This window comes from Acinetobacter sp. ANC_7511, from assembly GCF_056779975.1.
The window spans coordinates 1-43,183 of the sequence record NZ_JBWYIY010000023.1 but is presented as its reverse complement, the minus strand read 5'-3'; the positions used below and the strand labels follow the sequence as shown (position 1 = coordinate 43,183).

General features: G+C 39.2%; 34 protein-coding genes and 2 tRNA genes. 20 read left to right on the top strand and 16 right to left on the bottom strand.

Translation table 11 applies throughout. From position 1 onward, the window contains the following. Positions 1–13: 13 nt before the first annotated feature. The 4 genes from AC1M9L_RS13690 to AC1M9L_RS13675 form a co-directional block, all read right to left on the bottom strand. Positions 14–89: transfer RNA gene (locus tag AC1M9L_RS13690), tRNA-Lys, on the bottom strand. A gap of 19 nt (positions 90–108) precedes the next feature. After that, positions 109–184: transfer RNA gene (locus tag AC1M9L_RS13685), tRNA-Lys, on the bottom strand. Between the two features lie 130 nt (positions 185–314). Beyond that, the gene (locus tag AC1M9L_RS13680; RefSeq protein ID WP_092766700.1) at positions 315–2,156 is read right to left on the bottom strand and encodes a long-chain-acyl-CoA synthetase; all 1,842 of its coding nucleotides are present in this window, start codon (positions 2,154–2,156) and stop codon (positions 315–317) included. Positions 2,157–2,362: 206 nt separating this feature from the next. Beyond that, positions 2,363–5,740: an Rne/Rng family ribonuclease gene (locus AC1M9L_RS13675; RefSeq protein WP_481592425.1), complete on the bottom strand. Its 3,378-nt coding sequence runs from the start codon at positions 5,738–5,740 to the stop codon at positions 2,363–2,365. A 67-nt stretch (positions 5,741–5,807) separates the two neighbouring features. Here AC1M9L_RS13675 and AC1M9L_RS13670 point away from each other — a divergent pair, with 67 nt between their 5' ends. The 3 genes from AC1M9L_RS13670 (at position 5,808) to AC1M9L_RS13660 (ending at position 8,259) form a co-directional block, all read left to right on the top strand. After that, positions 5,808–5,945 carry a hypothetical protein gene (locus AC1M9L_RS13670; RefSeq protein ID WP_179998737.1) on the top strand — a complete coding sequence of 46 codons (138 nt, stop codon included), beginning with the start codon at positions 5,808–5,810 and terminating at the stop codon, positions 5,943–5,945. 553 nt (positions 5,946–6,498) lie between these two features. Beyond that, entirely contained in the window at positions 6,499–7,464 is a 966-nt protein-coding gene (locus AC1M9L_RS13665; protein ID WP_035264199.1) for an RluA family pseudouridine synthase, read from the top strand. A gap of 126 nt (positions 7,465–7,590) precedes the next feature. Then, a complete protein-coding gene (locus tag AC1M9L_RS13660) occupies positions 7,591–8,259 on the top strand; it encodes an HAD family hydrolase (RefSeq protein WP_092766702.1) in 669 nt (222 codons plus the stop codon). Between the two features lie 43 nt (positions 8,260–8,302). Here the strand turns inward: AC1M9L_RS13660 and hcaR are convergent, their stop codons facing one another. After that, the gene (gene hcaR, locus AC1M9L_RS13655) at positions 8,303–9,208 is read right to left on the bottom strand and encodes a DNA-binding transcriptional regulator HcaR (RefSeq protein ID WP_092766703.1); all 906 of its coding nucleotides are present in this window, start codon (positions 9,206–9,208) and stop codon (positions 8,303–8,305) included. A 681-nt stretch (positions 9,209–9,889) separates the two neighbouring features. Here hcaR and AC1M9L_RS13650 point away from each other — a divergent pair. Continuing rightward, positions 9,890–11,011 carry an MBL fold metallo-hydrolase gene (locus AC1M9L_RS13650; RefSeq protein WP_481592424.1) on the top strand — a complete coding sequence of 374 codons (1,122 nt, stop codon included), beginning with the start codon at positions 9,890–9,892 and terminating at the stop codon, positions 11,009–11,011. Positions 11,012–11,056: 45 nt separating this feature from the next. Here AC1M9L_RS13650 and AC1M9L_RS13645 read toward each other — a convergent pair whose 3' ends face one another. After that, positions 11,057–12,577 carry a catalase gene (locus AC1M9L_RS13645; RefSeq protein WP_035264193.1) on the bottom strand — a complete coding sequence of 507 codons (1,521 nt, stop codon included), beginning with the start codon at positions 12,575–12,577 and terminating at the stop codon, positions 11,057–11,059. 426 nt (positions 12,578–13,003) lie between these two features. Beyond that, positions 13,004–15,241 carry a fatty acid desaturase gene (locus tag AC1M9L_RS13640; protein ID WP_481592423.1) on the bottom strand — a complete coding sequence of 746 codons (2,238 nt, stop codon included), beginning with the start codon at positions 15,239–15,241 and terminating at the stop codon, positions 13,004–13,006. Between the two features lie 111 nt (positions 15,242–15,352). On the opposite strand from AC1M9L_RS13640, the gene AC1M9L_RS13635 reads away from it, so the two are divergent. From AC1M9L_RS13635 to AC1M9L_RS13610, 6 genes are all read left to right on the top strand, one after another. Further along, positions 15,353–16,369, top strand: coding sequence for an AraC family transcriptional regulator (locus tag AC1M9L_RS13635; RefSeq protein WP_481592422.1), 1,017 nt, complete (start codon positions 15,353–15,355; stop codon positions 16,367–16,369). A 151-nt stretch (positions 16,370–16,520) separates the two neighbouring features. Continuing rightward, entirely contained in the window at positions 16,521–18,170 is a 1,650-nt protein-coding gene (locus AC1M9L_RS13630; protein WP_481592421.1) for an acyl-CoA dehydrogenase family protein, read from the top strand. 206 nt (positions 18,171–18,376) lie between these two features. Next, on the top strand, positions 18,377–19,546 hold the full coding sequence (locus AC1M9L_RS13625) for an efflux RND transporter periplasmic adaptor subunit (RefSeq protein WP_481592420.1): 1,170 nt from the start codon (positions 18,377–18,379) through the stop codon (positions 19,544–19,546). After that, on the top strand, positions 19,546–21,459 hold the full coding sequence (locus AC1M9L_RS13620) for an ABC transporter permease (RefSeq protein WP_481592419.1): 1,914 nt from the start codon (positions 19,546–19,548) through the stop codon (positions 21,457–21,459). Before AC1M9L_RS13625 ends, AC1M9L_RS13620 begins: the two co-directional genes overlap by 1 nt. 321 nt (positions 21,460–21,780) lie before the next feature. Beyond that, positions 21,781–23,340: a MoaF-related domain-containing protein gene (locus AC1M9L_RS13615; RefSeq protein ID WP_481592418.1), complete on the top strand. Its 1,560-nt coding sequence runs from the start codon at positions 21,781–21,783 to the stop codon at positions 23,338–23,340. Positions 23,341–23,557: 217 nt separating this feature from the next. Then, positions 23,558–23,743, top strand: coding sequence for a DUF7230 family protein (locus AC1M9L_RS13610; RefSeq protein WP_035264181.1), 186 nt, complete (start codon positions 23,558–23,560; stop codon positions 23,741–23,743). 265 nt (positions 23,744–24,008) lie between these two features. Here the strand turns inward: AC1M9L_RS13610 and ptsP are convergent, their stop codons facing one another. Together ptsP and AC1M9L_RS13600 are read right to left on the bottom strand one after the other, a co-directional pair. Next, complete coding sequence (gene ptsP, locus AC1M9L_RS13605) at positions 24,009–26,303, bottom strand: phosphoenolpyruvate--protein phosphotransferase (protein WP_481592417.1); 2,295 nt, start codon at positions 26,301–26,303, stop codon at positions 24,009–24,011. A 98-nt stretch (positions 26,304–26,401) separates the two neighbouring features. After that, positions 26,402–26,872, bottom strand: a complete 471-nt coding sequence (locus tag AC1M9L_RS13600; protein ID WP_035264177.1) for an RNA pyrophosphohydrolase — start codon at positions 26,870–26,872, stop codon at positions 26,402–26,404. Positions 26,873–27,055: 183 nt separating this feature from the next. Here AC1M9L_RS13600 and AC1M9L_RS13595 point away from each other — a divergent pair, with 183 nt between their 5' ends. Both AC1M9L_RS13595 and AC1M9L_RS13590 read left to right on the top strand, forming a co-directional pair. Beyond that, positions 27,056–27,706: an HAD family hydrolase gene (locus AC1M9L_RS13595; protein WP_481592416.1), complete on the top strand. Its 651-nt coding sequence runs from the start codon at positions 27,056–27,058 to the stop codon at positions 27,704–27,706. Between the two features lie 185 nt (positions 27,707–27,891). After that, on the top strand, positions 27,892–28,143 hold the full coding sequence (locus AC1M9L_RS13590; RefSeq protein ID WP_481592415.1) for a DUF2789 domain-containing protein: 252 nt from the start codon (positions 27,892–27,894) through the stop codon (positions 28,141–28,143). 68 nt (positions 28,144–28,211) lie between these two features. Here the strand turns inward: AC1M9L_RS13590 and AC1M9L_RS13585 are convergent, their stop codons facing one another. Both AC1M9L_RS13585 and AC1M9L_RS13580 read right to left on the bottom strand, forming a co-directional pair. Beyond that, on the bottom strand, positions 28,212–29,069 hold the full coding sequence (locus AC1M9L_RS13585) for a LysR family transcriptional regulator (protein WP_035264171.1): 858 nt from the start codon (positions 29,067–29,069) through the stop codon (positions 28,212–28,214). 131 nt (positions 29,070–29,200) lie between these two features. Continuing rightward, positions 29,201–29,437, bottom strand: a complete 237-nt coding sequence (locus tag AC1M9L_RS13580; protein WP_035264169.1) for a DUF2061 domain-containing protein — start codon at positions 29,435–29,437, stop codon at positions 29,201–29,203. Between the two features lie 234 nt (positions 29,438–29,671). On the opposite strand from AC1M9L_RS13580, the gene leuC reads away from it, so the two are divergent. The 5 genes from leuC to leuB all read left to right on the top strand — a co-directional run bounded on the left by leuC (position 29,672) and on the right by leuB (position 33,917). After that, positions 29,672–31,120 carry a 3-isopropylmalate dehydratase large subunit gene (leuC, locus tag AC1M9L_RS13575; RefSeq protein WP_481592414.1) on the top strand — a complete coding sequence of 483 codons (1,449 nt, stop codon included), beginning with the start codon at positions 29,672–29,674 and terminating at the stop codon, positions 31,118–31,120. A 12-nt stretch (positions 31,121–31,132) separates the two neighbouring features. Further along, positions 31,133–31,462, top strand: coding sequence for a hypothetical protein (locus AC1M9L_RS13570; RefSeq protein ID WP_481592413.1), 330 nt, complete (start codon positions 31,133–31,135; stop codon positions 31,460–31,462). A gap of 18 nt (positions 31,463–31,480) precedes the next feature. Beyond that, on the top strand, positions 31,481–32,131 hold the full coding sequence (leuD, locus tag AC1M9L_RS13565) for a 3-isopropylmalate dehydratase small subunit (RefSeq protein ID WP_481592412.1): 651 nt from the start codon (positions 31,481–31,483) through the stop codon (positions 32,129–32,131). A gap of 97 nt (positions 32,132–32,228) precedes the next feature. After that, complete coding sequence (locus tag AC1M9L_RS13560) at positions 32,229–32,807, top strand: hypothetical protein (RefSeq protein ID WP_179998722.1); 579 nt, start codon at positions 32,229–32,231, stop codon at positions 32,805–32,807. A gap of 30 nt (positions 32,808–32,837) precedes the next feature. Beyond that, entirely contained in the window at positions 32,838–33,917 is a 1,080-nt protein-coding gene (leuB, locus tag AC1M9L_RS13555) for a 3-isopropylmalate dehydrogenase (RefSeq protein ID WP_481592411.1), read from the top strand. 674 nt (positions 33,918–34,591) lie between these two features. Here the strand turns inward: leuB and infA are convergent. After that, positions 34,592–34,813 (bottom strand): translation initiation factor IF-1, encoded by a 222-nt coding sequence (gene infA, locus AC1M9L_RS13550; protein WP_004692529.1) that lies wholly within the window; start codon positions 34,811–34,813, stop codon positions 34,592–34,594. 228 nt (positions 34,814–35,041) lie between these two features. On the opposite strand from infA, the gene AC1M9L_RS13545 reads away from it, so the two are divergent. Further along, positions 35,042–36,049: an AraC family transcriptional regulator gene (locus tag AC1M9L_RS13545; protein WP_035264130.1), complete on the top strand. Its 1,008-nt coding sequence runs from the start codon at positions 35,042–35,044 to the stop codon at positions 36,047–36,049. 52 nt (positions 36,050–36,101) lie between these two features. Here the strand turns inward: AC1M9L_RS13545 and truA are convergent, their stop codons facing one another. The 4 genes from truA to asd form a co-directional block, all read right to left on the bottom strand. Beyond that, the gene (gene truA / locus AC1M9L_RS13540; protein ID WP_481587331.1) at positions 36,102–36,899 is read right to left on the bottom strand and encodes a tRNA pseudouridine(38-40) synthase TruA; all 798 of its coding nucleotides are present in this window, start codon (positions 36,897–36,899) and stop codon (positions 36,102–36,104) included. 8 nt (positions 36,900–36,907) lie between these two features. Beyond that, positions 36,908–37,885 carry an asparaginase domain-containing protein gene (locus AC1M9L_RS13535; protein WP_481592410.1) on the bottom strand — a complete coding sequence of 326 codons (978 nt, stop codon included), beginning with the start codon at positions 37,883–37,885 and terminating at the stop codon, positions 36,908–36,910. 37 nt (positions 37,886–37,922) lie between these two features. Further along, positions 37,923–39,848 carry a hypothetical protein gene (locus AC1M9L_RS13530; RefSeq protein WP_481592409.1) on the bottom strand — a complete coding sequence of 642 codons (1,926 nt, stop codon included), beginning with the start codon at positions 39,846–39,848 and terminating at the stop codon, positions 37,923–37,925. A 284-nt stretch (positions 39,849–40,132) separates the two neighbouring features. Continuing rightward, positions 40,133–41,251: an aspartate-semialdehyde dehydrogenase gene (asd, locus tag AC1M9L_RS13525; RefSeq protein ID WP_481592408.1), complete on the bottom strand. Its 1,119-nt coding sequence runs from the start codon at positions 41,249–41,251 to the stop codon at positions 40,133–40,135. A 186-nt stretch (positions 41,252–41,437) separates the two neighbouring features. Between asd and AC1M9L_RS13520 the strand changes: the two genes are divergently transcribed. Together AC1M9L_RS13520 and AC1M9L_RS13515 are read left to right on the top strand one after the other, a co-directional pair. After that, positions 41,438–42,562: an endonuclease/exonuclease/phosphatase family protein gene (locus AC1M9L_RS13520; protein WP_035264120.1), complete on the top strand. Its 1,125-nt coding sequence runs from the start codon at positions 41,438–41,440 to the stop codon at positions 42,560–42,562. Positions 42,563–42,933: 371 nt separating this feature from the next. Then, positions 42,934–43,183 (top strand): hypothetical protein (locus AC1M9L_RS13515; RefSeq protein WP_481592407.1); only part of this gene is annotated, 250 nt, incomplete at its 3' end.

Below are 43,183 nucleotides of genomic sequence, written 5' to 3'. Positions count from 1 at the left end.
TTTTTTAAGAATCTGGTGGGTCGTCCGCGACTCGAACGCGGGACCAACGGATTAAAAGTCCGCTGCTCTACCAACTGAGCTAACGACCCATAGGGGTTTCAAAATAAGTGGTGGGTCGTCCGCGACTCGAACGCGGGACCAACGGATTAAAAGTCCGCTGCTCTACCAACTGAGCTAACGACCCATCTCGTTTTGATGTTGCGTATTTTAGCAAGTTATTTGAGTAGCGCAAGTAAAAAATATAAAACTTTGTTACGTTTGGCTAGAAATGACACAATTTCGTGTTTTCTAGCCAAAAAACAATCGATTTTAGCTTAAAAACGATATTTATACTGTTCAATATTTTTCAGAATCTCTTCATTTAAATCGCAATATGCATCTTCATTTGGTAATAAAACCAAAATACGATCTGAAGTTTTGTCTGGAAAATAAGCTTCTTCCTTTAACTTACTCTTTTGATATTTAAATGTTCCTGTAGTTTCGAGTGTTTTCTGTACACGTAAGAACACTGGAACTGCATAGCTAGGCAAAGACTTCTTAAAGAACTGAGCCATATCGGATAAATCTTGCTCATTTAGTTCAGCACCTTCTGCTAAAGTGATGGCTGCCATACCTGCACGACCGTTAGTATTTGGAATCTCAACGCCGTATACCACTGCTTCTGTGATCTTTTCATAATCACTACAAATATTTTCAACCTCAGTTGTAGAGACATTCTCACCTTTCCAGCGGAAGGTATCACCGAGACGGTCAACAAATTGAGCATGGCGGCACCCGATATCTCGCACAAGGTCACCCGTGATGAAATAAGAATCTCCTTTGGTAAAAACATCATGCATGATCGAGGATTTATTCTTTTCTGGATCGGTATAACCATCAAATGGCGAGCGATTGGTAATTTTACCAATCAATAAGCCTGTTTCACCTTTTTTGACTTTAATACAATGACCTTTTGCATCGCGAATAGGAGCTTCTTTTTCCTTGTCATATTGGATAATGGCATAAGGAATAGGAGAGAAACCTACGGTATTGTCGAAGTTTAAAATATTGGAAAAGCCGACATTGCCTTCACTTGAAGCATAAAGTTCGAGTACTTCTTCAATGCCAAAGCGATTTTTAAATTTATCCCAAATATTTGGACGCATGCCGTTACCAATCATCTTGGTGACGCGATGATTGCGATCTTGGTGTGATTCAGGTGCATCTAGAAGATAGCGACATAGCTCACCAACATAACCAATTGCTGATGCATTAAATTTTTGAACATCTTTCCAAAAAGAAGAGGTTGAGAACTTACGACGAATCGCTAGCGTCGAACTACCAGCAATTACACCACACCAGCAAACCACCATGCCTGTGGCATGATAAAGCGGTAAAGTGACATACATAACGTCATCTTTATTTAGATTGAGGACATGACCATATGTGCCATACGCTAACATCCAACGACTATTGGTAAAGACTACGGCTTTTGGTAAACCTGTTGTACCAGACGTATAAATATAGAATAAGCCGTCAGCACCAGTCACCTTATGTGTTTCAGCTAGATTATCTTTAGATTCAGATAAAATTTCTTGTGCAAGATTATGATAGCCATCAGGTGCTTGACCAGCATTTTGACGTGTATTTTGATCAGCCAGCCAATAGAGCTTATCTTTGGCGACAGTCAGTTGTTCGCGTACTTCATCTACAGCTTCACGGCATTCTTCACCGACAATTACACCGATTGGTTTAACCAAATTAATACTATGGGTAAGTACCTTACCTGTTTGAGACGTATTGACGAGCGCTGAAACAACCCCAATTTTTGCAAGACCAATGACGGTGGCAATAAGTTCACTACGGTTTTCAACAATGACCGCAATCACATCACCTTTTTTTGCACCCTTAGCGATGTAGTAGTGTGCAATTTGGTTTGCCCAATCATTTAGTTGTTGGTAGGTATATTTCTGATCTTCACATAACAGCGCAATACCTTGAGGATTTTTTTGCGCTGCACGCTCAAAAGCGAGGGCAAGACCTGCTGGCGTTTTAGGAGTACGTAAATAAGCCTGTTTGAGCCCGACAAGAATATTTGGCAACTTCGTGACCAAATGTGGGAGTCGTGCTGCTACGTCTTTGATTCCAATGAGATCGTTTTGATAAGTCTGGCTCATACTGGTCCTATTTTTTGTGATATTCCGTTTAGTCTTTAATTTTTCGCAAGTTTTTTTACTTGGTTTTGTCACTGAATATCTTATCCATTTTGAAAAATTGATCAATTCTGAACAGGATTTTTCAGTCAAAACTTTAAAGACCATAACAAAAAAACCTAGCCACCGTAATGACTAGGTTTGTCAAAAGCTAATGTAGTTTAAGCAAATTACTCAGCTGATGGTGTTGCTTTTTTAGGTGGGCGACCACGAGGGCGACGCGGACGAACAGGTTTATCTTCTTCCTGCTGTTCTGCATCATCCTTATCTGCTTCAGCTTGTGCAGATTTATCTTCAGCATTTACGGCAACTTCCGCCACTTCAACTTTCGCAGTTTCTGCTTCTGTAGACGCAACTTCAGTTGATTCTGAAGATTTTTCTTCAGGTTGCTGTTGTGACGAAGTTTGAACTTTTTCTTCAGTCTTCACTTCAGATTGAGTCACTTCAGCTGTCTGTGTTGCTGTTTCTTGATGTGCAACTTCAGATGTTGCATCAGCTGCTTGTGGAGCATCCGTAACAGGTGCTTCAACTTTCACGGCTTCTTGTGCTGCAACTTCTTCAAGGCGCGCTTGTTTTGCTTGCTCTGCTGCAAGTTTTGCAAGACGACGACGCTCACGTGGATCGTTTGCAACACGCTTATCAGACACTGGTTTTGGAGGTGTTAAGTCCAACACAGGTGCAGGCTCTTTTTCAGCTGGAGCTTGTTGAACAGCGACATCACGTGTGACTGGTTTTTTCTCAGTAGCAGGTTCAGCAGATTGAGTATTTAAACTCGCTGCATACTGTTCAGTGAACTTTTGCAATGCGCGATTGAAGGTTGGAATTAATCCAAACTGCTCAATCAATACAGAGCAATCCGCACCATAAACATGTTGAATTAAGCTTAAAACCGTATGTTGTGCTAAAGCTGGCACTTGTGAAGGGCGAAGCTTCGGCGCATCTGATTTTGCTTTCTGGTCATGTTGATGCTTGTTACGACGACGTTGACGTGGGTCGTTACTTGCACGTTGTGGTGCTTGTTGAGGTTTAACCTCAGCTTCAATGACAGGTTCATCAACCGTAATTTCCACTTGAGGTGCTGACACTTCAGTGTCTGTCACAACAGGTGCTGGAGCAGTTGCTACAGGTGCTGCTACTTCAGGCGTTAATGCAACAATCTCACTTTGTGCTTGATCAACATTAACCACTAACGCTGTTTTAAGCTCATCATTACGAGGTACATCAATTAAATCAACTTTAACTTGAGCTTCTGGAGCAACAGGTGCTGAAGATTGCTCTTGATTTAATACACTTTGATCGCGGTGACGATTTGGACGTTGTGGACGTTGTGCATTACGGTCTCGACGTGGCACAGCTTGTTCAGTTTGTGCTTCGAAAGCTGTCTCGTTTTGTTGAGGGCGCTTTTGATGACGTTTCTGATCACGCTGTTCTTGGCGTTGCTCATGACGGTTTTCATTGCGTGACTCATGACGATTGTCTTGACGTTGTTCATGGCGAGGTGCCTGTACAACTTCTTCAATCACATGTTGATCTGCGTTAACTTCGCGTGTGTCACGTTGCTTATTGCGATTTTTCTTGTTATGACGTTGTGGACGCTCGTCTTTTTCAGCTTGACGTTCTTGGTCGCGTGTATCATTTTTCGCAACAGGCGTATGTGAAATATACGCATTTGTTTCAAGTGGTGCAGATGCTTCAATTGCCACAGGTGTTACAGGTGCAATTTGACCGAATTGCCCACGACTTACGGCACCACCGTTCACCATTTGTTCAATTGCAGCCGCTGCAGAGTTAGCCGTACGCGATTGATCAATCGTACTTGCTTGTTTTTGAACAAACAGATTTTCTAACCATGCGCATGGGCTAGTTGCTGGAGCAGCTACTGCTGGGGCAGTTTTTTGCGCTACCGCAGGTTGTGTAGCATTTTGGTTATTTTTATGACGCTTATTGCCTTTTTCCTGCGTTACAGGGGCATGCGTATGTGGAGCTGCATGCTCTTCTTCTAAGTGCCATTCTGAAGACTCATAACCCAACTCTTTTTCACTTGAACGAGTCGCTTCAGTACGTTCATAGCTGGTTGGTGCAAAGCCTTCAGGATTATACGAGATTTCGTAATGTGGCGTTTCTAAATGCGGGTGTGGGAGTACAGTCACACGTACATTTGAAGTTTGCTCCAAATATACGAGGCTATGACGTTTTTCATTGAGAAGGAATGCTGCAATTTCAACAGGAACTTCTACTTGAACTTCACCTTGACGCTCACGAAGTGCAATTTCTTCAACTTTACGCATGATTGAAAGTGAAAGAGAACGCAAGTCACGAACCATACCTGTGCCATGACAACGTGGACATACATAGCCAGTCGCTTCTTCTAAAGAAGGGCGTAAACGTTGGCGACTCATTTCCATTAAGCCGAAACGAGACAATTGACCGAACTGGATACGTGCACGATCACTTTGAGTTGATTCACGCAGTTTCGCTTCAACCATACGTTGATTGCGTTCTTTGGTCATATCAATGAAGTCAATCACGACCAGACCACCGATATCACGTAAGCGAAGTTGGCGAGCGATCTCCTCTGCTGCTTCTAAGTTAGTACTAAGCGCAGTTTCCTCTACATCGTGACCACGAGTAGATTTTGCAGAGTTAATATCGATCGAAACCAATGCTTCTGTTTGGTCAATGACAATTGAACCACCAGAAGGAAGTTTCACTTCACGCTCGTAAGCTGTTTGAATTTGACTTTCGATACCAAAATGAGCAAATAAAGGCTCATTCAAAGTATATGTTTTTAACTTGTCTAATTGGTTCGGCATCACGGCTTTAACAAAGTTATAGGCTTCGTTATAAGCTTGTTCAGAATCAATTAAAATTTCTGCAACATCATCACGTAAATAGTCGCGAATTGCACGAGTAACTACACCAGCTTCCTGATGAACCAACATTGGAGAAGGGCCAGAATTTGCTGTACTTTGGATGCGTGCCCAAAGATCGAGAAGGTGCTGAAGATCAAGTTGAAGCTCTTCTTGTGAGCGACCAATCCCTGCAGTACGTACAATCACGCTCATACCACGAGGTACATTTAAAGACGCCAACATTTCTTTCAATTCTTCACGAACTGAACCAGAAATTTGACGACTAATACCACCACCTTTCGGGTTGTTTGGCATTAAGACCAAGTAACGACCCGCAAGGGAAATAAAAGTTGAGAGAGCAGCGCCTTTGTTGCCACGTTCCTCTTTTTCAACTTGAACTAAAAGCTCAGTACCTTCAGTGATTAACTCACGAATGTTTGAAGTTTGACGAGGGTCAGCTTTGTAATATGAGTTTGCGATTTCACGCATTGAAAGAAAGCCTTGACGGCCTGCACCATATTCTACAAAAACAGCTTCAAGAGATGGCTCAACGCGAGTCACATGACCTTTGTAGATATTGGCTTTCTTTTGTTCACGAGTACGATTTTCTAAATCGAAATCGTAAAGACGGTGACCAGTGATGAGTGCAACGCGAACTTCTTCGGCATGTGTTGCATTGATCAACATACGTTTCATGGGTGTAACACCTAATAGTGATACACAAGCAAAAACATCGCGATTTACGTAGCGAACATCAACCCGCATGGATCAATTCCTAGATCACCATAATCAGTTTGATCTAAGTGTATTACCGGCCTTTATTGATGGGCTTCGGTATTTTGATTCACGTATTGATGATGGCAATACGGCTTTAATCCTGTCACTGATTAAAGAAGCCTGAACATTCACTGGCGGACTAACGGTGCATTGGATGTTCGTTACTTTCACTGTCACATTGCTCGAAGATCATCTCTTCAATTTTTTGATAGAGTGTCTTGATACGGAATTATCGTCGTATCTTTACAAATTGTGCAGATCCAATGCATCTAACGTTATAGCCTGAATGAGAAATCAGGTTGCGACTATTCTGATGTGTATCAGTTAACGTTTAAAAACCAACATAATTGTTGGCGACATATTTTTTTAAACAAACTGATTTATGTGCAAAAGCACAATTAAACGCAACAGTTTGTCTTTTTGCCGATATAATAAGCCTTCGGCGTTGGCATATTCTTTTGGGACCATTCCGAGTTTATGCTAAACAAAAATTTAGTTTGAATTTCAAAATTTTGAAATCTCTAAACAAATGTTCACTTACGGCGGTATCCGTGCGCTGACTATAGCAAACCTTAGATCATCTGCCTATGGGCTACACAGACATTTCTAGTCAATTGGGTAGTCTAAATGATCAGTTTTTAATCGAATTTAGTATTTTTTTAGGTCAACGTAACTGTATGAATTCTACGCAAGAATGGCAAAGCGTCACTTGGTTTGAAGTGGATGAGCACCAATTGGGGCAACGCATCGACAATTTTCTATTCGCTCGTCTTAAAGGAGTACCGAAAAGTCGAATCTATCGTTTAATTCGTGAAGGTCAGGTGCGGGTCAACAAAAAGCGTGTGAAAGCGGAAACCAAATTAAATATTGGTGATCAAATCCGTGTTGCACCGATTCGTTATGAACAAAAAGATGAATCTCAAGCTCCAGTATCAGACAAAGTCGCGCAGGGCTTGTTAAGCCGTGTGGTTTATGAAGATGAAGGTCTTTTAGTGGTGAACAAACCTTCTGGGATTGCGGTGCACGGTGGAAGTGGTGTGGCGTATGGCTTAATTGAAGGCTTACGCGCAGCGACAGGGAAAAAATATTTAGAACTGATCCATCGTATTGACCGAGATACTTCAGGCTTGGTGATGATTTCTAAAAAGCGTAGCGTATTAAAAACACTTCAAGATATGCTTCGTGAACACAAGATTCAAAAAACTTATGCTGCTGTGGTGAAAGGCCAAGTAACACTAGATTCCCAATTAATCGATGCACCATTACATCGCTATGAGTTAGCCAATGGTGAACGTCGAGTGCGTGTATCTAAAGAAGGAAAGCCTTCAAAAACCCAATGGAAGGTAGCAGAACGCTTTATGCATGCATCACTCGTGTATGCATCACCGCTTTCTGGTCGTACACATCAAATTCGCGTACATGGACTCAGTATTGGTCATCCCTTGGTGGGTGATGAAAAGTACGGGCATGAGACGGAATATCGTGGACCTAAACCACGTCGTTTATGTTTACACGCAATGCGCTTAGAGATTCCTGGATATCCAGTAATTGAAGCACCATTGCCTGAGGATATGCAAAGCCTGGTTGCACAACTTCGCGCACAAAAAGCGGATAAACCTGTAGTGCAGTCTCAACAAGACTGATTGCGTCTCAGTGGTTGTGTAAGGATTGAATCATTGTGTCATGACGAGGTCATGCAACGATGAGATCTTAATATGTCAATATGATATTTAAATGGCATCTACCCGATCAAAATTAGGATAAAAAATATGACATCAGCGGTAAAACTCATTATTTTTGATTGGGATGGCACCTTATTTGATTCAGTGGGTCAAATTGTTGAAAGTTTAAAATTTGCCGCCAAACAATTTAATCAACCTTTGACTGATGAGGATGCTAAAAGCATTATTGGCTTAGGATTACCTGAAGTAGCGCAGGTTTTATTTCCTCAGGTTCCTGATTTACACGAGGCAATTTTACAGTCTTATTCAGCGCATTATGTTGAGCACTCGAAACATGATCGTTGGTTTGATGGTGTGGCTGAAATGTTGCATGATCTCAAAGAGTCAGGTATTCATTTGGCTGTTGCGACAGGAAAAAGTCGTAAGGGGCTAGATCGAGTACTGGGGCAAACTCAGAGTGTGAGTTTGTTTTCAGCGACACGTGCAGCCAGTGAAACAAAATCAAAACCAGATCCGTTGATGTTGGCTGAAATTTTAGCCGAAACTGGTTTTAATGCAGATCAAGCGATAATGGTAGGAGATACTTCATACGATCTTGAAATGGCATTGAATATTCGTATGCCAAGTGTAGGGGTGACGTATGGCGTTCATGTACCTGAGGTACTACAGCAATATCATCCACTTGCGGTCGTGGATTCCATTGATGAATTACATCAACTTTTAAAAAATTTGATTAATCAGTCAGTTGCTTGCTAAATCACATCGATAAAAAACCCGCTCAATTCAGCGGGTTTTTTATTCACGTTGAACTTTGATTAAAGTCTAAATAAAAGACTTTTGAAAGTAACTCCATAAATTTTTGCACAGCAATACCAGTGGCATTCTTGCGATAACTTACAAAGAGATCAAGCGAAGGTAGCTCTACATCGAGTGGACGAGTCACACTATTTTCCAAGAGAAGTGGCATAATATAGCCAGGAAGAATCGTACACCCTAAGCCAATACCAATAGAGTTAATGTTAAACAAGATATTGTCAGCTTTTTGAACAATTTTAAAAGAAACGCCATTTTGTTCAGCAAAGCCTAAAATGGTGTCATGCAGGGTCTTAGATTGCTCATCTGAAGGGATCACAAAATCAATGCCATCAAGCGCTTTTACAGGAATACGATCGTACTTTGCCAAAGGGTGATCTTTAGGCAGAATAAAAACTAAAGGCTCACGGAGTACAAAGCGACTCTCGATCTCTTCAGAATCTAAACGTTGACGAGTAAAAGTAATGTCCAATTCACCTTTCTTTATGCCTTTGAATTGCTCAATATTATTTAAGCTTTGTAATTCAATTTTTAATTCGGGATTTTGAACACGTAAGTTAGGTAATACATAAGGAAAGATTTTCATTTCTGCAACTGGCACAAAACCAATGCGTAGCATTTTTTGTTTTGCTTTAGACACTTGGCGCGCCATATTAATTGCTTTTTCTGCTTGAGCAATGGTGAGTCTCGCCTGTTCCAGAAACACAGCGCCTTCTTCGGTCAATTCAACTTTTCGTTTGGTTCGATTTAGTAAACGCACACCAACATCTTCTTCTAAATCTTTGATTTGTTGGCTGAGTGAAGGCTGTGCTGTGTAGAGCTTAAGTGCAGCTTTGCTAAAATTAAGCTCTTCTGCAACTGTAATAAAATAGCGCAAATGCCGTAATTCCATATAGCCTTCCAGAGAATAATCTAAAAAATGTCTTAATGTTGCTAAAGATGAGTATAAGTGAAATTGATCAATAAGTAGATGTATTTTGGTATTTAGTTAGTGAATGAAGCATTTTTTTGTATTTTAAAATTTACATGCATTTAATTTCTTACTTAGATAGAAATTTTACATTTCAAGATCGAACTCTCATCGTGAATGAGTGACTGATTTGTATAGGTTTAGAAAAGATTGTATCTATTAAAGTTGAAACCAATTGTTTCGGCTTTAAGTCTATGAAAAATAATAATGTAGAGAAAAGTACGTTGAAGCTTTGGGAGATCAGTTGTTCAGCGTTAAGTCACATCCTAAACAAAATTTAACTTCCTCTATTTAAGATTTCTGTGGGTGATTAAAAAAACATCAAAAATCAGAAAAAAACAACAAAATCATAAACAAAAAGAAAGTCTGAGTTGTATATGATGAATAATAGAGGGATGATTGGTGTTCTATTTCACAATTTATTGATGAAATTATAACCACTTCATGGGAATTGAGATTGATGTTGTCTTAAATGAAACACGAACAGTGTATCTTTTAAAAACATAATTTAAAAATGCGAATAGATGATGAACATAATCTATTTATATAACTGAATAATCAACTATTTCAAAATCGCTTCGGTTTAAGGTGCTTACATTTATTATGTCTAATTTGACTGATATTCCAACGACGACTTCGAGTAATCCAGAGTCTACACTTGTTGTTGGACGGAAGCCGCAAGATTCTAATCTGCACTATCAACTAAAGACTGAAGATTGTATTCGGCATGTGTGGTTTAAACCAAAACTTAAATTGGTTTCACTGGATCACCATAATGGGCAAAGATTCGTTAATCAGGAACCACGTCCTGCACAGCTCAACCAATGGAATTTATATAAATGGTTGATGGCTCGTAAAAGCTTTACCTGGCAAGGTGATTTCGCGAAAGAGAAACAGGACTTTATTCAAACCAAACGTGCTAAGCCTGAGGCTCGTCCGCATGCAGATTTAGAAGATTGGCAAGTATGGTTTGTTGGTCATGCTACGGTTTTAATTCAAATTGGTCCATATAACTTCTTAACCGACCCTGTATGGGCGGATTATGTAAGCCCAAAGCACGGGAGTGGACCGAAACGTGTTATCCCTGCAGGGATTGCACTTGAAGATTTACCACAGATTCACGCAGTATTACTCAGTCATAATCACTATGATCATATGGATTTAGCGAGTTTGAATTGGCTACATCAAAAATTTGCTATGCCGATCTATACAGGTCTAGGAAATGCAGCCTATTTGCCGAAAGCATTTCATGTGATTGAGATGGATTGGTGGCAGTCTGCCTTATTCAAAGATTTTAAAATTGTCTACACACCTGCCCAACATGGTTCTGGTCGAGGGCTTCGTGATCAAAACCTTGCATTATGGGGTGGTTTTTCAATTTTATCTGAGCATGGGCATTGTTACTTTGCTGGTGATACAGGCTATGCACAACATTTTAAAGAGATTCACCAGCGCTTAGGTGCACCAAGGATTGCTTTACTGCCAATCGGTGCATATGAACCAAGAGTATTGATGCAATATCTACATATGAATCCTGCTGATGCATTCCAAGCACATAAAGATTTACACGCAAAACGTTCATTAGCGATTCACTATCGTACTTTTCAGTTAACAGATGAAGATCGGAATCAACCTGAGTTGGATCTGCACCAAGCGATGAAAAATGCATCTAAATTTATCAGTCCGTTTTATTGTATTCGGGAAGGTAAAAAACTAATTGTTTGAATAAAAAAAACCGCTGATAACAGCGGTTTTTTATGGAGATATTAATTAAAGTAAGCCAGGATTTCCTTGTGCTGGGTCAGTTGCACGTGCAGCCTGTGCATCAGCTACGGTCATGCCTAATGCTTTTGCAACACCCTCGCCATATGCTGGGTCACAAGCATAGCAGTTACGAATATGACGATACTTAATGAAATCTAATGCATCGCCCATTGCTGCGGCTGTATTGTCAAATAAAGCCTGTTTTTGCTGATCATTCATGAGATTGAATAATGCGCGTGGTTGACTGAAATAGTCATTATCATCTTCGCGGTAATCCCAGAAATCTGCCGCACCAGAAATTTTTAATGGTGGCTCTTTATATTGTGGCTGTTCCTGCCATTGGCTGAAACTATTTGGTTCATAGTGTGGCAAAGCACCATAGTTACCATCAGTACGACCTTGACCATCGCGACGATTTGAGTGAACAGGGCAACGCGGTGCATTCACTGGAATTTGATAATGGTTAACACCAACACGGTAGCGTGCAGCATCTGCATAGTTGAACAGACGTGCTTGAAGCATACGGTCAGGTGAGAAGCTGATGCCTGGCACTAAGTTACTTGGAGCAAAGGCAGCTTGTTCTACGTCTTGGAAGTAGTTTTCAGGGTTACGATTAAGTTCGAATTCACCGACTTCGATCAAAGGATAGTCCCCTTTAGGCCATACTTTGGTTAAGTCAAATGGGTGATATGGAACTTTCTCTGCATCTAACTCAGGCATGATTTGGACGTACATTTTCCATTTCGGGAAATCACCACGTTCAATCGCATCAAATAAGTCAGTTTGAGAACTTTCGCGATCTTTCGCAATAATCGCTTCAGCTTCTGCATCAGTTAAATTCTTAATGCCTTGTTGCGTGCGCATATGGAATTTAACCCAGAAGCGTTCGTTGTTGGCATTAATGAAACTGAAGGTATGGCTACCAAAACCATGCATGTGACGGTAACCATCTGGGATACCTCGGTCTGACATGACAATCGTCACTTGATGTAATGCTTCTGGAAGTAAAGTCCAAAAATCCCAGTTGTTGGTTGCACTACGTTTGTTGGTTTTAGGATCGCGTTTAACTGCTTTGTTTAAGTCAGGGAACTTACGCGCATCACGTAAGAAGAAAACTGGAGTGTTATTACCTACTAAATCCCAGTTACCTTCTTCAGTGTAGAATTTCATTGCGAAACCGCGGATATCACGTTCAGCATCTGCTGCACCACGTTCGCCAGCAACTGTAGAGAAGCGCACAAAAATATCGGTTTTTTTACCGATTTCAGAGAATAATTTAGCGCGAGTATATTGCGTAATATCATGGGTAACAGTGAAGGTACCAAATGCCCCAGAACCTTTCGCGTGCATACGACGCTCAGGAATCACTTCACGAACGAAGTTGCCTAATTTTTCATTCAGCCATAAATCTTGTGCAAGTAAAGGACCACGTGCACCTGCTGTCATACTGTTTTGGTTGTCTACTACAGGAGCACCAGCATCAGTTGTTAAGTGGGTGACAGGACATTTTTTTGAGTCATCGCTCATATTCATTCTCCATTTATAATATATGCCTTTCTTGATGGTTGGCTGAGCATTCACTTTTATAAGTTCTAGCGCCTCCAATATCAGAGACATGAACCGTTTTGTTCGATCATTCTAAAGCAACATTGTGACAAGAATGTGTGTTTTATTGAGTTTACAAATTCATCATAAATCATGATGCGTTCAATTGGAGTGTTTAATTTGTAAATAAAATTCCAATTACCCTCATATAAATTAAGGGTTTATTTGAATATTCACCAATAGAATATTTGGTTCAAGTTAAAAGGATTTAACGATGATTTACAGTAAGGTTTTGGTTGTGTAATTTTTGGATATGAATCATAAGTTTGGTTGTTTAAGTGTTTGAATCTTACTGTCATGAAGCATTGCATGATTACTTCATGACGGCGATTAACTTAAGAATCTTTGTTAAACATCAAGCACAATGATTGGTGAGCGAGCCACAGTGTTGCATAGGGTAATGCGATGTTGAATAGTGGATGAATTAACTTCTAATTGAGTTTGACCTTCCAATTTAGTGCATACACAGGCTTTGCATAAACCTTGTCGACAACCGCTTGGCAGTTTTAGTCCAGCCCAACGCGCGGCTTCAAGTAAAGTGACATTCCCTTCAATATCGATACTTTTATTACTTTTTTTGAAAATCACTCGACGTGTAACACCATCAGACTCAAAACTGAGAGGAGCAGGTTTAAAATTTTCTGTGTGAAATGCTGCTGCTTTAACGCCTGCTTGAATAAGTTGTTGGCGAGCAGAATCGATTAATGCTTGAGGGGCGCAGGCATATACGTGTTGGCATTTAAAATCTCTAATATAAGGTTGGAAAATTTCAAGACTAAAACGTCCTTGTCGTAAATCAGATGTCGACTCGTTCTGAACTTTGGAGCAGATGAAGTGAACATTCAAATTTGAATACTTCGCGATTTGACGAATCTCATTTTCAAACAAAATAGAATTTTCATCATGGTTAAAGTAAAACAAATGAGCTTCAGCTTTACTTTCGATACGCTGATATTTTCTTAACATACTTAAAATTGGTGTAATACCGACTCCTGCTGCGATAAAGATTAACTTCGGCGGGAGGGTGTCTAAAACAAAATCAGGTGTAGATTGTGGTGGACTTACAATCGTCACCTCTGTATTTACAGGAACATGATCATGAATATAGTGAGAAACGATGCCCGCAGGTGTACGTTTCACTGCTATTTCAAAATAGCCATCTGCGCTTTGGCTTTCATGCAATAAGCTGTATTGACGAATATAAGTTTGCCCATTTATTTCAAAGCTTAATGAAATAAATGCACCTGCCTGCCATTTTAAATGTTCCCAGCCTTGAGGCTTGCTCATTTTGAGTGTTTTGACTTGACCATTAAGCTGTATTTCGACTTGTATAACTTTTGCCGACGCATTATAGAACTGTGGCTTGTGTAAATATGTCATGGTTGAGGGTGGCTGATATTGAATTCCTCGTTTGATACGTTTTAATAATTCTTTTGGTCGAATGAGTAATTTGAAAGGGTTATTTTTTTCTTGATTACCAAAAGGTAGAGTTCTTTTAATGAGGCTGAGCGGTATCGCTGGAATCAGCTTTTCCATGGGTGAATTGTGATAAGGCAAATGATATTTTTCACAAATACTACGTACTACAGCTTTGATTTGTCTTTGACGATTACATGCTAAATCTGGAAATAAATGATGCTCAAGATGTGTATCTAATCCGCCATAAAAGATTTCAAATGGAGGTGGATTTGGATACGGGACCTCATCATCAAGGATTTTTTTGAGAAACTGATCCAGCGGTGCATATGGGATAAAATTGGTGGTACTTTTAATCTGTCGTATGAAATATTCTTCTTGCGTCTCATCAGGTCCAGGATCTGAATAAAGCTCCAAATTTTCAGCGTGATGTTCTAAGAAGAGGATATGAAGTAAAAAACCATAGCCTATCGTTGTTGTAAGATAATTTCCGATAAAAACAGGTAATTTTTTTGACCATTTTGCAGCGACTGGTGCTTCAATAAACTGTTTTTGAGCATGAGCTTTTATGAGACGAAGTGATTGAGTAAAGGTTTCTTTGGAAAGGATCTTTCGACCTTCTGTACGTGCTGCTGATGTGGCTGTATAGAGTGTGAAATAGTAGGATGGAGTGATCATCAGCGCACTGTAAATCAGCAATTGAACACTGTGATGCCCGTACCAGGTTTGACCTGCCAAGCTTCTTAAAAAGGAATACCCTAAATCATGATCTTTGCCAACGATGTTGGTAAATGGATGATGATTTTGATGATGCATGACGCGCCATTCACGAGGATCAGTCACAAAGTCCCATACCCAGCGTTCTGAATGAAACTCGGTTGCTTGGGGGAGGTGATCATAACTTCCGTGCATGATGTTATGACCGAGCTCTGAAAATTCGAGTAGGGTGTGTAAACAACCCAGAATAATGCCCCGTCCCCAAGATTCTAAACTTATACATTCACGAATAAGTTGCTCACTGCGTAATTTTATAGCCTTTGAATATGCAGCAACATTTCGAATATGATCAATATCTTGGTCGTTCATCTCGGCTTTGGTTTTTTGATATAACGCCGTGAGTTCATTGACCAGGCTTTGCTGTTCCTCAGCAAGATTGGCATACATGTTCATAAAAAATTCCATTTTCTTTTATTTATGAATATAAGAGATTGAATTCACTTGTAGAATGATAATTAAACAGTTAAATTTGACATTAGATGACAAATAAAAACGCGAATAATGATGCTTAATTCATGGAAGTTTTTAAGGGAAGCGAATACAGCTCGGGTACTATGTCATGTTGCAGAAAGCTACGGTATTACTTTTGAGCAATGCCTAGAAAATACACAACTGACGAAACAAGATCTTTATCAAGAAAATTTTGAAATCCAAGAGCGAAATGAATTACAGATCATCAGAAATATTCTGAATCTAATCTCTGATGAACATCCCATTGCGCTCGAAGCTGGGCTTCGACATCACACCACCACATTAGGGGCTTGGGGATTTGCAATTTTAAGTAGTGCCAATGTCAGAGAAGCGTTGCTGATCGCGATACGATATCTGAAATTAGGCGCAATTTTTTCTGATGTGGCTTTGCAAGAAGATGGTGAATTTACACATTTAAATTTATTTCATCATGACCTAAGTGCTGATATGCAATTATTTATTTTAGAAAGAGATATTGCGACCATCATCACACTTCAAAATGACATTCTTGGTGCTCAATTACCCTTTCAGATAGATTTAGCGATGACCAAGCCTTGCTATGCAAATCAGATAGAAGAATTAACTGGTTATCCTATTTTTTATGAGAAACCACAAAGTCGAATCACGATTCAATCTGAATTGTTGCTTACCCCATTGCGTCAAGCTGATGACTTCACTTTTATGCGTTACCAAAAAGAGTGTGAGCATGTATTTCGACGCCGAAAAAGCTTAGGGGACTATAGTAAAAAAATACGCGAGTTTTTATTAAAGAATGCATCACAAATGCCGACGATTGAAGATATATCCAAAGCTTTAGCTGTCAATGTTCGTACCATTCAGCGCAATTTAGCCAATGAAGGGATTACGTTTCACCAATTGGTTAAAAATTTACGTGAGGATTTGGCAGATGATTTATTGCTGGGTACTGATCTTACAATAGATCAAATTTCTGAACGGTTGGGTTATGCGGAAGTATCTGTATTTTCTAGAGCATTCAAGCGCTGTAAGGGTATGCCGCCCGCAAAATATCGAAAGATGATGCAACAATAGCAGAACACAATACTGAGATAATATTAAGACGTTAATAAAAATTTAATGACAATTCAGGTCATCTTTTGCACTAGATAATCTACTTTCAAAAGCTATACTCGAAAATATAAATAATCAAGTTATAGATAAAAATTCCAAAGAGGGTTCGTTTATGTCGGCATGGATGACACATCAAATACATAATCAATTTGATGAGCTTCAAGATTACAATCTATATATAACAGATCCAATCTTACAAGAAATCTTACAGCGTTATGGCAGTAGAAACTCAGTCCATTTAAGTGAGTTTGGTGCAGTCGTAGGTTGTGAAAGCTTTTATCACCATGCTGATCTTGCAAATAAACATCCTCCTATTTTACATAGTTTTGATGCTCGAGGTAGGCGGGCAGATTTTGTTGAATTTCATCCTTCATGGCACAAATGGATGGCGTTAAATCGTAAATATGCGGTTCATGCACATCCTTTTCTAAATTTCACTCAAGAATCTGGTTGGGTGGATTGGGCAGCAAAATTCTTCCTCAGTGGTCAAGTGGAGTGTGGAAACTTATGTCCAAACTCAATGACCTTGGGCAGCATTCCATTGATTCAAAAAGAACCTGAGCTGTGGAAAAAGCTAGGAGATAAACTTTTATCCACTGAATATGATGAACGCGATTTACCGATTGCTCAGAAAAAATCGATTTGGATTGGAATGGGCATGACTGAAAAGCAGGGTGGTTCTGATGTGCGTGCTAATGAAACGACAGCTGTTCCAGTTGGGCGGTCTGGAAGAGGACAAGCCTATTTACTAACTGGGCATAAATGGTTTTTTTCAGCACCTATGTGCGATGCACATTTGGTTGTTGCTAAAACTGAGCATGATGGATTGGCGTGTTTCTTTGTTCCGCGTTGGTTGGAAGATGGCACAAAAAATGCGATTCATATTCAACGACTCAAAGAGAAGGTTGGAAATCGCAGCAACTCCAGCTCTGAGGTCGAATTTAAAGAAGCTTGGGGCATTATGATGGGGGAGGCTGGACGCGGCATTCCAACGATTATTGAAATGGCGAATTATACCCGATTAACGTGTGCGGTAGGTTCAAGTGGCATTATGCGTCAGGCCCTAGTACAAAGCATTGCCTATACTCGTCAACGTCAAGCATTTGGTAAGAGACTCATTGAGCAGCCATTAATGCGGTCTGTGCTCACAGATCTTGCTTTAGAAACTGAAGCGGCAGTGCAGTTGAGTTTTCATTTGGCTCATTGTTATGAACATGACAGCGAACTTTGTTTGGCATGGAAACGTATCATGACACCAGCAGCAAAATTTTGGATCTGTAAAAGAGCAGTAGAGATGACTGGTGAAATGATGGAAGTTTTCGGTGGCAATGGCTACGTTGAACATGGCATCATGGCTCGTCTCTTTAAAGAAGCACCTGTGAACACTATTTGGGAAGGGTCAGGTAATGTCATGTGTCTCGATGTGCTTCGTGCTATTTCACGTGATCCTGAATCAATCGAGCATTTATTTAAAGATTTAGTATCTACTGCAAGTCAAGACAAAATACTTAATGAAGAGTTGCAGGGACTGTTTAGATTATTTCATCAGGAACCTGATGATTTACAATTTATGGGGAGAAGCTTAGTCAGTCGTTTGGTTGTGCTCTCTCAAGCAGTATTGCTGAAACGTTATGCGCCAGATTTTATTGCCAATGCTTTTATTGCGACGCGTTATCAAAAATTTCATGGTCAAGTGGTGGGAATGCTTGATCCTAAACAAGTAGATGTGACCTCAATTTTAAATCGAGCATTTGCCGCTTAATTATTTTCCAAAACCCTTTTCTGATAGACAGCCAACACATAGATGCGACTGGCTGTTATCGATACATAAAAATAAATAAGTACGACAGTGTAAAAAATAGAATTCACTAGAATCGTGTCATTAAAAATTTTTAAATTTTGATCATATTAAAGTGAATAAAACATGTTGATCAAAAGTTATCTCCTCAATAAAGATTATTCGTCATTATGCACATGCAAAAAAAATCAAAAAAATTAAAGTATTTTTTGGTCTTAGTGGTATTGGTTGCTTTAGCTCTTTCTGTTTATTTCTATATTCAGTCACAAAAAAAGCAGCTAGAACCGCAGACCGTTGAAGTCACTCAAGGTGATCTAACGCAGATTGTTAAAGCCACAGGTGAAATTTATGCATCTGATATTGTCTCCGTGGGTGCACAAGTCTCAGGTCAAATTCAAAAGCTGTATATCAAGTTAGGACAGGATGTAAAAAAAGGCGAATTAATCGCTGAAATTGACTCGACAACACAGTTGGACAAGCTCAATACCAGTAAAGCCGAACTTGAAGCTGCGAAGGCAGACTTGGCAGCGAAACGTGTCGCTTTACAAACTTTAAAACAAAACTATCAGCGTAAATTAACCTTATACAAAGCTGAAGCAGGTTCTCGTGAAGAGCTCGAACAGGCGAATAATCAGCTTAAACAAGCGATTGCAGATGTTGAGTCAAATGAATATCGGCTGAAACAATTACAGATTAATGTGAATACAGCACAAACTGAATTGGGCTACACACAGATTCGCTCTCCATTGACGGGTACCGTGGTTTCCATGCCTGTTGAAGCTGGTCAAACCATTAACTTTGCACAAACGACACCTTTGATCGCGACGATCGCCAACTTGAATAAGATGGAAATCCGAATGCAGGTCGCAGAAGGTGACTACACTAAATTAAAAGAAAACATGCCAGTTAAATTTAGCACCTTGGCAGACCCCAATGTGAAATTAGATGGTGTGATTCAAAGTATTGATCCTGCTTTAACGACCCTGACCAAAGGAACTTACGACGATAAAAATGAAAATGCGAATGCAGCAGTGTTCTACTATGCAAGAATGTTGGTGGACAACCCTGAGCGTAAACTCAGTATCGGTATGACAACCCAAAATGACATTATTGTAAATCAAAAAAAGAATGTGCTGAAAATTCCGAAAACAACGGTGATTGGATATGGATCAGATGCCATTGTTTACCTCTATCAACCTGATACAAAACCTCAACCAAGAAAAGTCGTGACTGGAATTTCTGACTCAAATGATATTGAAATCAAGTCTGGTTTAAAGTTGGGTGAAAAAATTTTGGCAGAGGCACCTGACGATAGTGCGAATACATCAGGCGATACTTAATGAGTTTGATTGAACTAAAAAAAATAAATAAATTTGTAGGTCCAGAAAATAATCAACAACACATCCTAAAAGATGTCAGTCTCAGTATTGAACAGGGTGAGTTTATTTCGATTATTGGGCAATCAGGTTCAGGTAAGTCTACTTTAATGAATTTACTTGGATGTTTGGATCAAGCCTCTTCAGGACAGTTTCTGTTTCGTGGACAAGATATTTCCTTATTGAATAATGATGAGCTTTCATCGTTACGTTTAAAAAGTTTTGGGTTTGTGTTCCAACGCTATAATTTATTGAATGCTTTATCTGCTTTAGAGAATGTCGCCTTGCCCGCGATTTATTCAAATTTGAATGCAGAAAACCGTGCGGATCGAGCACTGCAACTTTTAGCTCAGCTCGGTTTAGCTGATAAGAGTGACAATAAACCCAATGAAATGTCGGGTGGACAGCAGCAACGAGTCAGTATTGCCCGCGCGCTTATGAATGGTGGTGAGGTTATTTTAGCCGATGAACCCACAGGCGCTTTGGATTCTGAAAGTGGTGAAATGGTCTTGCAAATTTTGGAAGATCTACACCGTCAAGGGCATACGATTATTTTAGTTACTCATGATAAAAGTATTGCAGAACGTGCAGATCGTGTCATTGAAATTAAAGATGGATGCATTCTTTCGGATACGCAGCGTAAATCTTTAGGGCAAGTTTCTCCATCAAAAGTTTTTCATGCGGACATGAAATTCAGCTTTGTTTCCCAAGTGTATGAAGCGATGAAAATGTCTTTGCACTCAATTTTCGCCAATCGTTTAAGGTCATTTTTGACCATGCTAGGGATTATTATTGGCATTTGCTCAGTCACCATTGTCATTGCGATTGGTAATGGAGCAAAAGAAAAATTTTTGAATGATTGGGGGGGATTGAAAACAGCAACACTTGAGATTTATCCAGGGGGAACAGCTTTAGCTGCATCTGCCAGCCGTTTAAATATGGATGATTTAAATGCACTCAATGAGATGAAAGAAATTATCCATGTTTCTCCACATGTCAGTTTAAGTGGGAACATGATTTATCAAAATCGTAATATTGATGTGAGTGCAACAGGTGCAGATGGTTTTTATTTAAAAATTAGAAACATGAAAGTTCAATATGGTCGCTTTTTTACACAGAGCGATGTTGAACAGCGTTCCCAAATCGTAGTGATTGATAAGCAAGCTGCTGAAAAGTTATTTGGACAGCAAAAATTAGCTTTAGGTAAAACAGTGTTATTTAATAAGCGTTCTTATGAAGTTGTTGGAATCGCTGAACCTCAATATAGCTCAGGTTCTTCACAAATTTGGATGCCTTATAATGTATTGATGTCACAAATTTCAAGTAGTGATAATGTCAATCTGCTGACTGCGGTACTACATCAAAATACTGACTCAGTGAAAGCCGAAAAGAAAGTGAGGCAACTATTGATTGCTCGTCATGGTGTGGAGGATTTTGATATATATAACAGTGATGAGTCTATGAAGTCCTTTGAAAAATATTTAGGAACGATGACTTTCTTTATTTCTGCAGTAGCCTTTATTTCATTGGTCGTAGGTGGCGTTGGTGTGATGAATATCATGCTCGTTTCTGTGACCGAGCGAATTAAGGAAATTGGCTTACGAATAGCAGTTGGTGCTCGCCAAAGTGATGTGCAGGCTCAGTTTTTGATTGAATCTGCAGTTTTATGTTTAATTGGTGGCGTTATTGGTGTTGCGATCGCCTTGATCGCCAGTTTTATTTTTAATGCGATTAGCTCAGATTATAAGATGGTATTTTCATGGTCAGTTGCTATTATCGCACTGCTATTTTCAACACTGGTTGGTTTGATCTTTGGTTATATGCCCGCTAAACGTGCTGCAAACTTAAAACCAATTGAAGCCTTAGCCCATGAATAAGAAAAAATTAGAGATGGCTGTTCAGTGAGTATTGTCTGTATTAACAGGTATTCAAAGTTCAAGATACTAAAGTTAACATTTTTTATCGTGGAATTTATTGTTGCAAATCAGTCTAATATTTTAACTGTAAATTCGATTTTTTTACTTACTAAACCGTAAGTACTTCTCATCCTTCTTCTACCTCAATAAGCTTTAAATTCGTCTTGTTGCACTGCCACATCCGCAGTATGACGAGGGGAAATATGGCACTTTTGCTTTAAAGCTTATTTAAAAAATAAAGATCAATAAGAACCATAGATAAATTTATCTCATGAGGCTGATATGACAAAACTCCTAACCACTAGTTTATTTGTGACCACCATTGCTTTAAGTGGCTGTAATGATTCTGATGATAAAAGTCCAAAAGATTCATCAAATCCATCTCCACTCACTTTGCAGACTTATACTCCTGGAGAGGATGCTGTTTTTGCCGTTGCATCAACTTTAATTTCAGGAAAAAAAGATGCTATTTTGGTCGATGCTCAATTTCAGAATCAATACGCTAAAGACGTAGTCAATCTGATTAAGAAATCAGGTAAAAATTTAAAATATATTTATATTTCGCATAGTGACCCTGACTATTATTTTGGAACCAATGAAATTTTAAAAGCATTTCCAAATGCTAAGGTTGTTTCAACCGCGCAGACAGCCTATTTAATACAAGCCTCTAAAGAAGATAAGTTATCAGTTTGGCAGCCACAATTAGCAAAAAGCGATGCCCCTGAAAAGATTATTATTCCTGAAGCCTTAAATTCAGGATATATGGAATTAGATGGGCAAAAGATTCAAGTCCAACTTGATCCAGAAGATTCCGCACATAGTTTCCTATGGATTCCAAGTTTAAAAACGGCATTGGGTGGTATTTCGGTCGCTTATGGTGAGCATTTGTGGATGGCCGATACCAATGGTGTGCAAGGGATCGATCTTTGGAAGAAGCAACTTGATAAAATACTGAGTTTAAATCCTGAAAAAGTGATCCCTGGTCATTATGTAAAAAGTGACTTTTCACCTAAGCCATTGGATTGGATTAAAGGGTATTTAACGAACTTTAAAACAGCAGTTACTGAAAATCAAAGCTCGGAGGGGATTTTTGGATATATGAAAGCAAAGTATCCAGATCTTGAGTCGAGTGAAGAAGTACTAAAAATGTCTGCACAAGTATTTGCCAAAGAAACCGATTGGAAAGTTGCATCTCCTTATCCGCCAATAGGACAAAAAATTCAAGTCGATTTTACGAGTTTGAAATTTTATCTTGATTTCAAAGACCACAAAAACCTAACTTTTACAGGTGCCGGTGGCGCAGTTGGGCCAGATCTTTCTGAAGCGGTAAAATACACACCTGTTGAAATTGCTAAAAATATTTTTATGGTTTATTGGCATGAGGATAAATCAGGAGATAATGTCGTTCATATTCAAGATTATAATCGAGATGTCGTTTACACCAACATTGCTGGGAATGATGGAACAATTCATCTTAAAGGCAAAATACAGGGCGTCAAAGGTGTAATCAAGGACATCGGTTTACAACAAGTATTGAACAAACCATTCTTCGCTATTGGACAGACTTTGGCGTTAAACATCAATGGTCAAACGCAGCGTCTTGAATTCAAAGACCAAAGTCTTTTAAATATCACATCAGGACAAAATACATCTGCCAATATTGAATATTTAGCCACACAGGTTGGACCTGAGCAGTTTATGGTGTATTGGACAGATGATGCGACTAAAGAAAATGTTGTACTTATCATCGATCAAAAGCAAAAGATCATTTACCAAAATATCGCAATGCCAGATGGAAAATTTAATCATCATCGAGGTACATTTAGTCTTCTACCGAAATAATGAAGATTTAGTCCTTTCTATGCTGAGTAAGAGTACCTTCGGGTGCTCGAGTTTTTGATCAATTTAACATAGAAAAATGGCAGAGCTAATCTTAAACATTTTATGCATTCGATGAATGTCATTGAAAAAACCATTATGAATTTGCTTGTATAATGTACAAAAAAGCGTAATATCGCTTTCCCATCATCTAGGGTGGTTAAACTGAAGGTAATATAAAATGGCAAAGAAAAAAGCGTTGCCAGAAGTTGTGATTCACAACTTTGTGGCAAAACATATGCATGAAGTCAACAAAAGCCAAGTTTTTGTAGATCGTAAGAAAAATGCAAAACGTGGCTATAGCAAGCACAAAAAAGGGAGATATTCGAATGATTATCTCCCTTTTTTTATATGCCTAAACACGTGAAGGTTAGTCTGCTCCACCGATACTTCCACCGCAATCTATATCAACATGTGATGATAATTCGCTCATTTGGTGTTCAGAATTCATCGTTGAGCCATGACCTAGCGTATGATTTGAAATAGGTTTGTTAGGTGTTGAACTACTTTTTAATTTACTAATATATAAATGAAATAGAATTACCGAGATCGCTACGAACAACATGAAGATAAAAAAAGCCAATTGATCATGTTGTTACTCAGCTCTTTCTCTGCTTAAACCGAGATTCATATTAGGCATTTACAATACGATTCGATTTCACCATATCCGCTAAACCATGATGACGGAAATAATATTCCATCCAACTTTTTACAATGAGTGGATTATTCATTTTCACCACTTCATCTAAAAGCGTTTGCGCATCTACCATTGGAACATGACAAATTGCTTTACGGACTCTGAGAATATTGCTCGAACTCATTGAAAGTGTATTAAAGCCCATCGCCATCAGTAAAATTGCTGAGAGTGGATCGCCAGCCATTTCACCACAAATACTGACAGGTTTGTCATATTTATGACACTCTTGAACTAAGCGTTGCAATGCTCGAAGCACTGAGGGATGGAAGTGAGAATAAACACTCGATACACGTGGGTTATTACGGTCGACTGCCAACAAATATTGGATTAAATCATTCGAACCCACAGAGAAGAAATCAACTAATTCTGCAAACTCACCAATTTGAAGTAAAACACTAGGTACTTCCACCATGATGCCAATTTTAGGACGATTAATTTTAACTTGTTCTTCTTCCTGAACCGCAGCTAAGTCACGCTCAATAATATAAAGCGCTTCTTCTACTTCACTGACGCTGGTGATCATTGGCAGCAAAATATGCAAATTATTCAAACCAACACTGGCTTTTAACATCGCACGAATTTGTGAAGAGAAAATCTCAGGATGATCCAAGGTGAAACGAATCCCTCTCCATCCTAATGCTGAGTTTTCTTCTTCTATTTCGAAATAAGGTAAATCTTTATCTGCACCAATATCCAAAGTACGCATCACGACTGGTTTATTGGCAAAGTGACTAAGTTGTTGACGGTAAATCGCCCGTTGCTCTTCTTCACCCGGGAAACGATCACGCAACATAAATGGAATTTCTGAACGATAGAGTCCGACACCTTTGGCACCACGTTGTACACCACGCACGACATCAATCATTAAACCTGTATTCACAAGTAAGCGTACTGCAACACCATCAGGAGTGATGGCATCTTTGGTTTCATACTGTTTAAGATCTTTGGCAATTTGTTCTTCTTCTTTTTGGATGTCACGATAACGTTGACGTAAACGGCGTGGTGGATTGATAAATACACGTCCTTGATAGGCATCAACAATCATTTCCACATCATCAAGTGTGGTTACTGGAAGCTCGGTTACCCCAACGACTGTCGGGATACCCAAAGCACGTGCCACAATCACCATATGTGAATTGGCAGCCCCTTCAGACGTCACAATCGCTGCAATCTTATCGACAGGTAGTTCAACCAATGCTGCCGTACTGATTTCCTCACCCACGATGATACTGTCATTACTCAGTTCACGATGACTCAGATCATCTTCTTGAAGTGCTGCTAAAATACGTCGCCCAAGGTCTTTTAGGTCTGCAACACGTTCTCGTAAATAATCGTCTTCCATTTGTGCAAAGATTGCCACATGACGATCTATAACGTGTTTAACTGCACCTTGAGCCCAGTGACCATCACGGATTAACTCTTTGATTTCAGCAGGCAGGGCATTCTCATCCAACATTCTCAAGAATACGCTAAATAATGCACGTTCCTCAGACATCAAAGAATCTTGCATTTTTTCATCAAGTGATTGAATTTCTTGGCGAACTGAATCAACCGCATGATCAAGTAATTCAAGCTCTTCACTAATATCTTCAGCTTCGCGGTCAGGTACTGAACCTAAATCTGCGGGTGGATAAAGAATAAGTGCACGACCTAATGCAATACCACCTGCACCTGATGATCCTTGAAATGTTTTATAGGTTGGAGAATTATTTGGCTTACGGAAAACATCAATATTTCCAACTGCATGCGCATGGGCGATAACGCCAGAAAGTTGCGCACAAAGTGTGACTAAAAACGATTCAGCAGCTTCGCTAAAGTCTTGTGGTTCAGTATTTTGAACCACGAGAACACCCATGACTTTTCGACGATACATGACAGGAACGCCAAGGAAAGAGTTATAAATCTCTTCACCCGTTTCTGGGAAATACGCGAAACGCTCATGCTTAAACGCATTCTCGATATTGACGATTTCCTCGCGTTGCCCAACGAGTCCGACCAAACCCTCACCCAGCTGCAGTGAGACATTGCCAATAGATTCAGCATTTAAGCCTTTGGAAGCCATCAAAACGTAACGTTGGTTACGTTCATCAAGTAAATAAATAGAGCACACATCTACATGCATTGCTTCAGAAATTTGGTTGACCATAATTTCTAACGAATCATGCAAACTGACAGACGCATTGATTTCTTGGACAATGCGCCGTAAAGAGTCTAATTGCATGTTCGACATGTAGCGGTGCTCCTCTTAAAGGGATGTAATTATGGTGATTATTCAAATAGTCGAAATAAAAATCAAACATTTAAATTCAATGTTTAATATAAATCATGCTATGGCAGATGCATACACAATTCCAACATGGCACGACGGTAAACATCTTTTTTGAAGTTCACCACTTGGCCTAGTGGATACCAATAGCTGACCCATTGCCATTGATCAAACTCTGGCGGATCATTTAAGTTCAACTGAATATGATTCGTTGACGCGACTAATTTCAATAAAAACCATTTTTGCTTTTGTCCGATACACACAGGATCAGAATCTGATCTGATGTAGCGAAGTGGCAAACGATAATGTAACCAACCTTCGGTCTGAGCAATTATTTGGACGTGCTCCGGCAATAACCCGACTTCTTCACGGAGTTCCCTGAAAAGTGCCTGTTCTGGAGTTTCACCAAATTGGATGCCTCCTTGAGGAAATTGCCAAGCATTGTGACCAATGCGTTTTGCCCATAAAACTTGTCCAATATCATTTGCCAAAATGATCCCGACATTCGGTCGGAAACCTTCTGAGTCGATCATTTGGCACCTAAAATTTATTAAATTCGTTGACTTTGGGTTCGGGGGCATCCACTCTCTATGCCCGACTCGAAAAGTTCAAAGTAATAATGTTTTAAAATTGCTATGATCTTAACGAATTTCTATCGACTAGCGGAGATAGATTTACATTTTTTTTCTTAAATTTCAGTTTGAACGAGTAATTTCATGAAATTGGCGTTGTTTGATTTAGATCACACCTTGTTAAATACCGACTCTGACCATTCTTGGGGCGAGTTTTTAGTCAATGAAGGCTTGGTTGATCCAGTTCGACATCGCGCCATGAATGACAAATTTTATGAAGACTACAAAGCAGGACAACTTGATCCAATTGCCTACAACGAATTTGTATTTGAATTTTTAACGCAACATGACAATGAGTATTTGACCGACTTACATCAGCTTTTTATGCAAAAAGTGATTCGACCTCAAATGCGTCCTGAAGGTTATAAAGCGATTCAACGTCATCAAGATGCTGGGCATCAATTAGTAGGAATTACCGCAACATCAGATTTTATTACTGCACCTATTTTTCGTGAATTTGGTATTACAGAAATTATTGCAACCAATGCAGAAGTGGTTGATGGTAAATATACGGGTAAAGTCATTAATATTCCGTGTTATCAAAAAGGTAAATTGGCACGATTAGATCAATGGCTCGAGGGACGAGACGTTACTGAATCATGGGCATATTCAGACTCCATTAACGATCGATTCTTATTGGAATATGCGGATCATGCGATTGCAGTCAACCCAGATGATCGTCTTGAAGGATTGGCTAAAGAGCAGGGTTGGGATATCCAAGACTGGTCCATTTAAGACAGTTTTATTCTCAAAATTAAATCATTGCTAAAGCCATTGTATCAATGGCTTTTTTTCATTGATCAGCATTGAAATAACTTGAGATGAAATTCAGCATAAATTTACAGACGCTTTCATCCCTTAGTGATACCTTATGCGCAAACAACTAACTTAAAATTAATCAAAATCATAAGGAATATACGATGATAAATGCAGAGCCAAGAATGACCAACTTATTTGAGCAATTAGGATTGGATTCTAGCGAGCAAGCTATTGCAGAATTTATTGAAACACATCAGTTAGAAGCTGAAACCTTTTTGACTGAAGCAAGTTTTTGGTCTGAAGGTCAACGTCAATTTTTGAAAGAAAAATTATGTTCAGATGGTTCATGGGCATTAATTATCGATCAGCTCAATGAGTCTTTACATGAAGATTCATTGAAGAAAAAAGCTTAAGTAGCTCACTTGTCTTAAAAAGTAAAAAGTCATCTGATTAGATGACTTTTAAATATCGAGTGCTGAAATTATTTCATTAAATCAACCAATGCTTTGGCTGCCTTAGATTGGGTGCGTCCCGGATGCCAAACCATACCCAATTGACGCTGCATTTCTAAATTAATATCCAGTCTGACCAGGTCTTGATTGACTAAAGTACTTGGCAAGACAGACCAACCTAACCCAATAGAAGCCAACATGCGAATGGATTCAAGCGGATTATTGCTCATGGACACTTTAGGTTTTAATCCATTTTTTTCAAATTCTGCAAGGGTGATCTGCGCTGTATATGTTTGAGCTGCAGGTAATAAACTTGGATACTGCATGAGATCTTCAAGGCTTAAATTTTTCATATTTGCCAATGGATGAAAAACTGCAGCAACGAAAACCAAAGGATCACTCCATAAAGGAACATATTTTAAACGTTCATCTAGGACAGGGGGTAAGGTTAAGAATGCCAGTTCAAGATCACCAGCTAACACTTTTTCATGCGCTTGTTCTGAATCTACAAAATGCACATCTAATGTCACATCAGGATATTGCTGAACATAGCTTTTTAAATGTTGCGGTAAATGATGTAATCCAATGTGATGGCTGGTACCAACTTTAAGCTTTCCTTTAATCTGATTTTGGTCGTGGCTTAAGGTGTGATGAATATCACCTAGTTCATTTAACCAATTTTTAACTTTTGGAAGCAGGGAATGAGCCGCATGGGTGGCTTGTACACCTCGGCCAGCAGATTCAAATAATTTGACACCAAAATAATCTTCTAAACTATGAATACGTTTGGTAACAGCGGGCTGAGTGATAAATAGTTGATCAGCTGCCATAGAAATCGAACCCGTTTCCATGACTTTTATAAAAGCTTCAAAGGCAGCAAGATTCATAATTTAAACTCGGTTATGAAAATATTATTTAATTATAAAATAAATTTATATCTATTGCGAAGTAATTCTTCATAAACTGTTGCAAAAAAAGCCGCATAGTGCGGCTTAGATGAGGAGGATCACAGGTGAAACTATGCGACGATATTTTCTTCCTGTTGTATCGTTTTTTTCTCCCACACGCGTTCGTGAATGAAATAAGCCACGGCTTGTACAGTAGGCTCAAGTAAACTCAAAGTAATTGCCATCCAAATGCTGCCTGTGACAAGGTAGCCTACAATCATGGCTACCGTAATGTGCATAATATAGTAGCTTAATGTTTTTTTGAACATGCGTTGATTATCTTCAACAAATTTTTGAATATGTGCCATGTGAACATCCTCAGTTGGTGGTGATCTTGGAGATGTTTAAATGATAAGCATTCTTATTTAATCTGTAAAAGCGAATATTATTTTTAAATTAATCGTTTTTATAGATGGTTTTTGTGTTTAAATTGATTCTAAAAAGTTTTTAAACTAATAAAAATGATAAATTAGATTTATGTGAATAGGCCGTTATAATCGTAATTAATGACAGAATTACCCAGTCCAGTGGAGCAAATCGACATGGCAGGCGAAACCCAAAAAGCAGAAACTCAAACAAAAAAAACGTTGTACGATAAATTGTGGGACGATCATTTAGTTAAACAACGCGATGATGGTTCTTCTTTACTTTATATCGACCGTCACTTGTTGCATGAAGTGACTTCTCCACAAGCTTTTGAAGGCTTACAACTTGCAGGACGTAAACCTTGGCGTTTAAGTGCAAACGTGGCAACTCCTGACCATAACGTACCAACGTCTACGAAAGAGCGTTCTGAAGGGATTGCGGGGATCGAAGATGATACTTCACGTATCCAAGTGCAAACTTTAGATGATAACTGTAAAACATTTAATGTTGCACAGTTTGATATCAACGATGTCCGTCAAGGGATCGCACACGTTGTTGGACCTGAGCAAGGTTTAACTTTACCGGGTATGACGGTTGTTTGTGGTGACTCTCATACAGCGACGCATGGTGCGTTTGGTTGCTTGGCACACGGTATTGGGACATCAGAAGTTGAACATGTATTGGCAACGCAATGTTTAGTTCAAAAGAAAATGAAAAACATGTTAGTACGTGTTGATGGTAAATTGGGTCAAGGCGTAACACCAAAAGACGTGGTTTTAGCGATTATCGGTAAAATTGGTACTGCTGGTGGTACTGGACATGCGATTGAGTTTGGTGGTCAAGTATTCCGTGACATGTCGATCGAAGGTCGTATGACGGTATGTAATATGGCGATTGAAGGCGGTGCCCGTGTCGGTATGGTTGCTGTAGATGAGAAAACCATTGAATATGTGAAAAACCGTCCTTATGCACCGAAAGGTGAGCAGTGGGATCAAGCTGTAGCTTATTGGAATACTTTACATTCTGATGAGGGTGCACACTTTGATACAGTGGTTGTATTACAAGGTGAAGAGATTGAGCCACAAGTGTCTTGGGGTACATCTCCTGAGATGGTGATTCCTGTATCGCAAGCAGTACCGACATTAGAACAAGCAAAAGATGATGTACAACGTAACGATTGGACACGTGCTTATCAATATATGGGCTTAACCGCGGGTCAAGCATTGTCTGATATTAAATTGGATCGCGTATTTATCGGTTCTTGCACCAACTCTCGTATTGAAGATATCCGTGCGGCAGCTGAAGTTGCAAAAGGCAAAAAAGTTGCAAGCACGATTAAGCAAGCGATGGTTGTTCCGGGTTCTGGCTTAGTCAAAGCACAAGCAGAAGCTGAAGGTTTGGATAAAATCTTAATTGAAGCTGGTTTTGAATGGCGTGAGCCGGGTTGCTCAATGTGTTTAGCAATGAACGCAGACAAATTACAACCAGGTGAGCACTGTGCATCAACATCAAACCGTAACTTCGAAGGTCGTCAAGGTAATGGTGGTCGTACGCATTTAGTGAGTCCAGCGATGGCAGCAGCAGCGGCAATTGCAGGTCACTTTGTAGATGTGCGTACGTTCTAAGCAAACCTAGAAATGAGTTATGTAACTGAAGTGAAATGCTCACTGACTAGAGACTCAGTTTGCATGGGGGATGATGTAAATGTTCCTCATTTGTTACAGACTCACATTGTAAAATATGAACAGAGTGAACAGTTTTTCAATGAAATTTTAAAACACTATTCATTTCCAGCTATGGCATGTTGGTCTTGTTATTTAAATGATGAACTGTTTGCACTCATTAAATTTGATCATAAAGAAAATGGAGTCCATGTGGAGTACAAATATTTAAAAGATAAAGTTGAACTGTTAAAAGTTAATTTTATACATTTTAGATATGATAGTTCTTGTGAAACATGGTCTTGATTCCATTAGGTAGTAATCATGAAAAAATATACCGTTGAACAAGGTATCGTTGCACCATTAGATCGTGCCAATGTCGATACAGATTTGATTATTCCAAAGCAGTTTTTAAAATCAATTAAGCGTACAGGTTTTGGTGCGAATTTATTTGATGAATTACGTTATTTGGATGAAGGTTATTTGGGTCAAGATAACTCAAAACGTCCTCTAAACCCTGACTTTGAGTTGAACAAGCCTCGTTACCAAGGCGCATCAATTTTGATCTCACGTGCTAACTTTGGTTGTGGTTCAAGCCGTGAACACGCGCCATGGGCTTTAGAAGAATATGGTTTCCGTACCGTAATCGCACCAAGCTATGCAGACATTTTCTACAACAACAGCTTTAAAAATGGCATGTTACCAGTGATCTTGTCTGAAGAGATTGTGGATCAATTATTCAAAGAGTGTGCAGCTCAAGAAGGTTATCAGTTAACGATTGATCTTGAAGCACAAGAAGTGCGTACACCATCTGGTGAAGCATTTAAATTTGAAGTTGATCCATTCAGAAAGCACTGTTTGTTGAATGGTTTAGATGATATTGGTTTAACGTTACAAGCGGCAGAAGATATTCGTGCTTATGAGGAAAGAACTAAAGCTGTTCGCCCATGGGTATTCCAAGAAATCAAAGCGTAACTGACACTTTAAGCTATAGTGCTCTGATTCAAGTCTTGCTAATATCGGTGCAAAATTATTCTTTTAGTTTTGCGCCGTTTGGTGAGGTTGGGCACAAATGAAGGCAAAAGTTTTATTACGCTATGCGTTTTTCGGATTGTCTGTCGCCGTTTTATCCGCTTGTCAGACCGTAGACCGATTACAACTGAAAAAGATTAAAGAAACGCCTGAAACCAGAAATCATGCTTTGATTTATTGCTCAGGAACGCTGAATTGTGAGTTTGAAAGATTCGATGAGCATCCCATTGTTGATGCTCAATCTCGAAGATTAGATCAGCGTGCGATCAAGCAAGGTATCGTGCGATTAAATGCTGGCTCTTTGAAAGATCCGCAAGCCTTATATCTTTCAGTTCCTGCTGGACTGCATGAAGTGGTGGTTCGCTTTTATCCGATTTCAGAGGAAAAAGCAGAAACTATTAATGTCATCCATCGCTTCGAAGCAAAAAAAGATTACCGATTTGTAATGTTTAGAGATCGAAGCAGTGGGAAAAAAAGTTTACTTGATGCTTCTGCACCAGAGCCATTATGTGTTGACTTGTTGCAAGAGCAACAAACCATTCGTCGTTTCTGCAAACCCTATAATGTTCTCAATGGACTAGGTGAGTTTGTGGAACAAAAAAATTTAAAAACACGTTAGTTCATACTAACTTTATAAATGGAAAATCTCATGTCTAAACAAATCTTGATTTTAGCTGGTGACGGCATTGGTCCTGAAATTGTAAAAGCAGCTGAACAGGTCCTCATCCGTGTCAATGAAAAATTCAATCTAGATTTAACATGGGAACAAGGTTTATTGGGTGGCGCTGCAATTGATGCGCATGGTTCACCTTATCCAGAAGTTACCTCTGAACAAGCAAAAAAAGCAGATGCGATTTTGTTAGGTGCTGTTGGTGGTCCGAAGTGGGACACAATTGAGCGCTCAATTCGTCCTGAGCGTGGTTTATTGAAATTACGTAGCGAACTTAACCTTTTCGCTAACTTGCGCCCAGCGATCTTGTATCCTCAATTGGCAGATGCTTCAAGTTTGAAACCTGAAATTGTTTCAGGCTTAGATATTTTAATTGTCCGTGAATTAACTGGTGGTATTTACTTCGGTCAACCACGTGGTATTCGCGAATTAGAGAATGGTGAGAAGCAAGGCTTTAATACCGACGTATATGCAGAGTCAGAAATCAAACGTATTGCTAAAGTGGCGTTTGAAATGGCGAAACTACGCGGTGGTAAAGTGTGTTCAGTAGATAAGGCAAATGTTCTTGAAGTCACTGAGCTTTGGAAACAAACAGTAACTCAGTTACATGCTGAACAGTATGCTGACATTAACTTGTCACATATGTACGTTGACAATGCAGCAATGCAATTGGTTCGTGCACCTAAACAATTTGATGTGATCGTAACAGGTAACTTGTTCGGTGATATCTTGTCTGATGAGGCTGCGATGTTGACTGGTTCAATCGGTATGTTGCCATCAGCTTCATTAGATGAAAATGGTAAAGGGATGTATGAGCCTTGTCATGGTTCAGCACCAGATATCGCAGGTCAAAATATCGCAAACCCATTGGCAACAATTTTATCTGTTGCAATGATGCTTCGATATACGTTCCGTCAAGAAGCTGCAGCAAAAGCGATTGAAGATGCAGTAGGGAATGTTTTAGATCAAGGTTTACGTACAGCTGACATTATGTCTGAAGGCATGAAGAAGGTCGGGACAATTGAAATGGGTGAAGCAGTTGTTGCAGCGCTTAACTAATTTCAGTTGATTCATTCAAAACGCAGCCTATGAGCTGCGTTTTTTATTGCCGAGCTTTCGAAAGCGATATTTTTTTTTAACTAAAAACACTCGAGCAAGTCATTACGTTACCGTATCACAGCTTTGCTGAAGCTGCACGTACAGGAATAACAAAATCATTTTCATCTCTCATCGAATTTCCCATTGGAATCGAGGTGTTGACTATACGTTCAAAGGTGAAAATGGATCGATCATCTCGAATCTCAAGATTGGGCTTCAGCTTAATGTTAAAAGAATTCAACTCGGTAGTTTATCGGATATGTTGGATATCTTGTCCTACAAATTGTGAAACATAAGTATTCATATTTTTTTTGTTCTGAAAATTTGCTGTTTGGCATGCCGTAAACAGGAAAAGTGTAAATATGCAGATGGGCAAAAAACACAATTTATTTAGTGCACGAAATAGTGGGGCAGTACGACGATTTTTTTGTGGTTGAGTGTGTATATGAGGATTGTTTTTATATTTGATTGAAAGTTAAGAATAAATAGTGAGTTTAATTATTCTATATATCTGAATTTATCTCTTATCACAAAGACAGGCGATTGATTTAGCTGAATGAACTTTCTATGCGATTCATAAAATAAAAGTACAAAAACAAAAAAGCCACTCAATGTGGCTTTTCGCTTACTAACACTTAGCGTGCACGGTAAGTAATGCGACCCTTAGATAAGTCATAAGGTGTCATTTCAACTTTAACACTGTCGCCAGTCAAAATACGAATATAGTGTTTACGCATTTTACCAGAAATGTGTGCAATTACTTCGTGACCGTTTTCTAAACGTACACGGAACATAGTATTAGGAAGCGTTTCGGTGACAACGCCTTCGAACTCGATAAGTTCCTCTTTATTGGCCATAGCCTACCTGATGATCAAATTGGAAAGGCGCAAATTATAGGCAAAATTTTAGAAAAAAACAAGGTTAAACCAAGTTCAGTCGGCGTTTCTATGGTCAAACTTGTCGAACAAACAAATAAAATTTTTAAACAAAAAAATGCTTAACTATGTTGTCAGTTTGGTCAATCGACTGTAATCTAATTCATAAGTTTTAAGTAAATATTAATAACATACAAGGAAGGGCACTGCGTGAGTCAGCTAACTGATGCTTCGGTTGTTCTACGATTAGGTTATCAAGCAATTCGTCGTGCTGGATTGCCCACAGAAGAAATTTTAACAAAAGCGGGTGTGGCCTTAAATCAAGTAGATCAAAATGCGCGTACGCCTTTAAGCGCGCAGTACGCTTTCTGGGTTGCTGCCGAAGAAGTCAGTAAAGATCCAGACATTGGTCTACATTTAGGTGAGCATTTACCACTTTATCGTGGTCAAGTGATTGAACATCTTTTTATTTCATCTGAAAATTTTGGCGAAGGCCTGAAAAGGGCTTTAGCATATCAACGTCTAATCAGTGATGCATTTCATGCCAAATTGGTTATTGAAGATGATCGTTGCTACCTAACCAATGGTGAACAACCTTTCTCTGAAAACCTAGTCAATCGTCATTTTTCTGAGTGCGCGATTTCAGGCATTTTAAGATTCTTCAAATTTATTACTGAAGGTCGTTTTCAACCTATATATATCGATTTTAACTTTAGCGAGGGTGCTTCAGACGATGAGTATTTCCGTGTATATGAGTGCCCGGTAAGTTTAGGCCAAAAAGAAACGCGACTTTATTTTGATCCTGCAATTTTAGATTATGTACTTTGGCAAGCCGAGCCAGAATTACTTCAACTGCATGAGCAGTTGGCGATTGAAAAATTACAGGAGTTGGCTCGATACGATTTAGTGGGTGAGGTGCGCCGTGCTATTGGATCAACACTTGAGAGTGGAGAAACAACGCTAGAAACTGTGGCAGCTCAGTTGAATATTACCCCACGTCGTTTGAGAACACAGCTCAGTGAAGCCAATACAAGCTTCCAGCAAATTTTATCTGACTATCGTTGTCGTTTAGCTAAAAAACTTTTGGCAAATACCAATGAAAGCGTAGAGAGAATTGTCTATCTGACGGGTTTCTCGGAACCAAGTACGTTCTATCGGGCCTTTAAACGATGGACCAATGAGACACCTGTTGAATATCGTAAGCGGAAACAGCGCTAAAAAAGTCCCTTCTTATGAAGGGATTTTTTTCTATTTAATTCAAAATAAAAATCTATTCAGGCATGTTTAACCAATGAGGGCCTAGGGGTACTTTAGGCAAGTTAAACTCTTCAGGATAGTGTGCTTGGATAAAGTAAAGGCCGTCAGGTGGTGCTGTGATCCCTGCTGCTTTACGGTCTTCTGCTGCGAATATTTCATCGATATGGTCAATGCCGTACATCCCCTGACCAATTTCCAGTAAACAGCCCATAATATTGCGAACCATGTGATGTAAAAAACCATCTGCTTGGATGTCAAGAACAAGGTAAGCACCGTGTTTGATGAGTTTGCAATGGCTCACATGGCGTACAGGTTGGTTGGATTGACACGCAGCAGCTCGAAAACTTTCAAAGTTATGAGTACCCTCAAATTTTGAGGCTGCAGCAATCATTTTATCTACATCAAGTGGGTAATAAGCATGCGTTACTTGTTTGTGGAGTAAGGCAGGGCGCATGGGGCTGTTATAAACGACATAACGATAACGGCGAGCCTGCGCTTTAAAGCGTGCATGAAAATCACTATCCATTTCTTGAATCCATTGGATGGCAATATCTTTAGGAAGTGTACTGTTAGCCCCCATAAGCCAGCCACGAATTGGACGTATTGCATTTGTGTCAAAGTGAGCCACCATATTTGTGGCATGAACACCTGCATCTGTTCGACCCGCACCATGCAAAATGATGGGTTCATCAGCAATTTTGCTCAACACTTTTTCCATGGTTTCTTGTACGCTCGGCACACCAGGTTGCTGTGTTTGCCAACCTCGATACCGAACGCCACTAAACTCAATTCCGATTGCAAAACGCGGCATTTGAACCTCTAATTTGATGAATCATACCAATGTTTTAACCATTGATCTGTGGAGGGGTATTGTAAATACATTTTTAGAATTTTGGCATAAAGATCGGCATCACTGAGTGTATCGTCTATTAAAATATCAGATGCTTGAATCCAACTGCTAATTGCATAGCGTTGATCTAATTCTCCAAACATGACCTGACTACTTAATATAATATGGCAGCCTAAGGCACGAAGCTGCTTCAAAATATCTGTGGTATCCGCATTAATTGCTAAATTACCGGTTCCATATGCTTGAAGTATGAGTACATGAGGCGGATTGTCGATAAAACGCGTTAAATGCTGATTGAATAATTTGATTTCAATGGGGCGAAGACTCAGATTCGCAATATTGAGTTGTATCGAGCGTTCAATATGTTGCTCAGTAATGTTGAAAAAAGAACTTGATATGGGCTTGATGACATTTGTAAATGCTTCACCACAAAATGCATTTAGTGCCGTGCGATGAGTCTTGACTGCAGTTCTGGCATGAAAAATTTGATGGTTAAAGCATAAGTAAACACCATCAGACATATTTTCCATATGTTGGATGGCATGATTCAGATTATCTAAAGCATCGCTCGATGGATGCAAAGATGTCGCTGCATGATTGAGCAGAGGAAATTGGCTACCTGTGATAATGACTCGACACGTATCATGGAGAAATCGAGAAAGAATAGCCGCAGCATAACTCATGGTATCGGTACCATGAATGACAATAAAATTTTGAAATTGTTTAGCTTGTAATTGTTGAATTTGTTGGATTAACAGCAACCAATCACGCGCCGTACATGCACTACTGTCTTTAATCTCATGAGCCTGGACAAGCTCGATTTGATTTTGAACGGGCAAAATTTCTTTTAATTGCGGAAAAAAATCGGCAGCAGGCATAGGCGCTAAAGGTTCACCAACGCAACCAAATGTCCCACCCATATAGATTAAAGCTATTTTTGAACTCATAAAAAAAGCAGCCTGATTAGACTGCTTCATATTAAGATTAATTGGAATCAGATTCCATGCTCTCTCGGAGTTTTGCTGCACGCATTTTTTGTTCGTCATTGTAATGCGATTCATATTCCGTAATTAATTTTTCTGCTTCATCAAACGCGCCAAATTTAATGTATTGATCCGCTAAATCTAAGTTAAGTTGAATTTCATCAACGTTGAGTAATTCAGGAAAACGTTGTACAAGAGGATCATCAGGACGATTCGGATTCATTTTTATCGCAGATGTTTCATGCGAATGATTCTGTTGCACTTCTACATTTTCATCTGATGAATTGAGGTCAAAATTAAACTCGTTTGTCGGTTCAATTGAGCTTTCTATTGTAGATTTTGAATCAAGATTTTCCTCAAAGTCGAAAGTTACAAAATCTAAAATCTGATCATTTACGCTTTGCTTTGAAACTTTTGCTGAGCTAGATGTTTCAGCATCAAAGTTAAAATCATCTGAAAGATCAAAAGTGAGTTCATCCTTGGATGTTGTTGTTTGAGAATGAGACTGTTCCGATTGATCTGAAAAGTTAAATTCCAATGGATCGATTTCAATATTCAGTTCTTGTAGATTTTTTTCTGATGGAGAAGAACTCAGTGCTGAATGAGGGAGATCTGTTTTTTCACCCCATTCTTGACTCAAATCAAGTGTGAAGTCGAGATTTTGGATGGACTCATTTTCTGAAGCACGGTTCTCTCTAGCGGTCGACTGCACTGATTCTGTTTGTGATTTATTTTCAGACTGAAAACTGGTGAAGTCTAAATCAAACTCTAAGGGTGCGCGATCTTCAGTCGATTGATTGGTTGTTTCAGATTCAGTCTGTGTTTGAGCATTTTGCTCGAAAGTTAAATCTGTCGTTATAAATTCTAAAGATGTTTGCTCTTTTGATGCAGGAGCCTTCTCATCAACTTGCTCGAATGGATGTTGTGAAGTGGGTTGAGGTGTATCTTCCATAAAAAAATCGAGTTCAAAATGCTCGTTTTGCGATGGAGTCTCCTGTTCAGTTGCCTGCTGATTTTCAGCCTGATCAGAAGGGAGCTGGTCAATGATTTCTTCATTGGTTTTATTGAGCGTAAACTCTTCTGCTAAATCGAGCTGTTCTGAGCTAAATACAAAATGAGCAGTAGGTTCAGCAGAGACATGCTCAGTTTCTTCTTCAGGGGTGCTTTTCTTCTCTTTGGCTTGTAAGGGATGTGGGTATTGTTCTGTTTCAAACACAAATGTTGAGCTTTGAGAAGGAAGAGAAGATTGCTCTGTGGTCTCATTTGTTTCAGTGGGTGTGCTTTCCTGAGAGCTATGTTGTTCATCCTGAGACTTGATGAGATGATCAAAAGCTTGTTCTGATTGCACTGCAGGAATTTCAGTTATAAAACTGGTGCTATGAAACTGTGCAGCATGACGAGGCTGATTCTCAGTGTTCGATATATCCCGTGATTCTTTCGCAATTTCTTTATTATGTTCCGCTTCTTTTGCAGCTTTAAGTTTGTCTTCAGCTTCATCCGCAATGTAATGTAATCCAGTGGAGCGTAAATAATTACTTAATTGTTTTAAAGCAAATTCATCATTCTGTAGGATGTGAATATCAATCAAATACGAGTAAAGCTCATGTTGTCTAGGATCACGATTCAATGCTTGATTGATTTTTGCTTCGGCTGACATATAGCTTTCTGATTGAATTAAGTATTCAATGCTGGCTTTAAGTTCATCAGCCACTGGTTCGGCACTTAAGTCTTGTGGTGCGCCATGACCGTGCTGTGAATAGGCTTGTTGTGGGGTGGAGCGAGTTTTAGGGCTTTTCTTAGCGCGTTTTACACTCACATTTTTTTTAGATTTTGTTGATCCTGTGTCACCATTTTTTTGTTTATCCTCACGTTTTTTGAGCACCAGTGCGATTAACAGCAAGACGACAAATGGAATGACATACAACATAATTTTTCCCCTTCATTGAATTCAATGAATTTATTGCAAATCTAATACCTGAGTGCTCGAAATATTGGACTGTTTTTAATCCCGATTTTTTATATTCTCAGTTCATCATTATGCATCGATCAAGATGTTCGAAATAAGAAGTGATGAGATTGTAATTTAACTGTTTTTTGTATAGATGTCATAATATTTCCTTTCAAATAGCACTCCAAGCTCTAATCAATTCAAATTGCATAAAAAAAGCCGATCTAATCAGACCGGCTTTTTATTGAAGTGACTATTAAAAATTAAGCATTTTTATAGTCAATCAAGATGCGTAGCATACGGCGTAAAGGTTCAGCAGCACCCCAAAGTAATTGGTCACCAACAGTGAACGCGCCTAAATACTCTTTACCCATATTGAGTTTACGTAAACGACCTACTGGAACAGTAAGCGTGCCTGTTACTGCAACAGGTGTAAGATCAGTCATTGATGCTTCACGTGTGTTCGGCACAACTTTAGACCAGTCATTTGCACTTGCAATGATGTCTTCAATTTCATTTAAAGGAACATCTTTACGAAGTTTTAAAGTCAATGCTTGTGAGTGACAGCGCATTGCACCAATACGTACACAGTGACCATCAATAGGTACAATTTGTGAATTACCAAGAATCTTATTGGTTTCAACTTGACCTTTCCATTCCTCTTTCGATTGACCGCTTTCAAGCTGTTTGTCGATATAAGGAATTAAAGAACCTGCTAAAGGTACACCGAAGTTTGCTGAAGGGAATCCTTCACCACGTTGTAGTTCAGCAATTTTAGAGTCGATATCTAAAATTGGAGAACGTGGATCGTCTAATAGATCTTTTGTATTGTTATACAAATAGCCCATACCTGTGATGAGTTCACGCATGTTTTGCGCACCCGCACCAGAAGCAGCTTGGTAAGTCATTGAAGTCGCCCATTCAACAAGATTGTTTTGGAACAGACCACCAAGACCCATTAACATCAATGAAACAGTACAGTTACCGCCTACAAATGTTTTCGTACCTTTTACCAAACCGTCTTTGATCACATTCATGTTGACTGGATCTAATACGATGATTGCTTCATCGTCCATACGCAATGTAGATGCAGCGTCAATCCAGTAACCATTCCAACCATCAGTTTTCAACTTAGGGAAAACTTCAGTGGTATAATCACCACCTTGGCAGGTAATAATGACATCCATTTGCTTCAGACTATTAATGTCTGTCGCATCCATAAGTGCTGGGGCAGTTTTACCACCAAACGCAGGGGCTTCACCACCTGCATTACTGGTAGAGAAGTAGAATGGCTCAAAATGAGCGAAATCATTCTCTTCAACCATACGTTGCATAAGGACGGAACCAACCATCCCGCGCCAACCGACCAGACCTACTTTCATGTCACTTTGCCTCGGTGCGTTAAAATAAAAAAGGGGGTTCGAGTGTATCAAAAGAGTGTATAACTGCAAGTGGTACACAATCAAAACAGCAAATATATTGTGCAATATATCTTGTTTATGTTACATGCAAAACTAATATAAATTTATGAATCATCGAAAAATTAAGAATATATAAAGAGAAGCGCTATGCTATGGATTGAGATACTGGCTGTTGTTGTGATTTGGTTAAGTTTTTGGTCTTTGATTCCGCGTGATGAGTGGTGGTTTCGAGGTGCCGATTTTCCAAGACTACAAATTTTAGCCCTAGGCTTTATCGCATTTATCCTCCTGTTGATTTGGGATGGGGAATGGGATTTAAGACGCCAAGTCATATTTGTTGGATTAATTGCTGCATTAGCATATCAATTGAAGATGGTTTTGCCTTATACCTTAATTTGGAAAAAACAGGTGAAACAGGTCCAACCAGATCAACTTGATCCATCAAAGCAAATCTCTTTAATTGTGTCGAATGTTTTAACACCAAATACAGAATATCATCGTTTGATTGAACAGATTCATCAGCATCAACCCGATATCGTATTGACGCTTGAAACAGACCAAACCTGGCAGAATGAACTTTCGGTCATTGAGGCGGATTATCCTTATCGTGTTCCAGTACCTTTAGATAATCTCTATGGAATGCATCTCTACAGTAAGTTGGAATTGAGTGATACCGAAGTCAAATTCATACTGAGTAATGAGATTCCTTCTATTCATACCACAGTGAAATTGCGTTCTGGACAGCCAGTTCAATTATATTGTTTACATCCCAAACCGCCGAGTCCAACTGAAGCCAAAGACTCTACATTACGTGATGCTGAATTGTTGATTGTCGGTGATCAAATTAAAGACTTGGATGAAAGTTGCATTGTCATGGGAGATCTAAACGATGTGGCATGGTCTCGTACCACACGACTATTTCAACGTATCAGTGGTTTGTTAGACCCGCGTGTTGGACGTCATTATGTCAATACCTTCCATGCGGACTATCCGCTATTACGATGGTCACTCGATCATGTATTCCACAGCACTGATTTTGCTTTGGTGAAAATGGAGCGATTACCGCATATTGGTTCGGATCATTTTCCTGTGTACGTTGTTTTACAAACTGGACGACAATTTGAGCAAGTACAGCAAGAATTAGAACAGACGGATGCTGATGAGCAAGAGGCTCAGGAGGCGATTCAAGAAGGTATTGCGAAAGCTGAGAAAGAAGAGAAACAAGTGACAGATGAAATTGCGCAAGATTATAAAGATGGCAAACAAGTGTGAATGGATGCGTGTAAGAAATTGCTTACAATGAATGTGTCTGTTGACCCATAGTCACGAAGCGAGCTTAAGCGTAATCTAAGCTTATCGGCACAGGGAGTGGGAATGGAATGATCCCAATATGGAAGACGACGCCGACGGAAAATCATCATGGAGATGATGTAGGAAAGGAAAGCCAATAAAACAATAATATGATTTTTGAAAAGCACAACCTCATCGACCCGAGTTTTACAGGATGTAGAACTCGGGTTTAGTTTATGGTGGATTTAAACGTTTAAATGCATACAGGTCGAATGAATTAAATCTCGTTATTCAGCTCTAATCTTTTATTAATGCTATGATTTGCCAAAATGAAAATATTGAGCAGATGGGGTATGAGTTTGTTTCTTAAAAATATGAAAGACATAACTACAAGCAAATCCTTCGCTTCGATCGTTGTGTTAAATGTACTAATGAGTACCAATGTTTTTGCACAAGAAGCTGATGAAAAAATGATGGATGCGGTTGCATCTCAAGAACAGGTCGCGAACACTGAAGCTAAAGAAGCTAAAGAAGCTAAAGAAGCTAAAGAAGCTAAAGAAGCTAAAGAAGCTAAAGAAGCTAAAGAAGCTAAAGAAGCTAAAG

What these genes read in the sequence shown, in the direction of transcription:
- AC1M9L_RS13680 (WP_092766700.1), bottom strand. Translation starts at nt 2,156, where the DNA reads ATGAGCCAGACTTATCAAAACGATCTCATTGGAATCAAAGACGTAGCA.
- AC1M9L_RS13675 (WP_481592425.1), bottom strand. Translation starts at nt 5,740, where the DNA reads ATGAAACGTATGTTGATCAATGCAACACATGCCGAAGAAGTTCGCGTT.
- AC1M9L_RS13670 (WP_179998737.1), top strand. Translation starts at nt 5,808, where the DNA reads ATGGATCAATTCCTAGATCACCATAATCAGTTTGATCTAAGTGTATTA.
- AC1M9L_RS13665 (WP_035264199.1), top strand. Translation starts at nt 6,499, where the DNA reads ATGAATTCTACGCAAGAATGGCAAAGCGTCACTTGGTTTGAAGTGGAT.
- AC1M9L_RS13660 (WP_092766702.1), top strand. Translation starts at nt 7,591, where the DNA reads ATGACATCAGCGGTAAAACTCATTATTTTTGATTGGGATGGCACCTTA.
- hcaR (WP_092766703.1), bottom strand. Translation starts at nt 9,208, where the DNA reads ATGGAATTACGGCATTTGCGCTATTTTATTACAGTTGCAGAAGAGCTT.
- AC1M9L_RS13650 (WP_481592424.1), top strand. Translation starts at nt 9,890, where the DNA reads ATGTCTAATTTGACTGATATTCCAACGACGACTTCGAGTAATCCAGAG.
- AC1M9L_RS13645 (WP_035264193.1), bottom strand. Translation starts at nt 12,577, where the DNA reads ATGAGCGATGACTCAAAAAAATGTCCTGTCACCCACTTAACAACTGAT.
- AC1M9L_RS13640 (WP_481592423.1), bottom strand. Translation starts at nt 15,241, where the DNA reads ATGAACATGTATGCCAATCTTGCTGAGGAACAGCAAAGCCTGGTCAAT.
- AC1M9L_RS13635 (WP_481592422.1), top strand. Translation starts at nt 15,353, where the DNA reads ATGCTTAATTCATGGAAGTTTTTAAGGGAAGCGAATACAGCTCGGGTA.
- AC1M9L_RS13630 (WP_481592421.1), top strand. Translation starts at nt 16,521, where the DNA reads ATGTCGGCATGGATGACACATCAAATACATAATCAATTTGATGAGCTT.
- AC1M9L_RS13625 (WP_481592420.1), top strand. Translation starts at nt 18,377, where the DNA reads ATGCACATGCAAAAAAAATCAAAAAAATTAAAGTATTTTTTGGTCTTA.
- AC1M9L_RS13620 (WP_481592419.1), top strand. Translation starts at nt 19,546, where the DNA reads ATGAGTTTGATTGAACTAAAAAAAATAAATAAATTTGTAGGTCCAGAA.
- AC1M9L_RS13615 (WP_481592418.1), top strand. Translation starts at nt 21,781, where the DNA reads ATGACAAAACTCCTAACCACTAGTTTATTTGTGACCACCATTGCTTTA.
- AC1M9L_RS13610 (WP_035264181.1), top strand. Translation starts at nt 23,558, where the DNA reads ATGGCAAAGAAAAAAGCGTTGCCAGAAGTTGTGATTCACAACTTTGTG.
- ptsP (WP_481592417.1), bottom strand. Translation starts at nt 26,303, where the DNA reads ATGTCGAACATGCAATTAGACTCTTTACGGCGCATTGTCCAAGAAATC.
- AC1M9L_RS13600 (WP_035264177.1), bottom strand. Translation starts at nt 26,872, where the DNA reads ATGATCGACTCAGAAGGTTTCCGACCGAATGTCGGGATCATTTTGGCA.
- AC1M9L_RS13595 (WP_481592416.1), top strand. Translation starts at nt 27,056, where the DNA reads ATGAAATTGGCGTTGTTTGATTTAGATCACACCTTGTTAAATACCGAC.
- AC1M9L_RS13590 (WP_481592415.1), top strand. Translation starts at nt 27,892, where the DNA reads ATGATAAATGCAGAGCCAAGAATGACCAACTTATTTGAGCAATTAGGA.
- AC1M9L_RS13585 (WP_035264171.1), bottom strand. Translation starts at nt 29,069, where the DNA reads ATGAATCTTGCTGCCTTTGAAGCTTTTATAAAAGTCATGGAAACGGGT.
- AC1M9L_RS13580 (WP_035264169.1), bottom strand. Translation starts at nt 29,437, where the DNA reads ATGGCACATATTCAAAAATTTGTTGAAGATAATCAACGCATGTTCAAA.
- leuC (WP_481592414.1), top strand. Translation starts at nt 29,672, where the DNA reads ATGGCAGGCGAAACCCAAAAAGCAGAAACTCAAACAAAAAAAACGTTG.
- AC1M9L_RS13570 (WP_481592413.1), top strand. Translation starts at nt 31,133, where the DNA reads ATGAGTTATGTAACTGAAGTGAAATGCTCACTGACTAGAGACTCAGTT.
- leuD (WP_481592412.1), top strand. Translation starts at nt 31,481, where the DNA reads ATGAAAAAATATACCGTTGAACAAGGTATCGTTGCACCATTAGATCGT.
- AC1M9L_RS13560 (WP_179998722.1), top strand. Translation starts at nt 32,229, where the DNA reads ATGAAGGCAAAAGTTTTATTACGCTATGCGTTTTTCGGATTGTCTGTC.
- leuB (WP_481592411.1), top strand. Translation starts at nt 32,838, where the DNA reads ATGTCTAAACAAATCTTGATTTTAGCTGGTGACGGCATTGGTCCTGAA.
- infA (WP_004692529.1), bottom strand. Translation starts at nt 34,813, where the DNA reads ATGGCCAATAAAGAGGAACTTATCGAGTTCGAAGGCGTTGTCACCGAA.
- truA (WP_481587331.1), bottom strand. Translation starts at nt 36,899, where the DNA reads ATGCCGCGTTTTGCAATCGGAATTGAGTTTAGTGGCGTTCGGTATCGA.
- AC1M9L_RS13535 (WP_481592410.1), bottom strand. Translation starts at nt 37,885, where the DNA reads ATGAGTTCAAAAATAGCTTTAATCTATATGGGTGGGACATTTGGTTGC.
- AC1M9L_RS13530 (WP_481592409.1), bottom strand. Translation starts at nt 39,848, where the DNA reads ATGTTGTATGTCATTCCATTTGTCGTCTTGCTGTTAATCGCACTGGTG.
- asd (WP_481592408.1), bottom strand. Translation starts at nt 41,251, where the DNA reads ATGAAAGTAGGTCTGGTCGGTTGGCGCGGGATGGTTGGTTCCGTCCTT.
- AC1M9L_RS13520 (WP_035264120.1), top strand. Translation starts at nt 41,438, where the DNA reads ATGCTATGGATTGAGATACTGGCTGTTGTTGTGATTTGGTTAAGTTTT.